The sequence below is a fragment of the Pseudarthrobacter sp. J1763 genome (assembly GCF_050490295.1).
GTDB lineage: Bacteria > Actinomycetota > Actinomycetes > Actinomycetales > Micrococcaceae > JBNPEO01.
The window spans coordinates 1-56,259 of sequence record NZ_JBNPEN010000011.1 but is presented as its reverse complement, the minus strand read 5'-3'; the positions used below and the strand labels follow the sequence as shown (position 1 = coordinate 56,259).

The 56,259-nt window shown below is 57.8% G+C and carries 57 protein-coding genes and 3 tRNA genes (1 of these 60 only partly in view); 44 read left to right on the top strand and 16 right to left on the bottom strand.

The genetic code is table 11. The features are described 5' to 3' along the window. From dnaG to ACQQCD_RS11195, 3 genes are all read left to right on the top strand, one after another. Window positions 1–302 carry the 3' end of a DNA primase gene (dnaG, locus tag ACQQCD_RS11205; RefSeq protein ID WP_430268464.1) on the top strand. 1,621 nt of this gene lie to the left of the window's left edge, so only the last 302 of its 1,923 coding nucleotides appear in the window; the start codon falls outside the window, past its left edge; its stop codon occupies window positions 300–302. Window positions 303–376: 74 nt separating this feature from the next. After that, window positions 377–452 (top strand) — tRNA-Asn (locus ACQQCD_RS11200). Window positions 453–584: 132 nt separating this feature from the next. Beyond that, a tRNA-Asn gene (locus tag ACQQCD_RS11195) sits at window positions 585–657 on the top strand. A 135-nt stretch (window positions 658–792) separates the two neighbouring features. On the opposite strand, the gene ACQQCD_RS11190 is transcribed toward ACQQCD_RS11195, so the two are convergent. Together ACQQCD_RS11190 and ACQQCD_RS11185 are read right to left on the bottom strand one after the other, a co-directional pair. Next, window positions 793–987 carry a hypothetical protein gene (locus ACQQCD_RS11190; RefSeq protein WP_430268463.1) on the bottom strand — a complete coding sequence of 65 codons (195 nt, stop codon included), beginning with the start codon at window positions 985–987 and terminating at the stop codon, window positions 793–795. A 31-nt stretch (window positions 988–1,018) separates the two neighbouring features. Further along, window positions 1,019–2,254 carry a multidrug effflux MFS transporter gene (locus ACQQCD_RS11185; RefSeq protein ID WP_430268462.1) on the bottom strand — a complete coding sequence of 412 codons (1,236 nt, stop codon included), beginning with the start codon at window positions 2,252–2,254 and terminating at the stop codon, window positions 1,019–1,021. A gap of 208 nt (window positions 2,255–2,462) precedes the next feature. On the opposite strand from ACQQCD_RS11185, the gene ACQQCD_RS11180 reads away from it, so the two are divergent. The 6 genes from ACQQCD_RS11180 to ACQQCD_RS11155 all read left to right on the top strand — a co-directional run bounded on the left by ACQQCD_RS11180 (window position 2,463) and on the right by ACQQCD_RS11155 (window position 7,828). Next, window positions 2,463–3,317: a phage holin family protein gene (locus ACQQCD_RS11180; protein ID WP_430268461.1), complete on the top strand. Its 855-nt coding sequence runs from the start codon at window positions 2,463–2,465 to the stop codon at window positions 3,315–3,317. Window positions 3,318–3,408: 91 nt separating this feature from the next. Further along, window positions 3,409–4,086, top strand: coding sequence for a CDP-alcohol phosphatidyltransferase family protein (locus ACQQCD_RS11175; RefSeq protein WP_430268460.1), 678 nt, complete (start codon window positions 3,409–3,411; stop codon window positions 4,084–4,086). Then, window positions 4,083–4,988, top strand: a complete 906-nt coding sequence (locus ACQQCD_RS11170; RefSeq protein WP_430268459.1) for a DMT family transporter — start codon at window positions 4,083–4,085, stop codon at window positions 4,986–4,988. Before ACQQCD_RS11175 ends, ACQQCD_RS11170 begins: the two co-directional genes overlap by 4 nt. A 25-nt stretch (window positions 4,989–5,013) precedes the next feature. Continuing rightward, the gene (locus tag ACQQCD_RS11165; protein ID WP_430268458.1) at window positions 5,014–6,210 is read left to right on the top strand and encodes a glycosyltransferase; all 1,197 of its coding nucleotides are present in this window, start codon (window positions 5,014–5,016) and stop codon (window positions 6,208–6,210) included. A 103-nt stretch (window positions 6,211–6,313) separates the two neighbouring features. Then, window positions 6,314–6,387, top strand: a tRNA-Ile gene (locus tag ACQQCD_RS11160). 250 nt (window positions 6,388–6,637) lie between these two features. Then, window positions 6,638–7,828: an acyl-CoA dehydrogenase family protein gene (locus tag ACQQCD_RS11155; RefSeq protein ID WP_430268457.1), complete on the top strand. Its 1,191-nt coding sequence runs from the start codon at window positions 6,638–6,640 to the stop codon at window positions 7,826–7,828. A gap of 68 nt (window positions 7,829–7,896) precedes the next feature. Here ACQQCD_RS11155 and ACQQCD_RS11150 read toward each other — a convergent pair whose 3' ends face one another. Then, entirely contained in the window at window positions 7,897–8,229 is a 333-nt protein-coding gene (locus ACQQCD_RS11150) for a M23 family metallopeptidase (RefSeq protein WP_430268456.1), read from the bottom strand. Between the two features lie 709 nt (window positions 8,230–8,938). Between ACQQCD_RS11150 and rpsB the strand changes: the two genes are divergently transcribed. The 6 genes from rpsB (at window position 8,939) to ACQQCD_RS11120 (ending at window position 13,849) form a co-directional block, all read left to right on the top strand. Next, complete coding sequence (gene rpsB / locus ACQQCD_RS11145; RefSeq protein WP_430268455.1) at window positions 8,939–9,790, top strand: 30S ribosomal protein S2; 852 nt, start codon at window positions 8,939–8,941, stop codon at window positions 9,788–9,790. A gap of 114 nt (window positions 9,791–9,904) precedes the next feature. Beyond that, window positions 9,905–10,741, top strand: a complete 837-nt coding sequence (gene tsf / locus ACQQCD_RS11140; RefSeq protein ID WP_430268454.1) for a translation elongation factor Ts — start codon at window positions 9,905–9,907, stop codon at window positions 10,739–10,741. Window positions 10,742–10,855: 114 nt separating this feature from the next. Continuing rightward, window positions 10,856–11,647, top strand: a complete 792-nt coding sequence (gene pyrH, locus ACQQCD_RS11135) for a UMP kinase (RefSeq protein WP_430268453.1) — start codon at window positions 10,856–10,858, stop codon at window positions 11,645–11,647. Between the two features lie 99 nt (window positions 11,648–11,746). Further along, window positions 11,747–12,304 (top strand): ribosome recycling factor, encoded by a 558-nt coding sequence (gene frr, locus ACQQCD_RS11130; RefSeq protein ID WP_430268452.1) that lies wholly within the window; start codon window positions 11,747–11,749, stop codon window positions 12,302–12,304. Continuing rightward, window positions 12,304–13,212, top strand: coding sequence for a phosphatidate cytidylyltransferase (locus ACQQCD_RS11125; RefSeq protein ID WP_430268451.1), 909 nt, complete (start codon window positions 12,304–12,306; stop codon window positions 13,210–13,212). Before frr ends, ACQQCD_RS11125 begins: the two co-directional genes overlap by 1 nt. A gap of 52 nt (window positions 13,213–13,264) precedes the next feature. Continuing rightward, window positions 13,265–13,849 (top strand): DivIVA domain-containing protein, encoded by a 585-nt coding sequence (locus tag ACQQCD_RS11120; RefSeq protein WP_430268450.1) that lies wholly within the window; start codon window positions 13,265–13,267, stop codon window positions 13,847–13,849. Here the strand turns inward: ACQQCD_RS11120 and ACQQCD_RS11115 are convergent. The 4 genes from ACQQCD_RS11115 to ACQQCD_RS11100 are packed head-to-tail and all read right to left on the bottom strand — an operon-like array spanning window position 13,846 to window position 17,683. Then, window positions 13,846–15,342 carry a cation acetate symporter gene (locus tag ACQQCD_RS11115; protein WP_430268449.1) on the bottom strand — a complete coding sequence of 499 codons (1,497 nt, stop codon included), beginning with the start codon at window positions 15,340–15,342 and terminating at the stop codon, window positions 13,846–13,848. The genes ACQQCD_RS11120 and ACQQCD_RS11115 overlap by 4 nt on opposite strands. 28 nt (window positions 15,343–15,370) lie before the next feature. Next, entirely contained in the window at window positions 15,371–15,721 is a 351-nt protein-coding gene (locus ACQQCD_RS11110; protein WP_430268448.1) for a hypothetical protein, read from the bottom strand. Window positions 15,722–15,731: 10 nt separating this feature from the next. After that, entirely contained in the window at window positions 15,732–16,448 is a 717-nt protein-coding gene (locus ACQQCD_RS11105) for a LytR/AlgR family response regulator transcription factor (RefSeq protein ID WP_430268447.1), read from the bottom strand. A gap of 17 nt (window positions 16,449–16,465) precedes the next feature. Further along, window positions 16,466–17,683, bottom strand: coding sequence for a sensor histidine kinase (locus ACQQCD_RS11100; RefSeq protein ID WP_430268446.1), 1,218 nt, complete (start codon window positions 17,681–17,683; stop codon window positions 16,466–16,468). A gap of 224 nt (window positions 17,684–17,907) precedes the next feature. Between ACQQCD_RS11100 and ACQQCD_RS11095 the strand changes: the two genes are divergently transcribed. Together ACQQCD_RS11095 and ACQQCD_RS11090 are read left to right on the top strand one after the other, a co-directional pair. Then, on the top strand, window positions 17,908–18,300 hold the full coding sequence (locus ACQQCD_RS11095) for a DUF485 domain-containing protein (protein ID WP_430268445.1): 393 nt from the start codon (window positions 17,908–17,910) through the stop codon (window positions 18,298–18,300). Beyond that, complete coding sequence (locus ACQQCD_RS11090; protein ID WP_430268444.1) at window positions 18,300–19,904, top strand: solute symporter family protein; 1,605 nt, start codon at window positions 18,300–18,302, stop codon at window positions 19,902–19,904. Before ACQQCD_RS11095 ends, ACQQCD_RS11090 begins: the two co-directional genes overlap by 1 nt. A 75-nt stretch (window positions 19,905–19,979) precedes the next feature. On the opposite strand, the gene ACQQCD_RS11085 is transcribed toward ACQQCD_RS11090, so the two are convergent. Then, window positions 19,980–20,453 (bottom strand): Lrp/AsnC family transcriptional regulator, encoded by a 474-nt coding sequence (locus ACQQCD_RS11085; protein WP_430268493.1) that lies wholly within the window; start codon window positions 20,451–20,453, stop codon window positions 19,980–19,982. A 206-nt stretch (window positions 20,454–20,659) separates the two neighbouring features. Here ACQQCD_RS11085 and pdhA point away from each other — a divergent pair, with 206 nt between their 5' ends. Genes pdhA through ACQQCD_RS11070 form a run of 3 tightly spaced genes read left to right on the top strand, consistent with a single transcriptional unit; the run spans window position 20,660 to window position 24,086 of the window. Beyond that, on the top strand, window positions 20,660–21,763 hold the full coding sequence (gene pdhA, locus ACQQCD_RS11080; protein ID WP_430268443.1) for a pyruvate dehydrogenase (acetyl-transferring) E1 component subunit alpha: 1,104 nt from the start codon (window positions 20,660–20,662) through the stop codon (window positions 21,761–21,763). Then, entirely contained in the window at window positions 21,763–22,770 is a 1,008-nt protein-coding gene (locus tag ACQQCD_RS11075; RefSeq protein WP_430268442.1) for an alpha-ketoacid dehydrogenase subunit beta, read from the top strand. Before pdhA ends, ACQQCD_RS11075 begins: the two co-directional genes overlap by 1 nt. After that, on the top strand, window positions 22,767–24,086 hold the full coding sequence (locus ACQQCD_RS11070) for a dihydrolipoamide acetyltransferase family protein (protein WP_430268441.1): 1,320 nt from the start codon (window positions 22,767–22,769) through the stop codon (window positions 24,084–24,086). The genes ACQQCD_RS11075 and ACQQCD_RS11070 overlap by 4 nt, the downstream gene beginning before the upstream one ends. Here ACQQCD_RS11070 and ACQQCD_RS11065 read toward each other — a convergent pair. Next, window positions 24,083–24,739 carry an SACE_7040 family transcriptional regulator gene (locus ACQQCD_RS11065; protein ID WP_430268440.1) on the bottom strand — a complete coding sequence of 219 codons (657 nt, stop codon included), beginning with the start codon at window positions 24,737–24,739 and terminating at the stop codon, window positions 24,083–24,085. The genes ACQQCD_RS11070 and ACQQCD_RS11065 overlap by 4 nt on opposite strands. Before the next feature lie 122 nt (window positions 24,740–24,861). Between ACQQCD_RS11065 and ACQQCD_RS11060 the strand changes: the two genes are divergently transcribed. The 14 genes from ACQQCD_RS11060 to ACQQCD_RS10995 all read left to right on the top strand — a co-directional run bounded on the left by ACQQCD_RS11060 (window position 24,862) and on the right by ACQQCD_RS10995 (window position 38,993). Next, complete coding sequence (locus tag ACQQCD_RS11060; protein ID WP_430268439.1) at window positions 24,862–26,469, top strand: carboxyl transferase domain-containing protein; 1,608 nt, start codon at window positions 24,862–24,864, stop codon at window positions 26,467–26,469. Between the two features lie 7 nt (window positions 26,470–26,476). Further along, on the top strand, window positions 26,477–28,633 hold the full coding sequence (locus tag ACQQCD_RS11055; protein WP_430268438.1) for an acetyl/propionyl/methylcrotonyl-CoA carboxylase subunit alpha: 2,157 nt from the start codon (window positions 26,477–26,479) through the stop codon (window positions 28,631–28,633). Between the two features lie 3 nt (window positions 28,634–28,636). After that, entirely contained in the window at window positions 28,637–29,800 is a 1,164-nt protein-coding gene (locus ACQQCD_RS11050) for an acyl-CoA dehydrogenase family protein (protein WP_430268437.1), read from the top strand. A gap of 81 nt (window positions 29,801–29,881) precedes the next feature. Further along, window positions 29,882–30,658 carry a CoA transferase subunit A gene (locus ACQQCD_RS11045; RefSeq protein WP_430268492.1) on the top strand — a complete coding sequence of 259 codons (777 nt, stop codon included), beginning with the start codon at window positions 29,882–29,884 and terminating at the stop codon, window positions 30,656–30,658. A 2-nt stretch (window positions 30,659–30,660) separates the two neighbouring features. Further along, entirely contained in the window at window positions 30,661–31,314 is a 654-nt protein-coding gene (locus tag ACQQCD_RS11040; RefSeq protein WP_430268436.1) for a CoA transferase subunit B, read from the top strand. Further along, window positions 31,311–31,844 carry a MaoC family dehydratase gene (locus tag ACQQCD_RS11035; protein ID WP_430268435.1) on the top strand — a complete coding sequence of 178 codons (534 nt, stop codon included), beginning with the start codon at window positions 31,311–31,313 and terminating at the stop codon, window positions 31,842–31,844. The genes ACQQCD_RS11040 and ACQQCD_RS11035 overlap by 4 nt, the downstream gene beginning before the upstream one ends. Further along, the gene (locus ACQQCD_RS11030) at window positions 31,841–32,668 is read left to right on the top strand and encodes an HpcH/HpaI aldolase/citrate lyase family protein (RefSeq protein ID WP_430268434.1); all 828 of its coding nucleotides are present in this window, start codon (window positions 31,841–31,843) and stop codon (window positions 32,666–32,668) included. Before ACQQCD_RS11035 ends, ACQQCD_RS11030 begins: the two co-directional genes overlap by 4 nt. 59 nt (window positions 32,669–32,727) lie before the next feature. Further along, a complete protein-coding gene (gene dxr, locus ACQQCD_RS11025; RefSeq protein WP_430268433.1) occupies window positions 32,728–33,942 on the top strand; it encodes a 1-deoxy-D-xylulose-5-phosphate reductoisomerase in 1,215 nt (404 codons plus the stop codon). Then, the gene (locus tag ACQQCD_RS11020) at window positions 33,939–35,267 is read left to right on the top strand and encodes a M50 family metallopeptidase (RefSeq protein WP_430268432.1); all 1,329 of its coding nucleotides are present in this window, start codon (window positions 33,939–33,941) and stop codon (window positions 35,265–35,267) included. The genes dxr and ACQQCD_RS11020 overlap by 4 nt, the downstream gene beginning before the upstream one ends. A 116-nt stretch (window positions 35,268–35,383) precedes the next feature. After that, complete coding sequence (locus tag ACQQCD_RS11015; RefSeq protein ID WP_430268431.1) at window positions 35,384–36,028, top strand: MarR family transcriptional regulator; 645 nt, start codon at window positions 35,384–35,386, stop codon at window positions 36,026–36,028. Continuing rightward, complete coding sequence (locus ACQQCD_RS11010; protein WP_430268430.1) at window positions 36,025–36,465, top strand: hypothetical protein; 441 nt, start codon at window positions 36,025–36,027, stop codon at window positions 36,463–36,465. Before ACQQCD_RS11015 ends, ACQQCD_RS11010 begins: the two co-directional genes overlap by 4 nt. Window positions 36,466–36,573: 108 nt before the next feature. Beyond that, the gene (locus ACQQCD_RS11005) at window positions 36,574–36,867 is read left to right on the top strand and encodes a YciI family protein (RefSeq protein ID WP_430268429.1); all 294 of its coding nucleotides are present in this window, start codon (window positions 36,574–36,576) and stop codon (window positions 36,865–36,867) included. A gap of 82 nt (window positions 36,868–36,949) precedes the next feature. After that, window positions 36,950–38,116, top strand: coding sequence for a flavodoxin-dependent (E)-4-hydroxy-3-methylbut-2-enyl-diphosphate synthase (ispG, locus tag ACQQCD_RS11000; RefSeq protein ID WP_430268428.1), 1,167 nt, complete (start codon window positions 36,950–36,952; stop codon window positions 38,114–38,116). Continuing rightward, window positions 38,070–38,993, top strand: coding sequence for a GNAT family N-acetyltransferase (locus tag ACQQCD_RS10995; protein ID WP_430268427.1), 924 nt, complete (start codon window positions 38,070–38,072; stop codon window positions 38,991–38,993). The genes ispG and ACQQCD_RS10995 overlap by 47 nt, the downstream gene beginning before the upstream one ends. Here the strand turns inward: ACQQCD_RS10995 and ACQQCD_RS10990 are convergent. Genes ACQQCD_RS10990 through ACQQCD_RS10980 form a run of 3 tightly spaced genes read right to left on the bottom strand, consistent with a single transcriptional unit; the run spans window position 38,980 to window position 41,155 of the window. Further along, window positions 38,980–39,603, bottom strand: a complete 624-nt coding sequence (locus tag ACQQCD_RS10990) for a TetR family transcriptional regulator (protein WP_430268426.1) — start codon at window positions 39,601–39,603, stop codon at window positions 38,980–38,982. The two genes, ACQQCD_RS10995 and ACQQCD_RS10990, sit on opposite strands and share 14 nt — an antisense overlap. Next, the gene (locus ACQQCD_RS10985) at window positions 39,600–40,343 is read right to left on the bottom strand and encodes an ABC transporter permease (RefSeq protein WP_430268491.1); all 744 of its coding nucleotides are present in this window, start codon (window positions 40,341–40,343) and stop codon (window positions 39,600–39,602) included. The genes ACQQCD_RS10990 and ACQQCD_RS10985 overlap by 4 nt, the downstream gene beginning before the upstream one ends. Window positions 40,344–40,351: 8 nt before the next feature. Then, on the bottom strand, window positions 40,352–41,155 hold the full coding sequence (locus ACQQCD_RS10980; protein WP_430268425.1) for an ABC transporter ATP-binding protein: 804 nt from the start codon (window positions 41,153–41,155) through the stop codon (window positions 40,352–40,354). A gap of 468 nt (window positions 41,156–41,623) precedes the next feature. Between ACQQCD_RS10980 and ACQQCD_RS10975 the strand changes: the two genes are divergently transcribed. Then, window positions 41,624–43,432, top strand: coding sequence for a proline--tRNA ligase (locus tag ACQQCD_RS10975; RefSeq protein WP_430268424.1), 1,809 nt, complete (start codon window positions 41,624–41,626; stop codon window positions 43,430–43,432). Continuing rightward, window positions 43,432–44,229: a sulfite exporter TauE/SafE family protein gene (locus tag ACQQCD_RS10970; RefSeq protein WP_430268423.1), complete on the top strand. Its 798-nt coding sequence runs from the start codon at window positions 43,432–43,434 to the stop codon at window positions 44,227–44,229. The genes ACQQCD_RS10975 and ACQQCD_RS10970 overlap by 1 nt, the downstream gene beginning before the upstream one ends. A gap of 72 nt (window positions 44,230–44,301) precedes the next feature. Here the strand turns inward: ACQQCD_RS10970 and ACQQCD_RS10965 are convergent, their stop codons facing one another. Together ACQQCD_RS10965 and ACQQCD_RS10960 are read right to left on the bottom strand one after the other, a co-directional pair. Further along, the gene (locus tag ACQQCD_RS10965; RefSeq protein WP_430268422.1) at window positions 44,302–45,330 is read right to left on the bottom strand and encodes an aminoglycoside phosphotransferase family protein; all 1,029 of its coding nucleotides are present in this window, start codon (window positions 45,328–45,330) and stop codon (window positions 44,302–44,304) included. Window positions 45,331–45,358: 28 nt separating this feature from the next. Further along, window positions 45,359–46,435, bottom strand: coding sequence for a DUF4439 domain-containing protein (locus tag ACQQCD_RS10960; protein WP_430268421.1), 1,077 nt, complete (start codon window positions 46,433–46,435; stop codon window positions 45,359–45,361). A 115-nt stretch (window positions 46,436–46,550) separates the two neighbouring features. On the opposite strand from ACQQCD_RS10960, the gene rimP reads away from it, so the two are divergent. The 8 genes from rimP (at window position 46,551) to ACQQCD_RS10920 (ending at window position 54,169) form a co-directional block, all read left to right on the top strand. Continuing rightward, a complete protein-coding gene (rimP, locus tag ACQQCD_RS10955) occupies window positions 46,551–47,132 on the top strand; it encodes a ribosome maturation factor RimP (RefSeq protein WP_430268420.1) in 582 nt (193 codons plus the stop codon). Then, window positions 47,132–48,112, top strand: a complete 981-nt coding sequence (nusA, locus tag ACQQCD_RS10950; protein WP_430268419.1) for a transcription termination factor NusA — start codon at window positions 47,132–47,134, stop codon at window positions 48,110–48,112. Before rimP ends, nusA begins: the two co-directional genes overlap by 1 nt. A 142-nt stretch (window positions 48,113–48,254) precedes the next feature. Further along, a complete protein-coding gene (locus tag ACQQCD_RS10945; protein WP_430268418.1) occupies window positions 48,255–48,623 on the top strand; it encodes a YlxR family protein in 369 nt (122 codons plus the stop codon). A 152-nt stretch (window positions 48,624–48,775) separates the two neighbouring features. Beyond that, window positions 48,776–51,667 (top strand): translation initiation factor IF-2, encoded by a 2,892-nt coding sequence (gene infB / locus ACQQCD_RS10940; protein WP_430268417.1) that lies wholly within the window; start codon window positions 48,776–48,778, stop codon window positions 51,665–51,667. A 110-nt stretch (window positions 51,668–51,777) separates the two neighbouring features. Then, a complete protein-coding gene (rbfA, locus tag ACQQCD_RS10935) occupies window positions 51,778–52,272 on the top strand; it encodes a 30S ribosome-binding factor RbfA (protein ID WP_430268416.1) in 495 nt (164 codons plus the stop codon). 77 nt (window positions 52,273–52,349) lie between these two features. Continuing rightward, window positions 52,350–53,288: a tRNA pseudouridine(55) synthase TruB gene (gene truB / locus ACQQCD_RS10930; RefSeq protein WP_430268415.1), complete on the top strand. Its 939-nt coding sequence runs from the start codon at window positions 52,350–52,352 to the stop codon at window positions 53,286–53,288. Further along, complete coding sequence (locus ACQQCD_RS10925; RefSeq protein ID WP_430268414.1) at window positions 53,289–53,642, top strand: hypothetical protein; 354 nt, start codon at window positions 53,289–53,291, stop codon at window positions 53,640–53,642. Window positions 53,643–53,644: 2 nt separating this feature from the next. Next, window positions 53,645–54,169 carry a hypothetical protein gene (locus ACQQCD_RS10920; RefSeq protein ID WP_430268413.1) on the top strand — a complete coding sequence of 175 codons (525 nt, stop codon included), beginning with the start codon at window positions 53,645–53,647 and terminating at the stop codon, window positions 54,167–54,169. A 179-nt stretch (window positions 54,170–54,348) separates the two neighbouring features. Here ACQQCD_RS10920 and ACQQCD_RS10915 read toward each other — a convergent pair whose 3' ends face one another. Both ACQQCD_RS10915 and ACQQCD_RS10910 read right to left on the bottom strand, forming a co-directional pair. Next, entirely contained in the window at window positions 54,349–54,849 is a 501-nt protein-coding gene (locus ACQQCD_RS10915; protein WP_430268412.1) for a hypothetical protein, read from the bottom strand. Further along, window positions 54,846–56,147 (bottom strand): ISL3 family transposase, encoded by a 1,302-nt coding sequence (locus tag ACQQCD_RS10910; protein WP_364275828.1) that lies wholly within the window; start codon window positions 56,145–56,147, stop codon window positions 54,846–54,848. Before ACQQCD_RS10910 ends, ACQQCD_RS10915 begins: the two co-directional genes overlap by 4 nt. Window positions 56,148–56,259: the final 112 nt, after the last annotated feature.

Sequence of the window (56,259 nt, the reverse complement as noted above, 5' to 3'; positions counted from 1 at the left end):
GAGCTGTAGATCCTGTGGCGTGGGTGGAAGCCGTGCGCCAAGAGGTGCCTGAACCGTTGCGTGCCTTGGTTTCGGAGCTGGCTGTGGCCCTCATCCCGGCCAGTAGTGAGCAAGCACTGACCAAGTATTGCCAAGACATTTTGGCAAGATTATTTGAACTGCAGATCACACGGGTCAAAGCAGAGAAAATGGGGGAGTTGCAGCGATTGGACTCTACAAGCGATCCCGCTAAGTTCCAGCAGCTCAACCGTGAGTTGATGGAACTGGAGATGCGTCGCCGAGCGTTGCGGGCTGATAACTAGCAGCTATCAGGAGGCAGGGCTATGGTCGATTTAGTATCTGGGGCCGAAACTTGCTAAGCTTGTACACGCTTCATTCCTCCTTAGCTCAATTGGCAGAGCATTCGACTGTTAATCGAAGGGTTGCTGGTTCAAGTCCAGCAGGAGGAGCCATTGATCCCCGTTTCGGATTCCGAAACGGGGATTTTTTGTGCCCTAGAGCACCTTTAGGAAGCGCGAAGGTGGCCCCAACGCGGCCGATTTCGCATCCGAGCGAAACCTTTGCTAATGTCGTAGTCGCTTCATTCCTCCTTAGCTCAATTGGCAGAGCATTCGACTGTTAATCGAAGGGTTGCTGGTTCAAGTCCAGCAGGAGGAGCGTTGGCCGTAGATGCCAAACAAAAAGCCCGCAGCAGTTCAAACTGCTGCGGGCTTTTGTTTTGCCTCGTGAACCCCTGAAGCCTGAGAGGGTTATAGAGGACCGTTGAAGAGCCTCAGTACCTCATTGAGGAGCTCAGCGCTTCCACGGGCCGGGATTGACGCGGTACAAGGCAGCGGCTCCGATGAGAGCGCCGAAGATGATTCCCAACGCACCCGCTCCGATGTACCTGCCAATGAAGTATCCGGCGATCGCGCCGGCAACAGCGCCCACAAAGAGTCCGCGGCCGTTGCGGTGAGGTTTTTTGCTGGGTCTGTTTTTGTTTTCCATAAGGCTCTCGGATCGCTAGTGGATGGAAGCTCTAGTGGATGGAAGGTACGGTCCGAGGCCGGACCACCAGCCAGAAGGCTGCGATGGCCACGCCCAGACACGCAGCTTGAACAAATCCCATCGGGGCAGCCGAATTGGTGCCCAGGAGTCCCACAACGGGGGAGATGACTCCAGCCATCAGAAAGGTGCTGGCGCCCAGCAATGAGGCTGCTGTTCCGGCTCGCGCACCGTGGTTGGCCAAGGCCAGAACTTGAATACAGGGAAAGGTGAATCCTGTGCACAGGATGTAGAACCACAGGGGGATCATCACTCCCCACAGTCCGGCACCGAGCAAGGCGAGGAACGCGATCAGTAGGCTCATCAACAGCATGCCGGCGGTGGAGAAGGCCATAATCCACTGGGGTGGTACTCGCTTGATCAGCCGCGAACTGGTCTGCACACCAATCACGATTCCAATTGAGTTGATGCCAAATAGCAGACCATACTGTTGCGGGCTAAATTCGAAGACACCTTGGAACAAAAATGGTGAAGCGGCTAGATAGGTGAACAGGCCGGCGAAGTTCATTCCACCTACGATCAGCAGCCCCACAAATATCCGGTCTTTAAACAGTGCCGCGTAGCGTTGCATCGCTGACTCGCCGTGCAAGCCGCGCTTCTCGGCTGGGAGTGTTTCAACCACTAGGAAAATCGCGGCAACCATCACGACGGCGGCGTACCCGGCCAGGACGTAGAAGATCCCTGGCCAGGTCATTACCAAAAGAAGTTGCGAGCCGATCACCGGGGCCAGAATGGGCGCCAAACCGTTCACGAGCGCCATGCGGGAAAACATCCGCACCATGGCGTAGCCGGAGAACAAGTCTCGGACCATGGCCATGGCCACCACGCCGCCACCGGCAGCGCCGATGCCCATCAGTACTCGGAAAATGCCAAGCATGGTGATATCGGTGGAGAGCGCAGCTCCAAGGGACGCCAAAATGTGCAACCCTGTCGCCATGATCAGCGGTCCTCGGCGCCCCACTTTGTCGCTGAAGGGGCCAACAATTAGCTGTCCTAAAGCGAAGCCCACAGTGGTACCAGTCAGCGTTAGTTGTACTTGCGCGGCCGTAACGCCCAGATCGCTCTCGAGCGCCGGGAATGCAGGCAGATATAGATCAATGGTGAAGGGCCCTAAAGCAGTCAAGGCACCTAGTAGGAGGATATAGAGGAGTTTTTGTCTTCGGCTGAGCGCGTCGCCGGGTTGCGTAGTGGGGTTCACCGTGGAAGTCACAGATCAATCCTAGTTGCGAGCATTGGTATTTATTCAGGCCGCCGGACAGTCTTCAATTTCCGTTGACAAGAAGCCAAAGGCTACTCAATGGTAATTTTGTTCAGTGGTGGGATCGGTTGTGCCCAAAAGGGTGACTGATTCTGCGCCGGGCAGCCAAATCCCTTGGTTGCTTTGAAATGAAGAGCGAAGCCAAAGCGAGGCGATACAAATGAGTGCCCGTCACAGCAGCAACTCCGCGCAGGGAATCCGTATATCGGCGATCCCGCAGGTTGTCCGGTCTGTAGTTCAGTTGGCTCCACGCCAACTGGGTGACGAGATTGAACTGGCTAAGACTGAACTCAAGGGTAAAGGCAAAAAGCTGGGATCGGCCGGGGTATTCATCGGCGTGGCTCTGGTTTTTGCGTGCCTGTTAGTGATCGCTTTGGTAGTGGCCGCAATTCTTGGCCTCGCTACCATCATGCCCCCGTGGTTGGCTGCACTCATCGTTGCGGCGGCATTCATTGTGATTGCCGGCATTGGGGCACTTGTTGGTGTCAGTAAATTCAAGCGCATCCTTCCTCTTGTCCCACAAAATGCCATCCGTGGACTCAAGCATGACCTAGGGATTGCCAAAGAAGGCTCGCAGTTTGATGCAGCGATCTTGGACCCGGAGTCTGAGCAGGCTAAAGCGGCTAAGAAGGCCAGCGAAGAAGCTAAGGCCAAAGCTAAAGAAGAGAAAGCTGCTGCAAAAGAAGCTGCCCACCCTGGCGAAGCAGACCAACCGCACGCTTCCCAGCGTGAACTGATGAATCGCCTGGACCTGCGCCGTAAACACCTCACTGCGCTGCGTGATGACTTGAATCGTCAGATGGACCCCAAGGCCCAGGTGCGTCATTTTGTAGCCAACGCTAAAGAGCGTGTTAATGGTGCCCGCGCTTCCGCCCGGGAGCAGTTTTCACGTCTAGTAGACGCCGTTCCAGAATCGGAACAGGAAAAACTGCGCGCGCGTTGGAAGCCCATAGCTGTGGCAATCGCGGCAAGTGCCGCCGTCGTTGTTTTGCTGCGAAAGCTAAATCAACGCTAATCCCAAACGCTATCCACAGTGCGGAAGTGCTGAGTGTTATCAACGGGAACTAAACACGAACACCACGGTGGAACTCTTGGAGAGGGGGAGCATGCGGTTTATTGGTGCTGGTACACGTCCTGGCGTGGAGCAAGTAGACCATAACCGTGTGCTCACTGTCCCCAACCTCCTGACGGTTCTGCGCTTTTTAGGTGTTCCGTTATTTGTCTGGCTGGTTCTTGGGCAAAAAGAATATGGGTTGGCTGTTTGGGTACTGGCCATTATGGGGAGCACTGATTGGATCGACGGGTACGTAGCCCGGCGCTTTGACCAGACCTCCAAGCTGGGACGAATCCTAGACCCGGCGGCTGATCGCTTAGCCCTGATTTCTGTGGCCGTGACCTTGGTGCTGGCCGGTGTTGTGCAGTGGTGGTATTTGGCTGCTTTGTTGGTCCCGGACGTTATTTTGGCGTCAGCCTCATTCCTGTATTTCCGGAACCATCCGGACCTGCCAGTCAGCGTGATTGGCAAAGTGCGGACCGCTTTATTGCTGTTGGGAACGCCGCTGCTGGTGCTTTCGAAGCTCCCGATTCCCGGGTCCACGGTTTACTTTGTGGTGGCGTGGATTCTTCTCGCCTTGGGGTTGCTGGGTCACTGGATTGCTGCGGTTAATTACTTTCGCGCAATTGTTGCCAAGGGACGGCCGGTTCGTGCGGCTCGTACTGCTGGAGGCCACGGAGGCCAAATCACTGGTAGTCAAACCACTAACGACGGCGGTGCCGCCCAATGATGTGGGTCGCGGTCCTTTTGGCGATCATAGGCGCATTCTGTCTGGCGATCGGCGCTCAACGCCAGGGCAGCGCCGTCAAGGCGGATACCGGCGGGCTCTCTCTGGGATCGGCCGGGTTCCTTCGTCTCCTCCGGAACCCGCGATGGCTTTTTGGGCTGCTGTTGTTGGGTCTGGGAACTGCGATGAATGCAATTGCCCTCGTTTCGGCACCATTGACGGTTATCCAGCCGATTGGCGCTATTGCGCTGGTGATCACCACGGTGGTCAACGCAAAGGACCAAGGAATTAAGCTCAACCGAGCAACCGTGGTGGCGATTTCTTCTTGCGTCGCGGGGTCGGCGTTTTTTGTCCTGCTCGCTGTGAATGCCACTGAAGAAAATCATCATGTGGCACCGAACGAAGAACTGACCATTGTGCTGTTACTGGCCCTAGCAGTGGGTGTGTTCGGTTCCCTGGCCCTGATGTTCAAACACCGGATGAGCGCCTTTGTGTACATCCTTGGGGCAGGTGTTCTCTTCGGTTTTGTGGCAGTGTTGACCCGCATCATTGGCAAGCACTTGCTTGATCCCAATGGCCAGTTTTTGCTCAACGTTCCGATCTATTCCTTGGTTGCCATTGCCGCGGCCGGAGCGCTGGGCTCGTGGTTTGTTCAGAGCGCCTACTCGGGTGGACCACCGGATCTGGTGATCGCTGGCTTGACCGTGATTGACCCCATTGTTGGTATTGCACTTGGCATCACCATCTTGGGAGAGCTTCGTCCCGATGTCCACGCCGTGCTGGCGATTGCCATGGCTGGGGCCGCTTCCCTTGCTATCGTGGGAGTGATCGCCCTTTCCCGTCACCACCCAGAGGTGACCAAGCGCAAGAAAGATGCCAAGAAGGCTGCTGCGAAGGCGGCTTAAGGCACCAACTACAGGAGTTATCCACGTGACGCTGCCCGACAACCAGAAGCCACTTACGATTCTGATTGCCGCGGAAACTTATCCTCCGCATCTGAACGGCGCCGCCCAGTTCGGCTACCGCTTGGCAAAAGGAATGACCGCCCGCGGGCATAACGTTCATGTTCTGGCTTGTAGCTACAAAGCAGGCAAGAGCTTTACCGAGTTCCGTGAGGAAGGCACCGTCCATCGGCTCCACTCCCACGGTGTTTTCACTCACGAGTACTTCCGCATCTGCCTCCCTTGGGAAATCAAGAAGGAAATCTCCTTGCTGTTCGACCGCGTCCAGCCAGATGTGGTGCACGTACAGAGCCACTACATGGTGGGCGAACACGTCCTTTACGAGGCAGTGAAGCGCGGTATCCGGGTGGTGGCAACGAACCACTTTATGCCGGAGAACCTGAACCCCTTCTTGCCGTTCCCGCAGTGGTTCAAGGACATTGTGGGCAAGGTTTCGTGGAAGGACATGGGCAAGGTGATGGGCAAGGCCGACGTGGTCACCACCCCCACACCGTTGGCTGCAAAGGCCATGCACCAGCACGCGTTTTTGCGTGAAGTGTTGCCGTTGTCCAACGGTATTGACTCGGCCGCCTACGAGCTGGCTCCGGGCGAAGTGATTGAGCCGCATGAGTTCCCCACGGTGCTCTTTGCAGGCCGGTTGGCCGAGGAGAAGCACATTGACGTATTAATTAAGGCCGTGGCTAAAACCCCGCCAGCGCTGAACGTGCACCTTGAAATTGTTGGCGGCGGAGAGCAACGTCCGGCACTCGAGGCCCTCGTAGCCGAGCTGGGCCTTCAAGACCGCGTTCGGTTCCTGGGCTTGGCCAGCGACGAAGATCTCCGCGAGGCATACATCAAGGCCGACCTGTTCTGCATGCCGGGTACGGCAGAACTGCAGTCCTTGGTGACCTTGGAGGCGATGTCGGCCTCAACCCCGGTGGTGCTGGCCAACGCCATGGCGTTGCCGCACTTGGCGAACGACGGCGTTAACGGTTACCTTTTCACCCCCGGCGACTCGGATGACTTGGCCTCGAAGATCACTAAGGTCTTCGAGCAGTCAGATGAAGACATCAAAGCCATGGGTGCTGCCAGCCGCAAGATGGTGGAGCCGCACAGCATCGAAGGCACGCTGCAAACCTTCGAGGATCTGTACCGCGGAGCAACCTTCAGAGACAAACAAGTCTGAGGTCACAGCCTGAGCCTTTGCTCGTGAGCGCTGCTGGTTTCACAAGCACAGTGTGGTTCGGGCTAGACTATCGGGAGTGTTTTGCCGCCTCTGGCGGCCACTTGGGGCCATAGCTCAGCTGGTTAGAGCGCGGGACTCATAATCCTAAGGTCCTCGGTTCAAGTCCGAGTGGCCCTACAACATAGGAACCCCCTCGAATCTCTGGATTCGAGGGGGTTCCTATGTTTAACGCTGGCCGCATACTTTACTTTTGCCTGCCCGCTTGATGGTGCGCTTGCCGAAACATGGGAGTGGAACATTAGACGGGGTGCTGAGAGTAGCGGCGTCGATCCTCATTGAAGGAAGAGGGAAATTGGAGTAGGTTACTGATCAGTAACATCGCGTGTTTTTAGCGCAACCTTTTGACAGCCCCAATGGAGGAGCTCCCATGGCCAAAGCAGAGATCGACATCAACAACCTCCCGTATGCTGACGGCGACTTCTACGGATTTGAGCAGTTGCTCACGGACAAGGAACGGAACCGCTTGGCCGAAGTGCGCGAATTCCTGAACAAGGAAATCAAGCCCATCGCTGTGGACTGCTGGAACCGAGGAGAATTCCCTCACGAGATCATCCCTAAAATCGCTGAGATGGATCTGATGAGCCCGGTTCGTCGTCAGGGATACTCAAACGTCTTCGCCGGTATGGTGCACGCAGAGTTCACCCGTGCAGACGCATCCCTTGCCACCTTTATGGGCGTTCACGACGGCCTGTTCACTGGTTCCATCGAAGCCCTCGCGTCCAAGGAACAGCAAGAGGAGTGGCTGCCTGATATCTACGCGTTGAAGAAGATCGGCGCCTTTGGTCTCACAGAACCTCTCGGTGGATCGGACGTCGCAGGTGGAACACGTACCACCGCCACACGCGAAGGCGACAACTGGATCCTCAACGGTGCCAAGCGCTGGATTGGCAACGCCACGTTCTCCGATTGGGTTGTTATCTACGCTCGCGATGTCGCTGACAACCAGGTCAAGGCGTTCCTCGTTGATACCAAACTTCCCGGCTACAAAGCCACCAAGATCGAAAACAAGATCTCCCTGCGCACTGTCCAGAACGCCGATATCGTCCTTGATAACGTTGTGGTCCCGGATAGCTTTAAGCTGGCTGGCGGCAACAGCTTCCGCGACACCAACAAGGTCCTCAAAGTCACTCGTCTGGCTGTCGCTTGGCAGGCCGTTGGCCTTCAAATGGCGGCGTTCGACGTCGCACGTCGCTACGCCGTTGAACGTGAGCAATTTGGCCGCCCACTCGCATCCTTCCAGCTGGTTCAGGATCAGCTGGTCAAGATTCTGGGCAACACCGTCAGCTCCACCGGAATGATGGTTCGCCTAGCTCAACTCGAAGATGCGGGCCAAGCCAAAGACGAGCAGTCCGCTCTGGCTAAGGCCTTCACCACGGCACGTATGCGCGAAAGCGTTGCCATGGGCCGCAGCCTCCTGGGTGGCAACGGCATAGTCACCGACTACGAGATGGCCAAGATCTTCGCCGACGCAGAGGCCGTCTACTCCTACGAGGGCACCTACGAGATCAACACCCTCGTAACAGGGCGCGCCATCACCGGCGTATCCGCCATTGTTTAAGAGATTCGCCTAAAGGTTTAGCGAGAGCGTCCTAACTCTTCAGCGCCTCTTGGTGTTGTGGCCCGGGCTTAGCCCAAGGGCAGCAACACTGAGGGGCGCTGATCCACAATAAAAGACATGGGGTCCTGATAAACGTCGTCTTGGCGTACACCCCAATGAACGCACAGAGTCAGAGCGCAATGCCCTGTATTTACCGTGCCGATCAGCTGCCCTTTTGAAACGGCTGAACCCACGGCAAGGCTGCTCTCCACCGGTTCAAAGCTACTGCGCAAGCCGCCCCCGTGATCAATGGTGATGACCGGGCGGTCCACCACCGTCCCACGGAAAGTCACAACGCCAGCCTCAGGGGCGTAAACGGAATCTTGCTCTGCCCGCAGATCAACACCGCGATGTCCGGCCATCCACGGTTTGGGGGGTGGATCGAAGGCGCGTAGGACTTTGCTCTGCGGCTTCGCCGGCGCTGGCCGCAAAGGGAACTCCCAATGCCCCCGGGCAGCAGTAGGGCCACCAGCCGTAGGACTATCACGACTAGGACTAAGCGCAATCGCCGTCGTTCTCTGATTCTCAACATTTATATGTTCCGAACTTGGGGCTGCACTGGCGGCCGGGGACGCCAAGAGAACAAGACTCAGAACAGTGGTGACTAACTGCTTCATCTCTCCACTGTGGGCTTTTGATGTCCGTTGTGGGGAAGCGGGAAAGGCTATGTGGATAACTTCGCCAAATTGGCCACTTGTTGAGCAATGGTTCCGCACTGAGAAGGCTAGAAAGCCAATAATTTTAGCGTCAGGAGACCTCGTGCCCCTGTAGTACAATTGTGAGTGCAGTTTGCCATGCCTTGAAGCATCCAAAAACTCCCCGGAATTTTCTCTGGGGTTTTGTGTGCCCAGAGGCAGTCAGGCTGACTACGCGTATCCGTGCTTTTCCTCCGGCTAATCCTAGAGGCAGGGAATCGTTGAGCTTGCGGTCTGAGGAAACTTGGATGAGCGCAACGATGGATACCAGGAACGTTTCCCGCCGTGGGAAGCGTTGAATAACCGTCAACTATGGCAGGGTAAGAGGTCCTCGAAGGCCTCTCATGATTCATGACCTGCCGGAAGGAGCGTCGGCATGCCCGTCGTAACTATGCGCCAGCTGCTTGACAGCGGCGTACACTTTGGACACCAGACCCGTCGTTGGAACCCGAAGATGAAGCGATTCATCTTCACGGAGCGCAACGGCATCTACATCATCGACTTGCAGCAGTCGCTGTCCTACATCGACCGCGCTTACGAGTTCGTTAAGGCCACTGTTGCCCACGGCGGAACCGTATTGTTCGTTGGTACCAAGAAGCAGGCTCAGGAAGCAATTGCTGAGCAGGCAACTCGCGTTGGCCAGCCGTACGTGAACCAGCGTTGGCTCGGCGGTATGCTGACCAACTTCCAGACCGTTTCCAAGCGCATCCAGCGTATGAAGGAACTCGAAGAGATCAACTTCGACGACGTTGCTTCTTCGGGTCACACCAAGAAGGAGCTCTTGCTCCTCAAGCGTGAACTCACCAAGCTTGAGACCAACCTCGGCGGTATCCGCAACTTGACCAAGGCTCCGTCCTTGCTCTGGGTTGTAGACACCAAGAAGGAACACCTCGCTGTTGACGAAGCCAAGAAGCTGAACATCCCCGTTGTTGCCATCTTGGACACCAACTGCGATCCCGACGAAGTTGATTTCCCGATCCCGGGTAACGACGACGCCATCCGCTCCGTGAACTTGTTGACCCGCGTTGTTGCCGATGCTGTTGCCGAGGGTTTGATTGCTCGCAACAACCGCGCAACCGGTAACACCGAGACTGCAGAAGAGCCCCTCGCTGAGTGGGAGCGCGAGCTCCTCGAAGGTAAGGCTGAAGAAGCAAAGGCTGAAGAAGCCCCCGCTGCTGACGCTGCTGCCGAGGCTCCTGCCGCTGACGCTGCTGAAGCTGACAAGTAAATCTCGATTTTCCCGCACTTCGGTGTGGGTCGACTAACAGGGTGGCTGCTCGGTTCCCGGGCTGCCGCCCTGTTAGTGGCGTAAACCACCAAATCTCTAGACACAGGAGTTCCCATGGCGAACTACACTGCTGCTGACATCAAGGCCCTGCGCGAGCGCACGGGTGCCGGAATGATGGACGTCAAGAAGGCTCTTGACGAGGCAAATGGCGATGCTGAAAAGGCAATCGAACTCATCCGCATCAAGGGTCTGAAGGGCGCTACCAAGCGCGAAGGCCGCTCCACCGCTGAAGGCCTCGTTGCCGCAAAGGTAGTGGGCAACGTTGGTGTGATGGTTGAAGTTAACTGCGAGACCGACTTCGTTGCGAAGTCTGACAAGTTCATCGCCGTTGCAAACACCGTTCTCACCACCGCCATCGAGTCTGGCGCTGCTGACCTGGAAACCCTTTTGGCCACCGAGGTTGACGGCAAGCCGTTGTCCGAACTGGTTATCGAAGAGGGCGCAATCTTGGGCGAGAAGGTTGTTGTTCGCCGTCTTGCACGCGTTGAAGGCGCAATCGTTGACGCTTACCTGCACAAGACTTCCAAGGACCTTCCGGCCCAGGTTGGCGTTTTGTTCGCAGTTGAAGGCGAAGGCGAAGCTGCTGCGGCCGTGGCCCACGATGTTGCTGTTCACGTTGCAGCAATGGCTCCGAACTACTTGACCCGCGAGGACGTTCCTGCCGAATTGGTAGAGTCCGAGCGCCGTATTGCCGAAGAGACCGCAAAGGCCGAAGGCAAGCCGGAAGCTGCAATGTCCAAGATTGTTGAAGGCCGCGTGACGGGCTTCTACAAGGGCGAAGTTTTGGTTGACCAGGCATTTGCCAAGGACGCCAAAAAGACTGTTGCAAAGGTCCTTGAAGAGGCAGGTGTTACAGCTAAGGCTGTTGCCCGCTTCCGCGTAGGCGCCTAGTAAGTCTTCGAAAGGGGTGGTCACTTCGGTGGCCGCCCCTTTTGCATGCGCTGATGCGCGCGCAATAGCAAGTCCGCGATACCCTAGCCAAGAGTTCATCAATGGGAAGGCACCATGGAATCCGTTCAGAACACCGCAAACGTCACAACAACTGACGACGCCGAAACTTCAGTTTCGCAGCCGAGCTCCACGGATGCCGCGCCTGCGCGCCGTCGTGTTTTGCTTAAGCTTTCCGGCGAAGTATTCGGCGGCGGCAAACTAGGTGTTGACCCGGACACGGTTCGTGGAATCGCCCGCCAGATCGCTGACGCAGTGAAAACTGTTGAAGTGGCGATTGTGGTTGGTGGCGGTAACTTCTTCCGCGGTGCCGAACTTTCGCAGAGTGGTATGGACCGTTCTCGTGCTGACTACATGGGTATGCTCGGGACTGTTATGAACTGCCTAGCTCTCCAGGACTTCTTGGAGCAAGCCGGTGTTGAAACTCGAGTTCAGAGTGCCATCACCATGGGTCAGGTCGCTGAGGCTTACATCCCGCGCCGGGCCATTCGCCACATGGAAAAAGGCCGTGTAGTGATCTTTGGTGCTGGGGCAGGTTTGCCGTATTTCTCCACGGACACCGTCGCTGCACAGCGCGCACTTGAAGTCCACGCCGATGAGGTTTTGATGGCCAAGAGCGGCGTTGACGGCGTTTACACCGCCGATCCTAAAAAGGATCCCACCGCGCAGAAGCTCGAGGAGCTCAGCTACGACGACGCACTTCGTCAGGATATTCGCGTGATGGACCAGACGGCCATGACCATGTGCAAGGACAACAAATTGAACATGGTGGTCTTTGGTATGGAAGGCGAAGGAAACGTCACTCGAGCCATCTTGGGTGGCAAGCTGGGCACCAAGGTTCACCCCTAGCTCCGGCTAGGATAGTTGCAGGACCATCCCGCCCTGGCGGACTGAACACCAAAGCCGCACTGCGAGAGTGCGGAAGCAACGTATTGCACAGGAGATGCCGTGATAGAAGAGACTTTGCTTGAAGCTGGCGAAAAGATGGATAAAGCCATCGAGGTCGCTAAAGACGATTTTGCTGCCGTCCGTACCGGACGCGCCAACCCGGCCCTCTACAACCGAGTTTTGGTTGACTACTACGGCTCGCCGACTCCGCTCCAGCAGCTCGCATCGTTTGCCGTGCCGGATGCGCGCACCATTTTGATCACCCCGTTCGACAAGACGGCGCTGCGGGACATCGAGCGTGCGCTGAGCGACTCCGAGGTTGGCGCCAACCCGTCTAACGACGGCAACGTCATCCGTGTCACGATTCCGGACCTCACCCAGGAACGCCGCAAGGAGTACGTCAAGATCGTCAAGGGTAAGGGCGAGGACGCAAAGGTCTCCGTTCGTTCCGTGCGCCGTAAGGCCAAGGAAACCTTGGACAAGCTCGTGAAAGACGGGGACGCTGGCGAAGACGAGGGCAACCGTGCTGAGAAGGAACTGGATGCCTTGACCAAGGCTCACGTTGATGCAATCGACGAGCTTATTAAGCGCAAGGAAGCCGAGCTACTCGAAGTCTAATGGTTCAGCCACAACCGGCTGCGGTCCGTTTGAAGAGACCCCGCAGGAATCCTACGCCGAAGGCCGGCCGGAACTTACCGGCCGCCATCGGTGTGGGGCTAGGGTTGCTTTTCGCCGTTATCGGCGGACTCTTAGTGCTACCTCTGGGCTTCGTTATTTTGGTGACGGCCTTTGCCCTCTTTGGTGTCTGGGAAGTAACGCGTGCCCTGACTGCGCACGGTACTGCTGTTCCTCTGGTGCCGGTGATAGTTGGCACCTCGGCCATGCCGCTTTCCGCCTATTTTGGTGGCCTCGAGGCCATGTTGTTCACCTTGTTGGCCTCGTGTGTGGCGGTACTCGTCTGGCGGACCCTTGATGAGCCCGCAGGTTCGGCACGCAGTATATTTGCGGGCGTATTCACCTTGGTGTGGGTTCCGTTCTTTATCAGCTTTGCCATACTGCCGCTGCACACCGGAATTGGAGCTGCGCCACTAGGCCTGTGGCCAGACTGGCATATTCCGCAAGGGGTCTTCCAACTGCTGACCATGCTCCTGCTGGTGGTTTCCAACGACACCTTTGGTTACTTGGTAGGCGCCTCCTTGGGCAAACACCCAATGGCTCCAAAAATTAGCCCCAAGAAGTCCTGGGAAGGTTTTGCGGGCTCGGCTGCAGGTGCCATGGTTGTGGCCATCTTGATGTGTGTGTTGTTTTTGCACCAGCCCTGGTGGATTGGTGTTGTCCTCGCAATCGGTATGGTGGCAGCGGCCACCGCCGGTGATCTAGCCGAGTCCATGGTTAAACGTGAACTGGGGATCAAGGACATGAGTAGTATTTTGCCCGGGCACGGCGGTGTGATGGACCGTTTGGACTCCATCCTCTTTGCCGCACCGGTCTCATTCATCCTGTTTAGGGTCCTTGCAGGAGCCTAAGAGTTAGCGACGGTCCGGGCAGGACCCCAAAGCACGGAGTGAAGGAAGCACAGTGACCGCGAAGCCCAAGGGAAAAATTCCCGCCACGTTTGAACTCGTGGACCGTAAGGACTACGGCTACAACACCAAACAGGTTGACGCCTTTATGGCCAATGCGCGGAACTTTTTTGAAGCACCTGAGCTGGCAACCAAACCTGTGAACAGTGGTGACGTTCGCGCTGTGGCGTTTGATCCAATTAAGGGTGGATACAACGCCGTCCAAGTTGATGACGCTCTGGACGTGTTGGAAGATGCTCTGGCCCGCAAAGAACGGGATGAATTGGTTGCTGCCGAGGGCGAAGAGGCTTGGCTGCAGCGCATCGGCAAAATGTCCGCCACGCTTCGTGGACGGCTTCACCGTCCGGCCAATGAGCGGTTCCGTTCACCTAGCAAAAACAACGTTCGTGGCTACCGCAAAGCCGACGTCGATGCCCTGTGCGAGGACCTTATTGGGTACCTAGAAAAAGACAAACCGTTGAGCGTCGATAACGTCCGGCGCGCAGTTTTCCGCTCGGCCCAAGGTACTGAGTCTTATGAAGAAGCCCAAGTGGATGCCTTTTTGGACCGCGCCGTTGAACTCATGGCGGCTATCGACTAGTCAGTGAGGGGGCGTTGACTCCCCAAGGCGCGATCGCTGACGTCTGCTCGCTCAGGGACATGCAGCCGTGCCATCATCCGAGCCGTTTCGGTGGGGACTCGTTGGGGACTCAACAGGGAAATCGTGATCATCACAGCGAAGGCCGCAGGCACAGTCCACGCCGCCGGCTGCGCTATCCAGCCTGGTGTGGCACCTGAACCCAGCAGTGTTGAAGCAACGATTGATCCACCGCACAACACGGCACCAGCAATCATGCCGACTACGGCGCCAATGTCGCTCAGGCGGCGCCACCAGATGCCGAGCAAGAGGACTGGGCAAATCGTGGATGCGGTAAATGCGAAAACTAGCCCAACGCTTCCGGCCAGTGCAGGGCTTTGTGTTGGTGCGGCTATCGCCAGCGGGACCAAAGCCGAGCACACGGCGGCAACCCGGAATCCCTTCACACTACCGCCGAGGACGTCTTGACTGATCACACCGGCCAAGGAGATCACCAGCCCCGAAGTGGTGGACAAGAAGGCCGCGAAGGCGCCAGCCACCACGAGAGCGCTAAGCATTTCCCCTAAAGGCCCCGGGATCAGCATGGAGGGCAAAGTCAGGGCGATGGCATCGGCCTGACCGGCCGCCGGGAGTGAACCGGGAACCAGCCGAGCGAGGTACCCAACGGTGGTGGGGAGCAAATAAAAGACTGACAACAATGCCAAAACGATCATGGTGGTTTTTCGTGCTGATTTACCGTCCGGGTTCGTGTAGAAGCGGACCAAAACGTGCGGCAGCCCCAGAGTTCCAAACAACAAGGCAATCAACAAAGACACTGTCTGGTACAGCCCCGTAGGGGCGGCTCCGGTGGGATTAACGACGTCGTTCATCTTCACTGCCGCAGCGCCGCCGCCCACAGCTAGAAGCATAAAAATTACTGGCACCGCCAGCGCCGTGAGTTTGAGCCAGTACTGGAAGGCTTGAACAAAGGTTATGGAACGCATCCCACCAGCGGTGACAGTGACAATCACAACGGCGACTACCGCAACCGCTCCAATCCACGACGGCAGCCCAGTGGTGATGCTAATTGTCAGTGCTGCTCCATGTAGCTGCGGGACAATGTAGAGCCAGCCCACCACCACCACAAGAGCACTCGTGACCCGGCGGACAGTGCGGGAGGCTAGCCGGGCTTCGGTGAAATCCGGAACCGTGTAGGCACCCGAGCGGCGCAAGGGGGCTGCAACAAAAAGCAAAAGCATCAAGTACCCGGCCGTGTAACCCACTGGGTACCAAAGGGCATCGGTTCCACTGAGTAGCACTAGCCCGGCAACACCCAAAAAGCTGGCCGCGGAAAGATATTCACCACCAATGGCTGACGCATTCCACCAAGGACGCACGGTCCGTGAGGCAACATAGAAGTCGCTGGTTGTCCGGGAAATACGCAAGCCGTAAAAGCCGATCAAGGCGGTGCTGAGGGACACTGCGATGAGCGCGCCGAAGCCAATAGCGGGGTTCACGGGAGCGTTCCTTGCGTCACTTGGATACTCATTTTCCGCCAACGAGTTCGCGGTAGCGTTCCTCGTTGCGTGTAGATGCGCGCACAAAAAGAAACGCACTAAGACCGATCACCGGGTAGGCGCCGGCGCCGAGCAGTATCCAAGGAAACGGGATGCCAAAAATCCGTAGTTCGCCGATGCCCGGAACCCACAACAAAATAGCGCCAAAGCACATCAAGATCAGGATAAATCCGGCTGCAACCACCAGAGCCAGACGCAGTTGAGACCTGATGAGCGAGGCAACATACAGTTCCGTGACGTCCCTGCCGAGCTGCTGGCTGGTGGCGTGGCCTTGAGTATGCGCCGCTAGGGGAGTGCCGGTGACCCGAACGCGGCTCACAGCTGATCCATCAGGCGGGCCTGGGACGGGTTTGATCTAAACGGCCGCGGAGACTCGGCGCTAAGCGGCGACTAATCGGCAACTCCGCGCCAGCAACTGTCACAGTGGGGTGTGGGTTGCCCCACGTGATGCGGGAGACGTGATCCAGCGCCACGAGGTAAGAGCGGTGGATCCGAACAAACCCGCCATCAGCCCATTGTTGTTCAAGCTCGCTGAGCGGGATCCTGATCAGATAACTTGAATCTGGAGTGTGCAGTCGCGCGTAGTCTCCCTGGGCTTGGACATAACTGACGTCCTCGCGCCGAATCATTTTGGAAACTCCGCCCTGGTCCACCGTGATGATCTCTGGTTTGGACGGCCCGTCCTTGAGAAGTTCGTGAATACGAGTCACCGAACGTGCCAAGCGCTCGCGACGGACGGGCTTAAGAAGGTAATCGATCGCGGCGAGCTCGAACGCTTCAAGCGCACAAACCTCATCGGCTGTAACAAATACTAAAGCCGGAGGGTTGAGACTAGTGGCTAAAACTTTGGCTACGTCCAGGCCGGTCACAGCAGGCATGTGGATGTCCAAAAACACCGCTTGGATGTCACCTTGCTTGAGCTGTTCAAGAGCTTCGGCTCCTGTAGATGCTCGTCGAATGGCTCCGATACGTTCGTCTTTGCCCAGCAGAAATGCCAGCTCCTCAACCGCGGGGAGCTCGTCATCAACGACTAGAACTGTGAGCATGGTTACTAGGCTAATGCCTAGGTCTCATGCAGGGGCTGTGACTTTGGCACCCGCATGGTAATTAGTGTGCCTTCGCCAGGGGCAGTATCAATCTCCAAACCGTGTGCGTCCCCATAGACCTGCCGCAAGCGGACATCAACGTTGCGCAGGCCCACGCTGTCTGAATCACTGAGCCCAGCCAGGACGCGCCGCAACTTCCCGGGGTCCATACCCACGCCGTCGTCCTCCACTGTTACCTCAGCAGAAGTGCCCAAGTCACGGGCAGAGATTCGAATAGTACCTACCCCGGCTTTTGACTCAAGCCCGTGCCGCACAGCGTTTTCCACCAGTGGTTGTAATGACAAAAACGGGACAATGGTGCTCAGAACCTCGGGCGCAATTTGCAAGGAGATTTGTAGACGTTCGCCAAACCTAGCCCGCTCCAAAAGCAGGTAGCTGTCAATGCTGCGCAATTCTTCGGCCAAGGTTGTGAACTCTCCGTGGCGGCGGAAGGAGTACCGAGTGAAGTCAGCAAATTCCACCACTAGGTCCCGCGCCCGTTCTGGGTCGGTGTTGATAAATGACGCGATGGCATTGAGCGAGTTGTAGATAAAGTGTGGGCTGATCTGGGCTCGCAGTGCTTTTACTTCAGCCTCCATCAGTAATGTCCGCGACTGATCCAGCTCAGCGAGCTCTACTTGGGTAGCCACCCAACCGGCTACCTCGGAAGTAGCGCGAACCAAACCGGCACTGGCTGCCGGTGCCATCGCCGCGACGGCACCAACCACCCTGCTGCCAGCGTAAATCGGTGCAACAATCACCGCTCTCAACACTGCCTCAGGCTTGTCAGGCTGTGAACTGTTCGATCCTGGCAGCGGCGCAAATCCACCCCGGTGAACGGCAGCGGTGCCGCTGGCCATCGAAGGGGAAGCTAGCCGCACCAGCTCTGGAGCATAGGCATGCCCCGGCCCGTCCCAAGCGATCACCCCTTGGGTGTCGAGGATCGCGAAGGCGTCGCAAGCGAGCAAGGTACTCAAATGGCGCGCCGCCTTGGCTGCACCTGCCGGTTGGAGCCCAGTACGCAAATGCTGCCCGGCCATGGAAGCGATATGGAGTGTGCGATACGTGGCTCGTTCAGCATCGGTCCCAAGTTCACGGAAGGATCGCAAAATCTGCACACCCACTGCCACCACGGCAGCTACGGCAAGCGTTACAAGAGCCACGGCAACGGCGGCGGGCAAAAGCGATTCGGGCATGGGCCAAGCATAGTCAGCACCAACAAGCTGACTGCGGGTAGTTCTTCAGTGGAAGAGCTGTGGGCCTGCCGTTTAGCGCACGGTGGTGACCGTTCGTCGCGCCATGACTTGTGACGGTGGCATTGCGGGGGAGGAGTCGTCAATAGTGAACTAAGTCACAATGCTCGACGTGGGTGGTGGCTGAGAATTGTTGGCTGTTGGAAACAGTCCTACTAGGAGGAACTATGGGCAACGACGCCCGTCAGAGCGAAGCGCAGGAGGGGCCGGACTTCGAAGCATTGCAGGCCTCACCACGCTTCCAAGAACTTCGCAAACGTCATCGGAGCTTTGTGTTCCCCATGGCTGTCTTTTTCTTGTTGTGGTATTTCGCATATGTGCTCTTGGCTGACTATGCAGTGGACTTTATGTCCACCAAAGTCTGGGGCAATATCAACATCGGCCTCATTTTGGGATTTTTGCAATTCCTCACCACGTTCGGTATTACCGCCTGGTACGTGAGCTATTCCAATAAGAAATTGGACCCGCTGGCAACGGAATTGCGCAACGAAATCGAGGACAGCAAGAAGTCCATCAATGCGCTGAACACGGCGCCTTCCGCGGAGGATGATGCCAAGTGATGCCCATGGTTAATGTCTCTGACCTTAAAGACACCACAGCCTTGAATATTGGAATTTTTGCCCTGTTTGTAGCGATCACCTTGGTGATTGTGCTGCGGGCGAGCAAAAACAACAAAACAGCCGCTGACTACTATGCCGCCGGTAGGTCATTCACCGGCTCGCAAAACGGTACAGCTATCGCCGGCGATTACCTTTCGGCTGCCTCATTTCTGGGTATCACTGGAGCCATTGCCATCAACGGCTATGACGGTTTCCTGTACTCGATAGGTTTCCTGGTTGCATGGCTTGTGGCGCTGCTTCTCGTGGCAGAACTTTTGCGCAATACCGGCAAATTCACCATGGCGGATGTTTTGTCTTTCAGACTTAAACAACGCCCAGTGCGGATTGCCGCGGCCATCTCAACGCTCGCTGTGTGCTTCTTCTATTTGCTGGCCCAAATGGCAGGCGCGGGAAGCTTGATCTCATTGCTGCTAGGCATCAGTGATTGGGGAGGCCAGGCGTTGGTCATCACGATCGTTGGCATTTTGATGATTGTGTACGTACTCATCGGTGGAATGAAGGGGACCACGTGGGTCCAGATCATCAAGGCTATTTTGCTGATTGCCGGCGCCGCTGTTATGACCGTCTGGGTGCTATCGATTTACGGCTTCAACCTTTCAAACCTCCTGGGTGCGGCGGTAGATACGGCCAAGAACCCAGCCGTCCTCAACCCGGGCCTTCAGTACGGTAAAACAGGAACCACCAAGCTGGACTTCATCTCGCTTGGGTTGGCCTTGGTTCTGGGAACCGCTGCCTTGCCGCACGTTTTGATGCGTTTCTACACGGTGCCAACTGCTAAAGAAGCACGCAAATCGGTGGTCTGGGCCATTTGGCTCATCGGCATCTTCTACATCTTCACCTTGGTGTTGGGTTATGGCGCCGGCGCCCTGGTGGGTGCAGACACCATCAAGGCTGCGCCGGGTGGAGTGAATTCGGCAGCGCCGTTGCTTGCCTTCTTCCTTGGTGGCCCCCTCTTGCTGGGCTTTATTTCCGCGGTAGCTTTCGCCACGATTCTTGCAGTGGTTGCGGGGTTGACCATTACGGCGGCGGCCTCCTTTGCCCATGACATCTACGCGAGCGTATTTGCTAAGGGAAAGGTCGACGCCGGCACGGAAGTTAAGGTGGCGCGCCGCACCGTAGTAGTAATTGGCCTTCTAGCCATCCTCGGTGGCATTTTTGCTAACGGACAAAATGTTGCGTTCCTTGTGGCGTTGGCTTTTGCCGTGGCAGCTTCGGCGAACTTGCCCACCATTGTGTATTCCTTGTTCTGGAAGAAGTTCACCACTCAAGGTGCGCTGTGGAGTATGTATGGGGGACTTGGATCGGCCATCATTCTGATCGCATTAAGCCCTGTGGTTTCTGGCAGTAAAACGTCGATGATCCCGGGAGCACACTTTGCGATTTTCCCTCTCAGTAACCCCGGCATCATTTCGATTCCCTTGGCCTTCTTTTTGGGCTGGTTGGGAACGATTTTGGACAAACGCCGCGAAGACGCCAAAAAGCAGGCCGAGATGGAGGTTCGTTCTCTCACTGGAGCAGGGGCAGAGAAAGCAACCGATCACTAGTTTCGGTGCTTAGGCTCCCGAGGCCCACCACTTGCTCCCAAACGTGGGAAGCAAGTGGTGGGCCTTTTGCTGTGTTCAGTTGCCAGTCTCTTCACGCTCCAGGAGTGGGAGCATCCTAAAGGGGATCAGTTCTCCCATGGCGATTGCGGTGTCAGTGCGCTCAACACCCTCGCAAGCGAGGACTTTACCGTTGATGCGGAAGAGATCTTCTGCATCCTTAGCAACTACGCGAAGGAATAGATCGGCAGATCCGCTCAGCGGGTAAGCCTCGAGGATTTCCGGGATGCTGCCTAAACTCTCGGCCAGTGAGGGCAGCTTTCGTTGCTGGACGTGAACTGACATAAAAGCTGAGAGTGTGTAACCCAAAGCAGCTGGATTGATCCGGCGCTCAAAGTTCAAAAACACCTTGTTTTTCTCGAGCTGGCTCATTCGAGCCTGGACGGTATTGCGGGAAATGCCGGTCACTTGGGCCAAAGCAACTACGGTTCGGCGTGGATCTTCGGCGAGGGCTGCGAGCAACTTTGCATCGGTCCCATCTAGAGAGTACATAATGCGCAGAATAGCACTGTTGCTTCCCTCGGGTCTGAGCATTTTGCTCAAGCTGTTCGCGGGTGGTTGTACTCATTGCAACTTGTGAGTAGGGTCACATTAACCGTGGGCAATGGCGCCCACGGGGTTAAGACTGAACGGCTCGCGGCAGGGGCAATCCTCTTGTCGGATACTGTTCCTTCACGCCGGGAAGGTCACTGGCAAAAGTGTTAAGCAACGACTCACAAACATTCGTTCAGCTCATTTCAGCCGAGGGCACACGCACCCCAAGCGCCGAGTGGGATCCGTGGCTGAGCGACGTTGATGAAGCTACGCTCGTAGGTCTCTACGAAGACATGGTGGTTATCCGTCGGATCGATAATGAAGCAACAGCGCTTCAACGCCAAGGCGAACTCGCGTTGTGGCCGCCGCTCTTAGGTCAAGAAGCATCTCAGATCGGCTCAGGCCGGGCACTTCGCCACGATGATTTTGTCTTTTCCAGCTACCGCGAGAACGGTGTGGCCTATTGCCGCGGTGTGGACTTCACGGACATCCTGCGAGTGTGGCGAGGCAACGCCTCGGCCGGTTGGGATCCCTTCACTATCAACATGGCCACCCCACAAATCATCATCGGCGCCCAGACACTCCATGGAGTTGGTTACGCCATGGGAGTCCAGTTCGACGGCGCCAGTACGGCAGTGGTGACCTACTTCGGCGACGGTGCCACGAGTGAAGGCGACGTCAATGAAGCCATGGTGTTCGCAGCGAGTTTTCAGGCTCCCGTGGTTTTCTTTTGCCAAAATAATCACTGGGCCATCTCAGAGCCGGTAACTCTCCAAAGCCACGTGCAAATCGCAGACCGTGCGGCAGGCTTTGGTATTCCGGCCATCCGGGTAGACGGCAACGATGTCCTCGCTGTTTTGGCGGCATCACGAAGCGCCTTGGAGCGAGCCAGGACCGGTGGCGGCCCCACTTTTATTGAAGCCGTCACCTACCGTATGGGACCACACACCACCGCTGATGACCCCACCAGGTACCGGGACGCTAACGAACTCGAAGACTGGCGTGCCAAGGATCCGATTCTGCGCCTTGAACGCCACCTCGATTCGCTCGGCGTCCTGAGTGATGACGTGAAAGCCCACGTGAAAAACAAGGAAGACTCTGTAGCTGCTGCCCTCCGGGCCGGCATCGTCTCCATGGAAGAGCCTCGAGCTGAGCAGATCTTCGAACACGTCTACGCCGAGCCTCACTCCTTCTTGGAGCGCCAACAGGACCATTACCAGCGGTACTTGCAGATGATGGGTTCCGACAACTCAGCAGGAGCCTTGTGATGACCTCGATGACGTTTTCCCGTGCCATAAACTCCGGCCTGCGCCGTGCCATGGATGCTGACCCCAAAGTAGTCCTGATGGGGGAGGATATTGGCGCTTTGGGTGGGGTGTTCCGCATTACGGATGGTTTGCAAAAGGACTTTGGTGCCCACCGAGTCATTGACACACCTTTGGCGGAATCTGCCATCATCGGCACCGCCGTAGGGTTGGCCTACCGCGGTTACCGGCCCGTGTGTGAGATTCAGTTTGATGGCTTTATCTACCCGGCCTTTGATCAAATTGTTAGCCAAGTAGCCAAGCTCCATTACAGGACTCAAGGTGCCGTCAAGATGCCCTTGACCATCCGGGTGCCTTTTGGTGGTGGGATTGGTTCACCTGAACACCACTCCGAATCGCCGGAAGCGTACTTCACCCACACTTCAGGTCTTCGCGTGATCTCAGTTTCCAATCCGCAGGATGCGTACACGATGATCCAACAGGCCATTGCCTGTGACGACCCGGTGCTTTATTTCGAACCAAAGCGCAGGTATCACGACAAGGGCGAAGTGGAGGAATCCACCACTGAAGCGGTGCTACCCATGGGGAGTGCCGCCGTCGTACATGCTGGTGCGGATGTCACGTTGGTGGCCTATGGACCACTGGTCAAGACCGCGCGGGACGCAGCGGTTGCCGCGTCTGACGAAGGTATTTCTGTAGAAGTGATTGATTTGCGCTCCCTAGCGCCAATCGACTTCGTCACCTTGGAAGCGTCGGTACGCAAGACCGGTCGCTTGGTGATCGCTCACGAAGCTGCGCAATCAGGTGGACTCGGCGCGGAGATCGCTGCCAGCATCACTGAACGTTGCTTCTACGTCCTTGAGGCGGCCCCAATACGCGTGACGGGCTTTGATATCCCGTACCCCTATTCGAAGTTGGAACTGCATCACTTGCCGGATTTAGACAGGATCCTAGACGGCGTGGACCGGGCCCTGGGCCGGCACAACTCTTTGAGCGGATTGGAAGCGTGAGCACAACAATGAGGCGCGAATTTAGGCTCCCAGATCTGGGCGAAGGCCTCACCGAGTCAGAGATACTCTCGTGGCACGTTGCCCCGGGGGACACTGTGGAGTTGAACCAAATCATCGCCGAGGTAGAAACAGCTAAGGCCGTGGTGGAATTACCGTCGCCTTTCGCCGGAGTGGTGCTTGAACTGCATGAACCAGCCGGAACAGTGGTTGAAGTTGGTAAACCGATCGTTTCCTTTGACGTTCCCGACGACGGCGCCGCCCCGGACCCCAGTAATGGAACCGGCGGCGCTGCAATCAGTGAAGGCGCTCTGGAAGGGGAGCCCAAGCGGGAACCAAACTTGGTGGGTTACGGTGCCGTGGTCGATCGCGGGGGCCGGCCGAGCCGCCGTGCCCGGGCAGGTGTTCCAGCAACAGTTACTACGGCAGTAACCACGCATGTAGCAGTAACGGCATCACCCGAACGGCCGCGCTCTACACCGCCGGTGCGAAAACTGGCCAAAGATCTGGGCTTGGACCTCACTCAGCTCACTGGCACTGGACCTAGTGGTTTGATCACCCGCACCGATGTCCAACAGTGCAGTGCCCGATCTGAGGGAAGCGCCGATTCTGCGGGGGAGCGGGAGACGCGCACGCCCATCAAAGGGGTCCGCAAGCACACGGCTGCAGCCATGGTTTCTAGCGCTTTTACTGCGCCGCACGCCACCGAGTTCCTGACCATTGATGTCACTGCCACGATGGAACTCTTGGCACGGCTCAAGGCCAGCAAACAATACGCGCAGGTTCGCATCACGCCGCTCACGATCGTTGCTAGGGCCCTGCTCGTGGCGCTCAAAGCAAACCCCAGCCTCAACTCTCAGTGGGACGAAGCGGCTCAAGAAATTGTGCAGTTCAACTACGTCAACCTAGGCATAGCCGCTGCTACACCCCGTGGACTGACAGTGCCGAACATTAAGGACGCCCAAGACCTGACGTTTTTGGCTCTGGCTGAAGAGCTTGGCGAACTAACCCAAACCGCGCGGGCGGGCAAAACTTCCCCGCTGAACTTGAGTGGCGGAACCATCTCCATTACCAATATTGGTGTGTTTGGGATTGACGCTGGCACGCCGATTCTGAATCCCGGTGAAGCGGCAATCCTTGCCATGGGTTCGGTGCGTAAGCTCCCGTGGGAGTACCAGGGCGAAGTAGCACTGCGCGAGGTGATGACACTGAGCCTGTCTTTTGATCACCGGCTTGTTGACGGGGAGCAAGGTTCGCGGTTCTTGGCTGACGTCGGCGCTTTGCTCAAGGATCCAGCGCTCGCACTAACGATGGGCTAGGCGCCGGCGGTCAGTGCGGCAAGGGCCAGCTCTTCCAAAATTCCAGCGGCTGTTTTGCGGGCGACGCTGGTTCCTTGCCCTCTGAGCGAATGCGGCGTGGAGTTGATGAGTCCAAAAGTGGCATGGGCGCGTAGGCGTAGCTCGGCCACCGAGTCACTCGAGTGGATCGCGCCTAATTGCTCCACCCACAGCTCTACATATTGCCGCTGCAGGGAACGGACTTCGGAGCGGCATTGTGGGCTGACGTTGTCCAGGTCCCGGTCTTGAACTCGGATCACGTCAACGTTGCTCAGTGCAAAATCCACGTGAAAGTGGACCAGCTCTGTCAAGGTCGCTCGGGGATCCACGGAGCGGGCTGCCACCAATGAACCGCCAGACAATAGGCCGCGGCTTACCGTCAACAACACCTCGTCCAGTACGGATTGTTTGCCGGGGAAGTGCCGGTAAACCGCTGGGCCGCTGATACCTACGGCGGCGCCCAAATCCTCGAGCGAAACCCTGCTGTACCCCTTGGACGCAAAGAGGTTTGCGGCGGCAGCAAGGAGGGCTCGGCGTCGCTCTTCTTTGGCCAAGCTCCGCTGGGTTTGCCGTGCGATTGCCGAGTCCTCACCGTCACTTGACGAGGTTAATTCTGGCTGGTTTTGAGTGTTCACGTGATCCTTTGTCAGTGTGGTGGACATCACGGTTATTAGAGACTAACGTAAAACTCAGTTATCCGGTACTAACCAAAATGACAGCGGATTGTGCCGCATCAAAGCACCTAGGAAGCAGGTCAATGGAGACCCTCGCCACCGCGCTGGATCGCGAATCCGCGCCGTTCCTCGTTAATGAGCAAGCCCAAAAAGCGCTCGTAACCGAACTCCGTCACAAGCTGGAAACCACCGCACTAGGGGGCCCAGAAGCATCACGTGAGCGGCACATTGCCCGCGGCAAACTTTTGCCTCGCGAGCGTATCAATCGCCTGCTCGACGATGGCAGCCCGTTCCTGGAGATCGCACCGTTGGCAGCAAACGGCATGTATAACGACGACAGCCCGGGCGCTGGTGTGATCGCCGGGATCGGTTTGGTTCATTCACGCCACGTGATGATCATTTCCAATGACGCCACAGTCAAGGGCGGAACCTACTATCCGCTAACCGTCAAAAAGCATCTGAGAGCCCAGGAAGTTGCTCTCGAGAACAAGCTTCCCTGCATTTATTTAGTAGATTCCGGCGGAGCGTTTCTTCCTAAACAGGACGAGGTTTTCCCGGACAAAGAACACTTTGGCCGCATCTTTTTCAACCAGGCCAAAATGTCTGCCGCCAAGATCCCACAAATAGCCTCGGTAATGGGCTCGTGCACGGCCGGTGGCGCCTACGTGCCAGCAATGAGCGATGAGACGGTGATTGTCCGCAACCAGGGCACCATTTTTTTGGGTGGCCCTCCGCTCGTTAAAGCAGCTATCGGCGAGATCGTTACGGCCGAGGAGCTTGGCGGCGGTGATGTGCACTCACGAATTTCCGGTGTCACTGACCATCTGGCAGAGAACGATGAACATGCACTCCAGATTGTCCGGGACATCGTGTCCACACTGCCGCAACAGCCTGCACCGGCGTGGGAAGTCACTGAGAGCACTGAACCAACGGTCGACCCGGAGGAGATTTACGGTGCCGTCCCGGTTGATGTGAACGCCCCCTATGACGTCCATGAGGTCATTGCGCGCTTGGTAGATGAAAGCCAGTTCCACGAATTCAAAAAGAACTACGGAACCACTTTGGTGACTGGCTTTGCCAAAATTCACGGTCACCCGGTAGGCATCGTGGCTAACAACGGTGTCCTGTTCAGCGAATCCTCACTCAAGGGCGCCCACTTTATTGAACTCTGCGATCAGCGAGGCATCCCCCTGCTGTTTCTGCAAAACCTAGCCGGTTTTATGGTCGGCAAAGACTACGAACACGGCGGCATTGCCAAAAACGGGGCCAAAATGGTCACCGCCGTGGCCACCGCTCGCGTACCCAAATTGACAGTTGTGATTGGCGGTTCCTTCGGGGCAGGAAACTATTCCATGTGCGGGCGCGCTTACTCGCCCCGATTCTTGTGGATGTGGCCCGCCGCTCGCATCTCGGTGATGGGCGGCAACCAAGCATCGGGAGTGTTGGCCACCGTCAAACGCGAGCAGATGGAATCCCGCGGCCAAGAATGGTCTAGCGAGGAAGAGGAAGCATTCCGGGCGCCCATCCGCGAACAGTATGAGGACCAAGGCAGCCCGTACTATTCAACCGCCCGCCTCTGGGACGACGGCGTCATTGACCCTGCGGAGACCCGCACCGTTGTGGGACTCGCCCTTGATGTTGTTTCCCGTACACCACTGCCGGAGACCTCCTTCGGCCTCTTCCGGATGTGAGCCGTTGATGCAGGAATCACCTTTGAAATCCCAAAACACTGCGGCTCTGTTCAACACTGTGTTGGTGGCGAACCGTGGCGAAATCGCCTGTCGGGTTATTCGTACCCTGCGCACTATGGGTATCACCTCAGTTGCTGTCTACAGCGACGCCGACGCCGGTGCACGCCACGTGCGCGAAGCTGATACGGCCGTACGGATTGGCCCCGCAGCGGCCTCCGCAAGTTACCTCAACACCGATGCGATCATCGCTGCGTGCCGCAGTACGGGAGCGCAAGCCGTTCATCCTGGCTACGGTTTCTTGAGTGAAAACGTTGAGTTTGCCAGTGCTCTGGAGGCTGCGGGCATTATGTTCATTGGCCCCGGTGTGGAGTCGCTCAACGTTATGGGTGACAAGATCCGCTCTAAAAACCATGTCAGTGGATACGGTGTGCCAGTGGTTCCCGGCATCGCCGCACCGGGACTCAGCGATGCGCAGTTGATCGAAGCGGCTTCTAGCGTCGGATTCCCGTTGTTGATCAAACCTTCCGCCGGAGGTGGTGGAAAGGGAATGCACGCGGTGCAACGTGCAGAGGACCTTGCAAGCACCCTCCTGACGGCGCGACGTGTAGCTGCTTCAGCATTTGGTGACGACACTTTGTTTTTAGAGCGCCTTGTCCTGACCCCGCGGCACATCGAAGTGCAAATTTTGGCGGATAACTACGGCAACGTGATTCATCTCGGGGAGCGTGAGTGTTCCCTACAACGTCGCCACCAAAAGGTGATTGAAGAAGCGCCTTCGCCCATGCTTGAAAGCCTTCCTCGCGGTGAAGAGATCCGCGCCAAGTTGGGTGAGGCGGCCTGTAACGCAGCTCGGAGCGTGAACTATTCGGGGGCTGGAACCGTGGAGTTCTTGGTATCAGATGCTGCCCCGGACGAGTTCTTTTTTATGGAAATGAACACACGCCTGCAAGTAGAGCACCCTGTAACAGAGATGATCACCGGGCTGGATCTGGTTCAGTGGCAAGTGAAAATTGCTGCCGGCGAGCACTTGACCATCAAACAAGAGGACATTCAGCTCAACGGACACTCGGTGGAAGCTCGTGTTTACGCTGAAGTGCCTGAACGGAACTTTATGCCCTCAACGGGCACGGTTCAGCTCCTGAACGAGGACGCCAGCGCACCACCAGGAACACTGCTTCGTATGGACTCGGCCCTACTCAACGGTTTGGAAATCTCCGCCGACTATGACCCCATGGTGGCAAAAGTCATCAGCTGGGCACCAGACCGGCAAGCCTCACTTGATGCCTTGGACGCAGGGCTCTCTCACTACCTAGCCTTGGGCATAGATACAAATGTTGAGTACTTGCGATTACTGATCAACGATCCCGATGTGCGGGCTGGCAAGCTCGACACCGGGCTGATCGAGCGCAAGATGCCAGACTTCGCTTTCCGTCATGTGGGGGAGGCGGAGGTAATAGTCGCCGCACTGATGAGCTGGGTTCACAGCACTAGGAAAAACCAGGGTTCTACAGGCCGGATGTCGACGGGTAGCCCGTCAGTGACCACTGGCACCCCATGGAACCGGCTGGACGGTTGGCGCATGGGGGCCCGCGCACCATGGAGGCTGCACGTATTGCTCCCAGACGGGCAGCTGGCTGAAGTTTCAGTGACCTCAAAGGATTCACAAACCCTCAGCGTGAGCGTGGATGACGAGCCGGCTCAAGAGTGCAGCATCCCTGAAATCGTTGGTCAGCGCGTCCGTTTGACTATCAGTTCGGCTACTCACGAGTGGGCATTTGCTACGGACGCGGCCACATATTCACAGCAGAACCAGCGAATCTACCTCGGCTCCGAAGGCTGGCAAGGCCACCTCGATATCCTCGGCCGTGAGGCCTACCTGCATCAACGATTGGCAAGCATCGAACGTGAATCGGGCACTGCAGATCCAGAAGTCCACTCACCGATGCCGGGCACTGTGGTTAGCGTCGCCGTCGTCAGCGGGCAGGAAGTGCAAGCCGGGCAGCCGCTGGTCAGCGTAGAAGCAATGAAGATGGAGCACCAACTTCTTGCCGCCGTGGACGGGATAGTCCATCTGTCCGTCAAGACCGGAGAAATCGTTAAGGCTGATCAAGTATTGGCAACCATTCATCCCATCACCGACAACGACGTCACCACCAAGGAGTAAAACGTGAATAGCTTTGGACTCAGCGAGGACTATCAAGACCTCAGCGACTCCGTACGGGATTTCGCCAACGAAGTAGTTGCCCCTGTTTCACAAAAACACGATGAAGAACACAGCTTCCCCTATGAAGTGGTTGCAGGCATGGCAGAAATGGGCCTGTTTGGGTTGCCGTTCCCCGAAGAGCATGGCGGAATGGGCGGGGACTACTTCGCACTAGCCCTAGCGCTGGAACAACTAGGCCGAGTGGACCAATCGGTGGCCATCACCCTTGAAGCTGGTGTCTCCTTGGGAGCCATGCCCATCTACCGCTTTGGCAATGACGCCCAAAAGAAAGAGTGGTTGCCGCTCTTGGCCTCGGGCAAAGCGCTCGCAGGCTTTGGCCTGACCGAACCTGAAGCGGGCTCGGATGCTGGAGGAACCAAAACCACGGCTAAACGCGAAAACGGCCAGTGGGTGGTTAACGGCAATAAAGAGTTCATCACTAACTCCGGTACCGACATCACCAAACTAGTTACAGTCACCGCAGTCACCGGGCAAAGCGAACGGCCCGATGGCAGCATCAAAAAAGAAATTTCCACCATTCTGGTACCCACCAACACTCCCGGCTTTAAGGCGGAAAAGGCCTACAACAAGGTGGGCTGGAATGCCTCGGACACCCACCCGCTGACCTTGGCTGACGTTCGTGTTCCCGAGGAAAACTTGCTCGGAGTTGAAGGGCGAGGCTACGCCAACTTCCTATCCATTTTGGATGAGGGTCGCATCGCGATCGCTGCGCTCGCCGTAGGCGCTGCTCAAGGCTGCGTAGACCAGTCAGTGAAGTACGCGCTGGAACGCCAAGCCTTTGGTAACAACATTGGTAAGTACCAAGGCATCCAGTTCAAGATTGCCCGGATGGAAGCACGCGCCCACACAGCGCGTTTGGCCTACTATGACGCCGCCGCCCGGATGCTGGCTGGCAAACCCTTTAAGACTCAGGCAGCCATCGCCAAAATGGTGGCGGGTGAAGCCGCAATGGACAACGCCCGTGATGCCACACAAGTCTTCGGCGGGTATGGTTTCATCAACGAATTCACTGTGGCCCGCCACTACCGCGACTCCAAAATTCTTGAAGTCGGCGAGGGAACCACAGAAGTGCAGTTGATGCTCATTGCCCGGGATCTAGGCCTCTAAGGTTTTAGGTTTTGTTTCCGTCTGCGCGCAAGCGGAATTGGCGGTGGAATATGCTGCTCGCCGGCACTGAAAGGATCAATGATGATTAACAAGGTTGTAGCGAACGCCGCTACGGCGGTGGCGGATGTCCATGAAGGCGCCTCACTCGCCGTCGGCGGTTTTGGTTTGTGTGGAATCCCCGTGGCCCTGATCGCTGCCCTGCATGATCAGGGAACCGGCTCGCTTGAAACGGTCAGCAATAATTGCGGCGTCGACGACTGGGGGCTGGGCATTCTGCTGCGCGACGGCCGGATCCGTAGAACTATCAGCTCCTATGTGGGCGAAAACAAGGAATTTGCGCGCCAATACCTGGCCGGTGAGCTTGAGGTAGTGCTCACACCGCAGGGAACTTTGGCGGAGAAGCTTCGTGCCGGCGGTGCCGGGATCCCAGCGTTCTACACAACCGCTGGTGTGGGCACCCAAGTGTCCGACGGCGGACTGCCACAGAAGTACGATGCGGACGGAGACGTTGTGATCGCCTCCGCGCCGAAAGAAGTGCGAAACTTCGGCGGTGCAGATTACGTACTGGAAGAGTCTTTGACTCCAGACTTCGCGCTGGTCCACGCCTGGAAGGGCGACCGGCACGGAAACTTGGTGTTCCACGCGACGGCCATGAACTTTAATCCTCTGTGCGCCATGGCTGGAAAGATCACCATCGCTGAAGTTGAAGAACTTGTGGAACCGGGCGAGCTGGACCCCGAACACGTTCACATTCCGGGCATTTTTGTTCAACGGGTAGTCCACGTTCCTGCGGGATCGGAAAACAGTGAAAAGCGCATTGAAAAGCGCACCGTTTCGGCAGCAAAGGAAGGTAACTAGGCATGGCCTTGGACAGAAACCAGCTTGCGGCGCGAGTGGCCAAAGAATTGCACAACGGCCAATACGTCAACCTTGGTATTGGTATGCCCACTCTGATCCCAAACTACATTCCTGAAGGGGTGGAAGTAGTTCTTCACTCGGAAAACGGAATCCTGGGCACCGGCCCTTACCCCACCGATGACGCTGTGGATCCTGACCTAATCAACGCCGGCAAAGAAACCGTCACTGTCAACAAGGGTGCTGCGTTCTTTGACTCTTCGCTCTCCTTTGGAATGGTGCGCGGCGGTCACGTGGACGTTGCAGTGCTCGGGGCAATGGAGGTTGCTGAGAATGGCGATCTTGCCAACTGGATGATCCCCGGCAAGATGGTCAAGGGTATGGGGGGTGCCATGGATCTAGTTTTTGGAGCTAAGCGGCTTATCGTCATGATGGAGCACGTGGATAAGGCGGGGAACCCTAAGATCCTCAAACGCTGCACTCTGCCGCTGACCGGCAAGGGGTGTGTGGACAGAATTATCACGGACCTTGCGGTTATTGATGTCACTGAGGACGGGTTGGTCTTGCGCGAGACGGCTCCGGGAGTTTCCGCCGAGGAAGTGATCGCCGCTACCGGCGCTGAACTGCGTGTGGAAATGCATGACTTGGACAACGTATGAGTGAACAGGAACACGATCAAGCCCCCAGCATGGACATGATCGAACAGCGTGGACTCTACTTCGAGGAGCTCCAAGAGGGCGTGATCTACGCGCACCGCCCTGGCAGGACTATTACCGAGACGGACAACGTTCTGTTCACCACCATGACCATGAACACGCAAGCTCTCCACTTGGATGCTGCATGGAGCGCTGGGCAACCTTTCGGACAGCGCTTGGTGAATTCGATGTTTACCCTCGCAACACTCGTGGGACAGTCCGTTCCCCAACTGACGCAAGGGACCATCATCGCCCAGCTGGGGCTCACCGACGTGAAGTTCCCACATCCGCTTTTCCACGGCGACACCTTGTACACCCAGACGGTGATCACTTCTAAGCGGCTTTCCTCGTCTAGACCGGGCCAAGGCGTTGTGACGATGGAACACACCGGTACCAATCAAGACGGGAAAGTTGTGGCCAAAGCTACCCGTTCGTGCCTGATGTGGACCCAAGAAGCCCACGCGGCTCAGCAAAAAGGAAGCCTTACATCGTGACGTTCACTATGGGACCAAGTCTCTTGTTCTGCCCCGCAGACCGGGCTGACCGCTACAACAAAGCAGCCGAACGGGCAGACGCTGTCATCTTGGACCTTGAAGATGCAGTGGCAGCAGGGGATAAAGAGGCTGCGCGTGCCGAGCTGCTTGCTCATGTTCGCAGTGGAGCCCCCTTAGAAGCCGAGCGAACCATAGTGCGCGTCAACCCTTGTGGCACTGAGGAATTCGCCAAAGACCTTAGCGTCCTCGCGGGCACTCCTTACCGGACCATCATGGTGGCCAAGGCAGAAGACCCAGCTCAGATCGCTGAGCTGAAGGATTTTAGAGTGATTGCGTTGTGCGAGACGGCCTCCGGAATCATCAATGCTCCGGCTATCGCGGCACTTCCCCACGTGGTTGCTTTAATGTGGGGAGCCGAAGACCTTGTGGCGTCACTCGGCGGGACCTCAAGCCGAAAAGCGGACGGCAGCTACCGCCATGTGGCACAGCATGCGCGCTCACAGGTACTTTTGGCCGCTGGCGCCTACGGCAAATCAGCTATTGATGCTGTGTATGTGAACATCGCTGATCTGGCCGGATTGGCCGCTGAATCCGAGGATGCAGTTGCCTCAGGGTTCTTCGCCAAGGCGTGTATCCACCCAAGTCAAGCTGGCACCATCCGCAACGCCTATGCACCATCGGCGGACTCTATTGCTGAGGCTAGAGCACTTCTAGCCGCAGCCGCAGAAGCAGGGAGCGGTGTGTTCCAGTACCAAGGCAAAATGATTGACGAGCCCATCCTCAAACACGCTCAGGCCACGCTCTTGCGCGCAGGGGAACTGTAGCAGCCGAGATTGCGGGCATACGGTCCGGTGTTTGACGTGCATTGCGAGATACTGGATTAATGATGCGGCGCAAGATTGTGATTCTCGGTTCCACCGGTTCCATTGGTACTCAAGCAATAGACGTGGTGGATGGTGCACCACACTTGTTTGAAGTTGTGGCGCTCAGTGCTGGGCAGGGAAACCTGGAGCTTCTGGCCTCTCAGGCAGTGCATACACGCGCCCAAGCGGTAGGTACATCCGCCCAGGACGCGAGTGAACTCGCTGCGCTGATTAGCGCAACGGCTGCCAAAGCAGGGATCACCGGATATAAGCCACAGTTGTTCGCCGGGGCTGACGCTTCCACGCAGATCGCACAGATCCCGTCAGATGTAGTGCTTAACGGCATCACAGGATCCATCGGTTTGGCTCCCACTCTGGCGGCGCTCCGCTCAGGGGCCACCTTGGCGCTGGCCAATAAAGAATCACTGATTGTAGGTGGCTCACTAGTCAAGGACGCGGCGGCTCCAGGTCAATTGGTGCCAGTTGATTCGGAGCACTCGGCCATTGCACAGTGTCTGCGGTCCGGGCAGTTCGCTGAAGTGGACAAACTTATTTTGACAGCATCCGGTGGGCCCTTCAGAGGGTTCAGCCGTGAACAGTTGCACAACGTTAGCCCTACCCAAGCTCTTGCGCACCCCACGTGGGACATGGGCCCCATGGTCACCACTAACTCCGCAAGCCTGGTCAACAAAGGACTGGAAGTGATTGAAGCGCACTTGCTCTTCGACATTCCGCTGGACCGCATTGATGTGGTGGTCCACCCACAATCTGTGGTGCATTCCATGGTTCAGTTTGTAGACGGTTCCACCATTGCTCAAGCATCACCGCCGGACATGCGGCTCCCCATTGCTTTGGGCCTGGGCTGGCCAGATCGTGTGCCAAAAGCCGCTTCCGCCTGTGATTGGAGCCAAGCAGTCAGTTGGCACTTCGAACCACTCGATGTTGTTGCATTTCGCGCCGTTGACCTTGCTAAGGACGCAGCAAAGCAGGGGAGCACCTTCCCTGCTGTGTACAACGCTGCCAACGAGGAAGCCGTCTACGCGTTCCACGCCGGCAAGATTCGTTTTACTGACATTGTGGACACCATTGAAGCCGTGTTGAGCGAACACTCAGGCTCCTCCCAGCTCAGTGTCGAGTCGGTGCTGGAAGCTGAAGGTTGGGCCCGCGCCCGGGCCAATCAGATTTTGGACAGCTCCTCTGATCCAAGTGACTCCCACAATGCAGGTGCTAAGTGACAGCCGTAGTTCTTTTTATCGTTGGTGTACTCATCGTCGCCATAGGCATAGCCCTATCTATCGCCTTGCATGAAGTGGGGCACTTGTTGCCCGCCAAACTCTTTAACGTCCGGGTCACCAAATACATGATCGGCTTTGGGCCAACTCTCTGGTCTAAGCGCAAGGGCGAGACTGAATACGGATTCAAGGCGGTCCCGCTCGGTGGCTTTGTATCCATGGTGGGTATGTACCCGCCCAACGTGAGCGATGGAAGCGTGCGGCCTTCAAGTACCGGTATGTTCCAGACGCTAGCGTCAGAGGCGCGCTCGGTAGCGCATGAGGAAGTGCGCCCAGAGGACCACAACCGCGTCTTTTACAAACTTCCGGTATGGAAAAAAATCATCATCATGCTCGGCGGGCCAGCCATGAACCTGCTGATCGGATTGGTGCTCACGGCAGTGCTATTGATGGGATTTGGCACGGCACAGGCGACCACCACCATCTCTGACGTGTCCAAATGCCAGGTGAAATCTGGTGAGACCGTAGACCCCAATTCGTCGGCCTGTGTTCCTACACCTGCCGCCGCGGCCGGACTTCTCCCCGGAGACACCATCAAAACCTTTGACGGCAAAACTGTCACTGGCTGGGATGAACTGACGTCATGGATTCGAGCCTCTGCCGGGCGCAGTGTGCAGATCTCGGTCCTGCGAAATGGTCAGGAAGTCAACACCACGGTCACCCCAGTTCTCTCGGCGCGCCCCGTTGTAGGCTCCGATGGCCAAGCACAAAAGAACGCTGACGGCACCACCAAAACTGCCGAAGTTGGCTTCCTCGGTATTGGCCCCACACAAGCGATGGTGCCCCAAGGGCCCGAAGCAGTACTACCAGCGGCGGGCCAACAGATTAGCCAAGTCGCCGGCGTCGTATTTAATCTCCCAGCCCGAGTAGTAGGCGTGGCAAAGGCCGCGTTCAGCTCGGAACCGCGCGACCCTAACGGCCCTATCAGTGTGGTGGGGGTGGGCCGAGTTGCCGGTGAGATCTCTGCGATGGAAACCATCCCCGTGTCTACGCGTCTGGCAGCGTTGATCGGTATCCTCGCGGGGCTGAACTTTGCGCTCGCTGTCTTCAACCTCGTGCCGCTTTTGCCGCTCGACGGCGGTCACGTTGCGGGAGCGCTTTATGAAGGTGCTCGCCGGCAGATCGCGCGGTGGTTCGGCAAACGGGATCCGGGGCCATTCGATATTGCCAAGTTGTTGCCACTGACCTATGTGGTGGCTATTGCCTTGATGGCAATGAGTGCCCTGCTGATCTATGCCGACATCGTTAAGCCGGTAAACATCTTTTAGACGGCTCGGAAGCGACAGCTGACCGCGACGGCAATAATCAGTCAAATATGGATGATTTCTAGATAATCATCCTAAAAAGATGGATTATTTAGAAATCAGTCTTCTATGATTGATCCATGTTCGTGATGACGGTGGACCAGCGGGGGAGCGGAAAGGACATCGACCGTGTGCCTGAAGTCCTAGTGCAGCTCAAAAACGTTCCGGCGCTCTTGCCCTTTGAACGCACCGCTGGCGACGAGATCCAAGCGGTGTTCCAAAACGCAAGTGCCGTCGTCGAGGTTTCCCTTGAACTATTGCGTACTGGTCACTGGTACGTAGGCATCGGGATTGGTGCGGTTAAAGAGCCTCTGCCTGAGTCCTCCAGAGCCGGTCAGGGGAGTGCCTTTTTAGCTGCCCGGCACGCAGTAGATCGAGCCAAAGCAGCGGCAAAAAATATTCCCCTCGCGGTAGTCTCCAATGCTGCGCCCCAGCAAGCTGCCCATGCCGAAGCAGTCCTGCGTTTGCTGGGCCAGCTCATCGAGCGCCGCACGGCTTCGCAGTGGAACGTTGTTGACGCCCTCGCTGAGGTACGTCGTGGCACACTGGGACACCACGGGGAACAAAAAGCTGTAGCGGAGGCCTTAGAGATGAGCGAACAAGCGGTGAGTACGGCACTGCGCCGTGCAGCGCTTACGGAAGAACTAGCTGCTCGCCCAGCAGCAGCGGCGCTTCTAACAACGGCTGATCAATTCGCAGCGAGCCGGGAGGGGCAGCTTAAATGACCGCATTATGGGTTGCCGTGGCTCTGATCGTGGCGGGGTTTGTGGGGTGGCCGGTGACGGCCCTGATCTTCAAGCTCGCCCGCACCATTGACACGCATACTGCCGCGCAGGAACTAGCGGCAGAGGAGGTCCAACCAGGAGTGCAAAACGACGACGGCGCTACGGTCGCCGCAGAATCGGCACCAGCTGTGGACTCCGAGCAGATTCTGCGTGGCGGGGCGATTATCGGCGTCTTGGAGCGGTTGGCAGTTAGCCTCGCAATCCTTGGTGGTCAGCCTGTGGCCATCGCTTACATTGTGGCGATCAAAGGCCTAGGTCGGTTCGCTGAACTCAAAGAAACCCCCGCCGCATCCGAGCGATTTATCATCGGAACACTGTCTTCCATGCTGTGGGCTGCTGGGACAACGGCACTGATCAAGGTTCTCTTCCTGAGCTAGTTGGGATAGGTGATACTGGTTAGCTTGCACGCCCCATGGCGCAATTGGTGGTGCAGCCCACGCCGAAGTTTTGAAGGTAGTGGCCCATGGTGGATATAGGCTAAGTGCATGACTGTTTTCGCCGTGGACTACCAGTACGATTCCGCCACCGCAGCACTGCGGGATGAACACCGGCCCGCACATCGCAACTGGCTCAGTGCCCAAGCGGACCAAGGTTTGTTGTTGGCTTCCGGGCCGTACACAGACGGTACTGGTGCGCTTTTGCTGTTCTCCGTGGAGGATCAACCGCAATTAGAAGAGCTGGTTCGTCAAGATCCCTTTCAGCAAGCTGGAGCTGTAGCCCGCACCTCATCGCGCGAGTGGAACCCGATTATTGGGCAGCTCGCCGCGAGCGCATCCTAAGGAACTCCACAGCAATAACTACTGGCCGCGCCAAGCTTAACAACGGCCGGTTCCCACGTTTTCTTCAACCCAAGGAGCCACAGTGACCTCGGTCAGCCTGGGAATGCCCGCAGCACCACCGCCCGTACTTGCGCCTCGCCGCAAAACCCGCCAGATCAAGGTTGGATCGGTAGGTGTTGGTTCGGATTCACCCATTAGCGTGCAGTCAATGACCACCACGCCCACCACTGACATCAATGCGACGCTCCAGCAGATCGCTGAGCTGACGGCCAGCGGTTGCGACATTGTGCGCGTTGCCTGCCCATCAGCCGATGATGCAGAGGCCCTTCCGATCATCGCCAAGAAGTCGCAGATCCCCGTTATTGCTGACATTCACTTCCAGCCCAAATACGTGTTTGCGGCCATCGAAGCTGGATGCGCAGCGGTTCGTGTGAACCCTGGAAACATTCGTAAATTTGATGACCAAGTCAAGGAAATTGCGCAGGCAGCCAAGGACCACGGAACCTCCATCCGCATCGGTGTCAATGCCGGTTCCTTGGAGCCGTCCATTATGAAGAAGTACGGCAAGGCCACGCCTGAGGCCTTGGTTGAATCCGCTGTTTGGGAAGCTTCTCTCTTTGAAGAGCACGGGTTCCACGACTTCAAAATTTCGGTCAAGCACAACGACCCTGTGGTGATGGTTGCCGCATACGAGATGCTCGCCGAGAAGGGTGATTGGCCCTTGCACTTGGGCGTCACCGAGGCTGGCCCCGCTTTCCAAGGCACCATCAAGTCCGCCACGGCGTTCGGAGCGCTGTTGGCTAAGGGCATTGGGGACACCATCCGTGTGTCCCTCTCAGCTCCTCCGGTTGAAGAAATCAAGGTGGGCAACCAGATTCTGCAGTCTTTGAACTTGCGTCCTCGCAAGCTGGAGATTGTCTCCTGCCCCTCTTGTGGGCGTGCTCAGGTTGATGTTTACACCTTGGCTGAGCAGGTTACGGCTGGCTTGGAAGGTATGGAAGTACCTTTGCGTGTTGCCGTAATGGGTTGCGTTGTGAACGGCCCAGGCGAGGCTCGAGAAGCTGACCTTGGTGTTGCCTCCGGTAACGGTAAGGGCCAGATTTTTGTTCGTGGCGAGGTGATCAAAACTGTTCCTGAGGATCAGATTGTTGAAACCTTGATCGAGGAAGCCATGCGCATTGCCGAGGAAATGGGGGATTCTGATGGCGAAAACACCGCCACGGGCAGCCCCGTGGTTTCCGTTTCCTAGGGATCCGGCACGCGGGGAGCTGTTCCGGTCCGGATGGAACCCTTCCCGCTTACGGCTCTTGGGGCGTGAGGACCGTGATGAGCTGCGCGCCCTTGCGCTGGAAGATCCGGTGGCAAATGTTTTTATCCTCACCCAGCTTGATGACGCTGTGACGCCCTGGCCCCTTTCCGGGGCCAGGATCTATGGAACGTTCGACGCCGGAAAACTCACCGGTGCCTGTTGGGCGGGCGCCAACATAGTTCCGCTGAATTTTGATCCCGCATTCGCTGCGCAGTTGGCTGATGAACTGGCTGCAACGGGGCGGCGTTATGCCTCAGTATTTGGGCCAGCGGGCGCAACCTTAGCCATTGGCGGTGAGCTGCAAGCGCGCGGACATTTGGTGAAGGAGATCCGCGATTGTCAGCCGCTTATGACGATTTCTGCAGAGACGGAAGTTACTCCTGACCCTCGTGTGCGTATGAGCCACCGTGACGACTTTTCGGTTCTTTTGCCAGCGAGCGTGGCCATGTTCGAGGAGGAAGTTGGCTACTCGCCACTCACTGGCGGCGACTTCTATTCCAGACGCGTGGCGTACTTGATTAACCAAGGCCATTCAATGTCGTTCATCAGCCCGGAGGGAACCGTAGTTTTCAAAGCGGAGATCGGCGCATTAGCCGCCAGTGTTGCCCAAATTCAGGGCGTGTGGCTCAACCCCACCTATCGCGGGCAGGGCCTTAGCGCGGCATTTATGGCCGGTGTGGTGCATCTCGCGCGGGAGCTGGCACCCGTAGTGAGTCTGTATGTGAATGACTACAACACCCGGGCACTAAAAACCTATCAACGCGTGGGGTTCGCACAGCAAGGAACATTCGCCACAGTGCTGTTCACTGTGAACTGAGCAGACCAGGCAACTCTCCAGTCAGGTACCGCTGAACCGATGGCCCCACCATAGCGATCACCTGATCGGCCGGCGCTGAAGCCAACGGCTCGAGTCCCACCACGTAGCGGGCCACCATCAAACCGACAATCTGACTGGCTGCAAGATTGGACCGGAGCGCGCGCTCAGCGTCACTGCCCGGTGCGTCCTTTATCAACCGGCTCAGGACTGATTGCACCACAAATTGCCGCATCAGGGCCGTCCTAGCGCGGGAGCCTAGAGTTCCCCGTAAAAAAGCCACCAGTGTGTGCTGGGCTGGCCCGTCCCACAGCCGCAACACCGCCCTGACGGCAGCCTCGCCCCGCAACTCAAACGGCACCTCCACTAGTACCGAGAACACTTGCTCGGGGTCTATGGGAAGTTTGATGCTGTGGGCAAAGAGCTGTTCTTTGCTCTCGAAATAGTGGTGAACCATCGCCGCATCTACACCGGCGTCCCGCGCCACAGCCCGAAGGCTGGTTCCCTCGAAGCCGTGCTCCGCGAACAAGCGCGCCGCGGACGCTGTGATCTTTTCGCGCGTATCGCCAACGCCTCGCCGTCGTCCTCTGCGCGCTGTAGATTCTGCTGTCATTTGCTGCTCCGGCGCAACGTCAGTGAGGCAAACAGTAAAACGCCGACGGCGATCGCGGCAAGGAGCCAGGTGTCCCGCCAGAGCAGTGCTGTGGCCTCAGTGTTGGCCGCAATCTCCTGCAGTGCCTCCACTGAGAAGGTCAAGGGAAGCACGTTGGCCACGGCTTCAAGGACGGAGTTCATCTGGTCGCGAGCCACAAATAGTCCGCACAAAAGGATCTGTGGTACGACCACAACTGGCATAAATTGAATGGCCTGAAACTCGGTCCTAGCAAACGCTGAACACAGCAGACCCAAAGCAACGCCGAGCATGGCATTGAGGACAGCCACCAGCACCACAAGTAGCGGACTGCCTTTAACATCTAGCGCGAAGACCCAATATGCCACGGCGGAGGCAACAAGTGATTGGAGTGCTGCCATCAAAGAGAACGCGATCCCGTACCCGAAGAGGAGATCAGTTTTGTGGATAGGTGTGGTGAGGAGGCGTTCTAAGGTGCCAGTGGTCCGCTCCCGCAGCATCGTGATGGAGGTGACCAAGAACATCACCACAAATGGGAAAATTGCCAGCATCATCAATCCCACCCGATTAAAGGTTCGGGGGTGACCCGGTGGCAGGGTTTCGTTCTCGTACAGGAAGTACACAGTAGCCAAGAGGAGCGCTGGCACCACCAAAATTAGTGCGATGCTGCGCCTGTCATGCCGGAGTTGGTTGAGTACTCGTCCCGCCGTGGCCAGGGTCATTCGAATGTTCACGGCTGGGACTCCACATTCGGTTCTGCTTCGCGAATAATGCGTAAAAAGGCACGCTCCAGATCTTCGCTGTGGCCTCTCTGGGCCAGTTCGGCCGGGGTGAGTTGGGCAAGAAGCAGTCCGTCACGTAAGAGCAAAAGGTGCTGACAATGACTTGCCTCCTCCATCACGTGACTGGAAATCAGAAGTGTGGTTCCGGCGTCGGCCATGGCGGCAAAGCGTTCCCATAACTCCGCACGCAGCACCGGATCCAACCCCACGGTAGGTTCATCCAAAACCAATAGCTGCGGTTTAGAGACTAGAGCGCATGCGAGAGACACGCGGTTGAGTTGCCCGCCGGAGAGTGAAGCGGTGAGCTGCTTGCTATACGGCGCCAGTCCGACGGCGTTAATCGCCTCTGAGGCGTCCGTCTTGTTCTGGCCATGCATAGTGCCGAAGTACCGAACGTTGGCTTCAACGGAGATGTCCGGATACACACTGGCGGATTGGGTCACGTAGCCCACACTGTCCCGGAGGGTGGCGTCCCCGGCGGGCCGGCCCAGGACGGTGACTCTGCCGGAGGTGGGCCGTTGGACGCCAACAATGGTGCGCATCAGGGTGGTTTTGCCACTGCCCGAGGGGCCCAAGAGTCCTGTGATCTGCCCGGCTGGGACGTTGAAGGATAGGCCGCGCAAGATGTCCAGTTGGCTGGAGCCGAGGTGGTGGCCTTTTGCGACTTTTAGTTCGGTGACGTTGATTGCTGGCGCGCCGGAGGTGTGGGGGAGTTCTTGCGAATTCGGTGCGGGAATTGCTACATGTGCCATAGAAGGCTCCTTCGCCGAGGGCACCAGAAATAATTCATCAGATGATGAATTAAGAGTAATTCCCAGCAAATTGGCAGTCAAGGACTCTTCCGCCCAGGTTGTGGCTGACGTATTTTCAAGCTGACCGTACCGATGAGGCGTGGGTCCCTCTAGAAAGGAACACACAATGGCTGTCAGCGTAGATCTAGCTAAAGCACTCGATAAAGACTTCGAGGACAAGTTCTTCGCCGTGGCCGGTGTTCTGGTAGCGCTCGAAGGCAAAACGAAGTACTAGTAGTTCTCGCCGGACGCTGATGCCCGGCCTGATATCCAGCACTGCCCGGAGAGCAGCCGTAGGCGACTGTTCGCCGGGCTGTGCTGTTCCCGGTTGGGCGCGTCCGGAGTCCAGCCGATAGATTAGTACTGAAGTCAATGTGTCCGTGTAACGGGCAACTTTTCAGACCTGCCCTAAGAAACGGAATACTTGCTGTGATTCTTCGCCTTTCGTCCTTGTTCCTGCGAACACTTCGCGAAGACCCTGTGGATGCTGAGGTGGCCAGCCACAAGCTCTTGGTTCGCGCTGGCTATATCCGCCGAGCTGCACCGGGCATTTACACGTGGTTGCCCTTGGGCTTGGCCGTTTTGCGTAAAGTCGAGGCCATCATTCGCGAGGAAATGAACGCTATTGGTGCCCAAGAAGTACATTTCCCGGCTCTTTTGCCTCGCGAACCTTACGAGGTCACCAACCGTTGGACCGAATATGGTGAGGGGCTGTTCCGTCTCAAGGACCGCAAAGACGCTGACTACTTGCTGGCGCCCACCCACGAAGAGGTTTTTACCCTCCTGGTCAAGGACCTCTACAGCTCCTACAAGGACCTGCCGCTGAGCCTGTACCAGATTCAAAACAAGTACCGCGATGAGGCGCGTCCGCGTGCTGGCCTACTGCGCGGCCGCGAGTTCATTATGAAGGACTCCTACTCCTTCGACATCGACGACGCCGGACTGGACGCAAGCTACGCCGCCCACCGCGGCGCCTACTTGAAGATCTTCGAGCGTCTGGGACTTGAGGTGCTACCTGTGTTCGCCACGGCCGGCGCCATGGGTGGTTCCAAGAGCGAAGAGTTCTTGCACCCCACCGAGATCGGCGAGGACACCTTTGTGCGCTCCGCGGGAGGCTATGCAGCCAACGTTGAGGCAGTCACCACTGTGGTTCCAGACGCTATCGATTTCACCAATGCACCGGCAGCACAGGTTCGCGAAACGCCTGACACTCCTACGATTGACACGCTCGTGGCCGCTGCCAATGAATTGGCACCGCGTTCAGAGTCCGACGGTGGCGCCTGGACTGCCGCTGACACTTTGAAGAACGTAGTCCTTGCCGTCACGCTACCGACGGGCACTCGCCAGCTGGTGGTTATCGGTGTTCCGGGTGACCGCGCAGTGGATCTCAAGCGGGTTGAGGCCAACATCTCTCAGTTCCTCGAAGTTGGTGGGGAAGTAGGCATCGAAGCTGCTTCGGAGGAAGACCTCAAAAAGCAGGAGCTTTTGGTTAAGGGATACATTGGCCCGGGACTGAGCCTAGACGCACCGTTGCTCGGTGCTGAAGCGGCCAGCAAACTCCTCTACTTGGTAGACCCACGGGTGGTTTCTGGAACCTCATGGATCACCGGTGCCAACGCGGCCGGTAAGCACGTCTTTGGTCTCGTAGCTGGCCGTGACTTCACATGGGACGGCGTTATTGAAGCCACTGAAGTGCGCGACGGTGACCCTGCTCCGGACGGATCCGGTCCGCTTGAAACAGCGCGCGGCATCGAAATGGGTCACATTTTCCAGCTGGGTCGCAAATACGCCGAGGCGCTTGAGCTCAAAGTCTTAGACCAAAACGGAAAGCAGCAAGTGGTCACCATGGGCTCTTACGGTGTGGGTGTCACCCGCGCGGTGGCAGCACTGGCCGAGTCTAACCACGACGATCGTGGCCTGATCTGGCCGCGTTCCGTGGCACCTGCTGATGTTCACGTTGTGGCTGTTGGCCGAGGCGAAGAAATCTTCAACACAGCTGAGCAGATTGCTACCGAGCTCAACGCAGCTGGCCTTGAAGTGATTTATGACGACCGCCCCAAGGTGTCTCCGGGGGTTAAGTTCGGCGATGCTGAGCTGGTTGGTGTGCCCACGATTCTTGCTGTGGGCAAGGGACTGGCAGACGGCGTTGTTGAGATCAAGGATCGTCGCAGTGGCGTAGCTGAGAACGTACCCTTTGCCGAAGCAGTGGAATACGTGATTCGCGCCGTCCGTAGCTAGTGATTTCTGGACTCGAAACCCTCCAGCCGCTCACCCTGATCCTGATTATTCTGGCGGGGTTTGCGGCTGGTTGGGTCGACGCGGTGGTGGGCGGCGGCGGTCTCATCCAGTTACCTGTGATGTTGATGGTGCCAGGGATTAGCCCCGTTCAGGCTTTGGCCACTAACAAAATGGGCTCCATCTTCGGTACCACCACCAGCGCCATCACCTATTATCGGCGGGTCAAACCTGACCTTAAGACGGCTGTCCCCATGGCGCTAGTGGCCTTAGTGGGCAGCTTCGCCGGCGCCTCTTTGGCTGCCAACCTGCCCTCGAGCGTTTTCAAACCGATCATTGTGGTGGCTCTGATCGCCGTCGCACTTTTTACTGCGCTAAAACCGCAGCTGGGGGAGCTGACCTCGCTCCGCCATACTGGACAACGGCACTACCTCACGGCGTGCCTGATTGGGGCGGCGATCGGTTTTTATGACGGTTTGATCGGACCGGGTACCGGCTCCTTTTTGGTGATCGCTTTGGTGACTGCCATGGGATACGCCTTTATGGAAGCCAGCGCCAAGGCAAAAATCGTCAACATGGCCACGAACGCGGGAGCACTGCTGTTCTTTTTGCCGCACGGCTCGCTCTTATGGGGTTTAGGTTTGCTCCTTGGTGCCGCAAACATGGCCGGGGGATACCTTGGTGCACGGACCGCAGCCAGTAAGGGCAGCCGCTTTATACGCGTAGTTTTTTTGCTGGTGGTTGCCGCGCTCATCATCAAGCTTGGCTATGACGTTTGGAACGAAAACTTTAGGCACTAGTGAACCATCTGGTGCCACCTGTACGAACTAGCCCCCCGGCAACTAGCACCACGGCAATTAGCACCACGGAAACTAGGCTTCGCCGGGCTCGGGCAGGGTTAGCGCGGCGGGCAGGCCTGGGACTTGCCGGCCAGCCATTGTCCCGGCCACCCAGAGGGATCGCTGAAAGTCGCCACGGTGCGCGGGCTGCGAGGCGTAGCTCAGGGCGTTTTCCACTTCGCGAACTATTGCCCATTGCCTGGAAACGTCAGGATCAAGCCCGGCAACCAGACTAAAAACTTCGCAGCGTTCCACTAGAGCAGCCTCGGGGCCAGCTGGGCTGAGGTCACCAATTCGATTCCACAAAAGCGGCGCCACGGCGAATTCTGCTTCACCGATCATCGCTTGGGGATCTATTGCGAGATAGTCCTCTACGGCCGGGCCGCCGGAGTCCTGAACCCGGGCCAGAATGTTCAAATAGTGGAAATCTGTATGGACTAGTACGTCTTTGCTGAAGCGCCTGCCCACGGCACCCCGGGTCTGACAAACCTCCAACGCCGCCTCGAGTAGCCAGCGCGGAAAAGGTCTGCCCAGCATCTCCCAATCGGCGGGGAGCTCGTCACTGAATCGCTCGGCTAAAGCGGCAATGTGCTCAAATTCGTTCCACTCAGGCCGGTGATCCGGCACCAGCGATAGCTGGCGTACCAAGCCGCCCCACACCTGAGCCGCCAGGTCCATCGGTGCTTTTTGGAGTGACGACTCGGCGCCAAGGCGTTCAAGGAGCAAGGTGCAGGACGCTGGGTCTTCGCGCAGCAAGCGCACGGATCCGTTGCCGCCCCACAAGCGCAAAGCTGCTGCCTCTACCGTGGCCTCAGCATGCGGGAAGGCGATCTTCAAAACTGCGGTGCCGTCGTCGTCGTTCCTTTTCTCTTTTACCGGAACCACCAACGCCCCGTGACCGTTCCACGGCAGCTGACCCGGAACCAAAGCAAGCTCAAGGTCCCACTCGGTTAAGCGAGCCTCAACCAGTTCCGGTACCCGGGCAAGCCAATCCCGTCCGCCGCTGATCCGGGAGATCCGGCGGGAGAAAGAATCGGGGATCGGGATGGTACTCAGGCCCATCGTGCGGTCTCTCCAGAGGCAGCCATCGCTATGGCCCAAAGCTAGGGAGAGCTGGCAAAGATTTGACATCCACATTCAGCCCGGGGAGTGCTTCTTGTGTGCCGGCCCAAGCACTGCTGCGCTGATAGCTCGCATACAAAATTGATTCCGCCCATTCCCGGGTGCTGCCCTCGGAGAGCGCCACAGCGTCGACGTAAGGCTCCAAAGCGGCTTTCTCTACACCGGCCAAGCCCTGGACTGGGTCTGCAGTGAAGCCGGACGGCAAGGCGTAGCCCGGCTGAGCGGGGGAGGGGATAACACATTGCGCCGTGGCCAGAGCGAGTGCTTGCTGGAGCGTCTCTTGGTGTGCGGTCAAGCCTTTCTGGGCGTAATTCTGCATTTCTGGTGCCAACCGGGTGAGTGCCACTTGGTATAGATAAATGCTGCGTTGTTCACTTTGCACCGCCGAAGCAATGGCAGCCGCGGCACCCGTAGCTGCAGGTGCCGCCACTGGGGTTCCGCTGCACGCCGGAACTTTAGTGAAGCCTGCAAAACGTGGGTCACTGACGTTTGAAAGTTTGGCCAGTTTCGCCAGCGTTACCGAGGCAAAAGATCTCGAAACACCGGCAGAAGCGAAGGTCCGCGCCATTCCTGGTTCTTGGCCCAATGATTCCTTGAGCAAATTGGCTCCGGAATTGCGGATGGCCACCACAAGTTCACCGGGGGTCTTGTATTTGGCGGCAAAAGCGGTGGGGCTTGGTGTGGACCCGTTGCTTTCTAATCCAGCGTCAAATCGTTCCTGATCAAACTCGGGACCATTGGGATGGAGCAATGCGCGGGCCTGGACCTCGAGCAAATCTGCCATCTCTTGCCACGAGGAGCGCGTCAGGGCATCCAACGCCGTTGACTTGTCCTGCGCCCATGCGCGGCTCTCGAGGCTGAGTTCGCGGGACTCGTTCAAAGCCGCCAAACGTTGTGTTTCTGGAGTGGAAAGTGGCTCAACAAGAGGATGAGCCGGGCGGGTGAGGAAGGTGCCAACACTCACCGTAACCATGGCAACCGACGCAAAAAGAACAAGGCACTTCCATAGAGCGAAGCGGCGCTTGTTGCTTGCAGTGGTATTCACAAGAATCGATGATGCCATGAACGTCACACACCCGCTGACACTTTCCATGCACCATGTGGCCCAGATTCTCGATAGTGTATATACACAACTAATCAACATGGGAGGCGGCCGACCAATGAGCGACGCAGAATCCGGGGCAAACGGCACCACCGCTGCCGAATCACTCCGCCTCAGAGAATTGCTTGAGCCTTCCGTGCTGGCCCAGCGTCTTTTTCTTGAAGACGTCATCATCCACACCGGCGGAACCAATCGCACGGTTCACGTAGTGGTGGACTTGCCTGAAGAAGAGACCGGTGGCGTGAGCTTGGACGCTATCGCCGAGGTCTCTCGAGTTTTGTCCGAGGCACTAGACAATGACCCGCACGATGACGGCCAGCCCTATGACTTGGAAGTTTCTTCCCCGGGTGTGGGCCGTCCGCTGACCGAAGTTCGCCACTGGCGCCGAGCCAAGGGACGTATGGTGCGGATCAACCTAGTAGAGGGCGAGAAGTTGTTGGGCCGTATCGTTTCGGTCGCCGACAGCAACGTCACGGTTATCCCGGAAATTGAAGTCAAAAAAGGCATGAAAGCCAAACAAGGCGAAGCCACGAGTATCCCGTTTACGAACATTCGTAGCGGAAAAGTAGAAGTCGAATTCAGCCACCTCAACGAGGACGAGCTGATTGAAGAACCCAACCTTGCTTCTGAGGAGGCCTAATGGATATTGACATGAGCGCGTTGAGGCTCCTAGAGCGAGAACGCGAAATTCCGCTGGACATGCTCATCCCCACCATCGAACAAGCACTTTTGGTGGCCTATCACAAGACCTCCGGTGCCTTCGAACTAGCTCGCGCTGAGCTGGATCGCAAGACCGGTCACGTCACCATTTGGGCCGCTGAAATCGACGACGACGGCGAGAAAATCGGTGAGTTCGAGGACACTCCGGCTGGCTTCGGCCGTATTGCTGCGAGCACTGCTCGTCAGATCATTCTGCAGCGCTTGCGCGATGTAGAGGATGACAACGTTCTTGGCGAATTCAAGGGCCGCGAAGGTGAACTCGTTGCCGGTCAGATCCAGCAGGGGCACAACCCGCACATGGTGCAGGTTAACCTCGGTGTTGTTGAAGCCCTGTTGCCACCGCCCGAGCAGGTTCCTGGTGAAAAGTACATCCACGGTAACCGCTTGCGTGCGTTCGTTGTTGACGTTCGCCGTGGCCAAAAGGGTCCTTCCATCACCCTGTCACGCTCGCACCCTGGCTTGGTTCGCAAGCTTTTTGAATTGGAAGTTCCGGAAATTGCTGACAAGTCTGTAGAGATCGTTGCCTTGGCACGCGAAGCCGGACACCGAACCAAAATGGCTGTTAAAGCTAAGACCCCCGGCATCAATGCCAAGGGTGCTTGCATTGGCGAAATGGGTTCACGCGTCCGCGCAGTAATGACTGAGCTCAACGACGAGAAGATCGACATTGTTGACTTCAGCGACGACCCGGCAACATTCATTGCCAACTCGCTTTCACCTTCACATGTGAACTCCGTCACCATTATTGATGAGGCGGCTCGCTCTGCTCGAGTAGTAGTCCCGGACTACCAACTTTCCTTGGCGATCGGCAAAGAGGGGCAGAATGCCCGGCTGGCAGCCAAGTTGACCGGCTGGCGCATTGATATTGTCTCTGACGCCGCGGTGGCCAAGCCAGAGTAGTTACTAAAAACGGGTCCTAGTCCAGCGGCTAGGGCCCGTTTTTATCGCCCACGTCCTAATTCATCAATTCGGGCGCTAGTGCAACAAGCGCTAGACTGGTTGAGGCTGAGTTCCCCGGCCGGTATCCAATGTAGGGCCATTAGTGCCCAAGAGTTCGCGCAAGGCGGCAAGTGTGCTTGAAGAAGTGACATCGCCTGAACGGACTTGTATTGGTTGCCGTGGTCGCGAGGCTCAGCATCGGCTCATTCGACTTGTAGCCGTCAATAGTGATTCGGATTCTTCCGCGATCACTGTGGACGTCCGCCGTCGTATGTCCGGAAGGGGAGCATGGCTGCATCCCCGCCAAGAGTGTTTTGCTTTGGCAAACAAAAAACGAGCTTTCGCCCGGGCCCTTAATGGGGTTTCAGACGTCAAGGCCGTCCAAGAGTTCTTGGCACAAGAATTACTTGCAGACCCGGCACCTGCCGAGTCCGTAAGAACCGTCCAACCTGAAAGCGGGTCTGAAATCTGATGGAAACCCGATGAGTTCCCAGCGATGAGTAAGCAACGATGACAACTTTGTTGCGCTCTGCAAAGACCCTTTTTGCCAACAATTTGGTGAAGGGTCGCAGTAAGTATTAGACGGTTCGTGCCTGGCTCGGTGCGGACCGAGACAGGAGAAATGTGGCCAAGGTCCGCGTACACGAGCTCGCCAAAGAGCTCGGCATAACTTCCAAAGACGCAGTTGCTAAACTGCAAGAGTTGGGAGAATTCGTTCGTTCCGCCTCGTCAACAATCGAGGCACCCGTTGTGAAGAAACTTCGCGACGCATACCCGGGTGCAGCAGCTGCACCCGCCGCTGCAAAGGCAGCACCCAAGTCGGCGCCTTCACCGGCACGCCCGGCGACGCCGGCTGCAAGTGCGCCGGCAACCCCTGCGGCACCTGCTGCCTCCAGCCCTGCAGCGCCTGCCCCGGCAGCCTCCAGCAGCGCCCCAGCAGTATCGCCTAGCCCCGCAGCCCCCGCTGCGAGCACACCGGCCGCATCGGGCGCCAAGCCCGGCGCACGTCCGGCGCCGCGTCCGGCAGCAGAGGCTCCTAGCCGCAACGAAAACCCACGCAATTCCGAGTCCTCCCGTCAGGGTGGGGCTCCGCGTCCGGGCGGTCCCCGTCCCGGTAACAACCCCTTCGCAACCTCACAGGGCATGCCCCGTGGCGGCCGCGATTCCGAGCGTGCACCTCGTCCCGGTAACAACCCCTTCGCTCAGTCGCAGGGTATGCCGCGTCCGGGTGGCTCACGCAACGAAGGCGAACGCCCCGGTGGTCCCCGTCCCGCTGCTGGTGCCGGTGGACCTCGTCCAGGTGCACCGCGTCCGGCTGGTGCTCGTCCCGCCGCAGGCGCTGGTGGACCTCGTCCTGCTGGTGCCGGTGGAAACCGTCCCGGTGGAGCTGGCGGAAACCGTCCTACTCCGGGCATGATGCCGAACCGTACCGAGCGTCCGGCTCCGGCTGGCGCAGGCCGTCCGGGTGCACGCCCGGGTGGACCGGGCCGGCCAGGCGGAGCTCCGGGTGGAGCTCCCGGTGCCGGTGGCGGCGCTCCGGCAGGCGGTGGCTTCGGTAAGGGTGGTCGCGGTCGCGGCGGAACCCAGGGCGCCTTCGGTAAGGGTGGCGCAGGTCGCGGTAAGCAGCGCAAGTCCAAGCGCGCAAAGCGTCAGGAACTTGAGCAGATGAGTGCTCCGTCGCTGGGTGGAGTATCCGTACCCCGCGGCGATGGCAACACTGTGGTGCGTTTGCGCCGCGGTTCCTCGATCACTGACTTCGCTGACAAGATCGAGGCAAACCCCGCAGCATTGGTGACAGTGCTTTTCCACTTGGGCGAGATGGCAACTGCCACCCAGTCCTTGGACGAAGAGACCTTTGCCCTCTTGGGTGAAGAGCTCGGCTACAAGCTTCAGGTTGTTTCCCCTGAGGACGAAGAGCGCGAATTGCTCTCCGGCTTCGACATCGACTTCGATGCTGAGCTTGAGGCTGAAGGCGATGAAGAACTTGAGGCTCGTCCTCCAGTAGTTACCGTGATGGGTCACGTTGACCACGGTAAGACTCGCTTGCTTGATGCCATCCGCAACTCTGACGTTGTTGCAGACGAGCACGGTGGTATCACCCAGCACATCGGTGCCTACCAGATCACCACTCCTCACGAGGGTGTAGACCGTCAGATCACCTTCATCGATACTCCGGGTCACGAAGCGTTTACTGCTATGCGTGCTCGTGGTGCAAAGGTTACTGACATCGCCATTTTGGTGGTTGCAGCGGACGACGGCGTTATGCCTCAGACTGTTGAAGCCCTCAACCACGCGCAGGCAGCTAACGTGCCGATCGTTGTGGCAGTGAACAAGATCGATAAGGAAGGCGCTAACCCGGATAAGGTCCGTGGTCAGCTGACCGAATACGGTTTGGTTCCTGAAGAGTACGGTGGCGACACCATGTTCGTTGAGGTCTCTGCTCGCCAGAACCTGAACATCGACGAGCTGCTCGAAGCTGTTCTGCTCACCGCAGATGCCGCTTTGGACATGCGCGCCAACCCGGACAAGGACGCTCGCGGTATTGCTATCGAGGCGAACTTGGACAAGGGCCGCGGTGCTGTTGCAACCGTTCTGGTTCAGTCCGGTACCTTGCGCGTTGGTGACACGATCGTTGCGGGCACGGCTCACGGCCGCGTTCGTGCAATGTTCGACGACGACGGTAGCGCCATCTCCGAAGCCGGTCCTTCGCGTCCGGTGCAGGTTTTGGGTCTGTCCAATGTCCCGCGTGCAGGTGACACCTTCTTTGTGACCGGTGACGAGCGCACGGCACGTCAGATCGCTGAAAAGCGTGAAGCCGCTGACCGTAACGCAGCACTGGCCAAGCGTCGTAAGCGCATCAGCCTTGAAGACTTCGATCAGGCTGTTGCTGATGGCAAGATCGACACCCTTAACCTCATCCTCAAGGGTGACGTTTCCGGTGCCGTGGAAGCCTTGGAAGACGCATTGCTCAAGATCGACGTTGGAGAAGGCGTGCAGTTGCGCGTTATCCACCGCGGTGTTGGTGCCATCACGCAGAACGACGTCAACCTGGCAACAGTGGACAGCGCCGTTATCATCGGCTTCAACGTCAAGCCTGCTGAGCGTGTTGCTGACTTGGCTGACCGTGAAGGCGTTGACATGCGCTTCTATTCGGTCATCTACGCGGCCATCGATGACATTGAGCTTGCACTCAAGGGCATGCTCAAGCCTGAGTACGAGGAAGTTCAGCTCGGTACTGCCGAGGTGCGCGAGGTATTCCGCTCTTCCAAGTTCGGCAACATTGCCGGTTCCATCGTGCGTACGGGTGTTATCCGCCGTAACACGAAGGCCCGCATCAGCCGTGACGGCAAGATCATCGGTGACAACCTCACGGTGGAGACGCTCAAGCGCTTCAAGGACGACGCCACTGAGGTCCGCACGGACTTCGAGTGTGGTATCGGTCTTGGTTCGTTCAACGACATCAACGAGGGCGACATCATCGAGACCTTCGAGATGCGCGAAAAGCCGCGCGTCTAAAGGCTCTGGAGCCACAAGAGTGAACGGTAGTACCACGTGCGGGGCCGCGGGATTTTTCCTGCGGCCCCGCCGTGGCGTATCTCATTGAATTAGTTTTCCCAGGAGGAATCATGGCCGATCCGGCCCGCGCCGCGAAGCTGGCGCAACGTATCAAGGTTGTAGTTGCCGAGGCACTTCGCAAGGTGGTTAAGGACGAACGAGTTCTCAACGTCACCATCACGGACGCACGTGTGACCAATGACCTGCAGCACGCAACGGTTTACTACACGGCTTTCGGCGACGAAACAGCCCAACAGGACGCCTCAGCAGCATTGACCAAAGCAACCGGCATTTTGCGCCGCGAAGTAGGACGCAACATTACGGTTCGTCTCACCCCAACCCTTGAGTTTGTGGCTGACGAGATCCCGGTCAACGCATCCAACCTTGAAGCTCTACTCCGGGTTGCCAAGGAACGCGACGCCGAGCTGGCTCAACTAGCCGCTGGTGCCGTGCACGCAGGCGACGCAGACCCGTACAAGTCCGCCATCGATGACGCTGACTTTGACGACGAGGACGACGAGGACGACGACGAGGACCAAGAAAGCGCAGAATCACCGCGCTCCTAGTTCTGCCTTAGTCGGTACATTCCTTCCAGGCTTATAGGTGCGCAGGCTCCCGGGCCTGTGCACCTATACTGGAAGGCGTGCTTTCTGGACTCGTAATCGTTGATAAACCGCAGGGCTTTACTAGCCATGACGTGGTGGCGAGGATGCGGCGGCTGGCCGGCACTCGCAAGGTGGGCCACGCCGGAACGCTAGACCCCATGGCCACCGGAGTCCTGGTGATTGGAGTCAACAAAGCAACTCGATTGTTGACCTACATCGTCGGCACTACCAAAACATATACCGCCACCATTCGTTTAGGGCAGAGCACCATCACGGACGACGCCGAGGGCGAGTTCACCTCCTCAGCCTCCACGGTGAATATCACCGAAGAAGCGGTCCGGGCGCAGATTGCCGTACTCAGTGGCGAGATCCAACAAGTACCCAGCAGCGTGAGTGCCATCAAAGTCAACGGCGAACGTTCATACGCACGCGTGCGTGCTGGCGAAGAAGTGCAACTGGCAGCCCGCCCGGTGACCATCCACCGATTTGAACTCCATTCCTTCACCAGACCTGATGGAGAAGACGTTGTTGACCTGGATGTCACAGTTGAATGTTCTTCGGGAACCTATATCCGGGCTTTGGCCAGAGACTTGGGGCAGGCGCTGAACGTCGGTGGACACCTGACGGCACTACGCCGCACCCATGTTGGGCCGTACAGCATCGAGCAGGCAAGCACTCTTGAAGAGCTAGCAGAGGAGTTCAAGCTCCTTGATATGTCTGACGCTGCTCGTGCACTGATGCCTAACCGAATTCTCACTGCCGAGGAAGTCACGGAGCTCTCCTTTGGCCGCCGAATCGCAGCATCGGCTGATTCAAGTAGCGATGCAAAGGTGTCTACGGCGGAAGAGCCTGTGGCTGCTTTTGCACCGGACGGGACGCTCATTGCTTTGTTGGCTGATTCCGGCAAATATGCCAAGCCGGTACTTGTTTTTGAACCCGGCAACGGTGGTTCGTCCGCAACGGAGGAAAAAAACTAAGTGGACGGTTATTTTTATGCCATTCTCGCCGTCGGACTGTGCTCCACTCTGATTTGTCTTGGGGCGGGCATTATGCGCAAGGCCCCCAACGACGTCACGCTGTTGTCTGTTGTGGCTGTAGAACTGAGCATGTTCGTTTATTTGGTGGGCTCAATTGTCCGTTCCATTGCGGGGGAGCACATCGCAGGGGAACAGTGGGAGTTCTGGGGTTACATGCTCACAGCGCTGCTGGTTCCCGTTGCGGCTGTCTATTGGGCAGTCCTTGAACGCACCCGGTGGAGCAATTTTGTTTTGGCGGCGGTGGGTATCAACTCGCTGGTGATGGCCGCGCGTATGAATCAGATCTGGTACTAGGCATGCAGGAAGAACAAGCTATGGAGCACCACAACAGCGCCGCCAGCAAGCAAGAGAGCAACAAGCCGGAGACCAACAAGCCGGAGACCACCGAGCCGGAGACCAACAAGGCAGAGAGTGGTCAGGCTGTGTCTAACACCCGAAACACCGGACCAGGCCGTCTACTGATTGCCGTGTATGGGATTTTTGCCCTCGCCGCCACAGCGCGCGCCGGCTACCAAATCGCTACCAAGTTCAGCGAAGCTCCCGTGGCCTACTCGCTTTCGGCCTTCGCGGCGATCGTGTACATCGTTGCCACAATCTCCTTAGCCAAAGCCGGTACAAACTGGTTTAAAGTTTCGCTGGTGGCACTGATCGTCGAATTGCTCGGCGTCCTTGTTGTGGGTTTCTTGAGCATCGCCGACTCTGTGGCCTTCCCGCACCAAACTGTTTGGTCAGGCTTTGGTCAGGGCTACGGATACGTTCCGCTGCTCTTGCCGATTATTGGACTCATCTGGCTCTACCGTCGCAAGCCTGCAGCTCACTAAATTCTCGGCTATTGGCTGTTTAGATCTTTTGTCACGAGCACAAGTCGAGGCAAAAAACGCCCTTGCTGAAACCAGAACTTCTGGGTTTCAGCAAGGGCGTCTTTTATGGTTCCTAGTGCTACGTCATTCAGCGCCTGTTACCTCAGCGCCTGTTACCTCAGCACCTGTGACTTCAGCGGCTATTTGTTGCCGAAAAGTCCGCCGAGCAAACCACCAAGACCGCCCTGCTGGTTCTGCTGATCCTTAGTTGGCGCAGGATCGCCTTCGGGAAGATCAACGTTGATCACCTCACCCGGCTGTAGGTCTGCGCCATTAGGTGCCTCCGACTGCTCCGGGGTAGTCGGCGTCTGAGTGTCTTGATCGGAGAAGTTGGGGTCAACGGACGTGCTCTGGTCCTGGGCTTGTTGTGAGGAACCTTGCGCTTGGCCACCGCCAAGGATGTTGCCCAAAATATCCCCAAATCCGCCTTGGCTGGCCTGGCCCGGGGCAGCACTACCACTGCCACCGCCGAACATTCCGCCAAGGGAACCGAGGATGCTACCAAGCACCCCACCGCCGGCGCCACTACCGGTGGAGGCACCCTGACCTCCGCCCAACAAGCCACCCAGAATGGAACCTAGGTCAGTTCCACCAGCCTGAGTTGTTCCGGCATCCGTGGTTTGACGGCTCTTCGGAATCAAGGGTGTAGCGAGGGTCTGAAACCTCCGGCCTCGAGCAGGCTCCTGGCTGTGTAGTTCGCGAGGTTGCGGAAGCCGAGCGCGGAGCCGCGGAGGTGCTCGAGTCGGCCGTTGATCGCCTCTGTCGGACCGTTGCTCGTGCCGGGCAGGTCGAAGAACGCGAGGACGTCCGCGGCGCGCTGCTTCAACGTCCGACCGAGCCGGCGAATCTCGGCCAGCATCGCGGGGACGCCGCTGCTGACGGAATCGATCACCGACCGCATCATCTCCTTCGCCTTCTTCTTGTCGGGTTCGCGGTAGGCGGCGACGATGCGCTGGTAGATGCCCCAGGTCGCTTCGACCTCGACGTGCTCCTCGACCGCGAACACCGCGTCCAGCCGTGCGGTCTGCTTCTCGGTGAGGAAGCTCACGCCGGTGTGGAGGGTGCGGCGGACCCCGTAGAGCGGGTCCCCGGCGTGACCGCGGTGCCCGAGAGTGTCCTGCTGAACCCTCTGCCGGGTCCGGTCCAGGGCGTCACCGGCGAGCCGGACGACATGGAACGGATCCATCACCGGGACCGCGTCGGGGAGTTCCTCGGACGCGGCGGTCTTGAACCCACTGAACCCATCCATCGCGACCACTTCGATCTGCTTCGACCACTCCTTGGGCCGGGCGGCGAGCCACTGCTTGAACACCGCCTTCGACCGACCCTCGACCATGTCCAGCAGCCGTGCGGGACCTGTCTTGTTGCGGGCGGGCGTGAGGTCGATGATCACGGTCACGTACTTGTCACCGAACCGGGTGTGACGCCAGACGTGCTCGTCGACGCCGATCGTGGTGACGCCGTCGAACCTGGCCGGATCGTCGATCAGCCGCCGCTTGCCCTCGGCGAGGATCGCGGTGTTCGCGGTGTGCCACGACACACCCAGGCCTGCCGCGGCGCGGGAGACGGTGAGGTGGTCGACCACGATCGCCTTCAGCGCCCACCCGACCCCGCCGCGGGAGATCTTCGCCCGCGGCGCCGCCGCGTTCGTCGTGTCCTGCCGCCAGGTGCGGCGGCAGTGGCCGCACCGGTAGCGGCGCACCCGCACCAGCAGCGTCGTGGGCCGGTGCCCGAACGGCTCGTGCGCGAGCGGACGCGTCACGGTGTCGCGCGGCACGCCCTCGGCGCCGCACTTCCGACACCACGGGTCATCGTCAACGACGCGGCACTCGAGTACCGCCCGGTCGGGCTCGATCAACTGGCCGATGGCTTCGAGGCCGAGCTCATCGAGACGGCAGAACGTGGTGAGGTCAGGGGTCGCGAACGTAGGGTGGTGCAAGTCGAGGTCTTCCGGCAGATGGGCAGTGTGAGAACTTCCATCCTGGAAGACCTCGACGTCTATCCACGAACCAGCCGCCGACCCTCGACTACACCCTCAACTGCGAAGAGCC

Excerpts from the sequence above, each read along its gene's own strand:
- ACQQCD_RS10920 (WP_430268413.1), top strand. The coding sequence starts at position 53,645 with ATGCAGGAAGAACAAGCTATGGAGCACCACAACAGCGCCGCCAGCAAG.
- rpsB (WP_430268455.1), top strand. The coding sequence starts at position 8,939 with ATGCCCGTCGTAACTATGCGCCAGCTGCTTGACAGCGGCGTACACTTT.
- ACQQCD_RS11005 (WP_430268429.1), top strand. The coding sequence starts at position 36,574 with ATGACTGTTTTCGCCGTGGACTACCAGTACGATTCCGCCACCGCAGCA.
- ACQQCD_RS11175 (WP_430268460.1), top strand. The coding sequence starts at position 3,409 with ATGCGGTTTATTGGTGCTGGTACACGTCCTGGCGTGGAGCAAGTAGAC.
- ACQQCD_RS11010 (WP_430268430.1), top strand. The coding sequence starts at position 36,025 with ATGACCGCATTATGGGTTGCCGTGGCTCTGATCGTGGCGGGGTTTGTG.
- ACQQCD_RS11170 (WP_430268459.1), top strand. The coding sequence starts at position 4,083 with ATGATGTGGGTCGCGGTCCTTTTGGCGATCATAGGCGCATTCTGTCTG.
- ACQQCD_RS11055 (WP_430268438.1), top strand. The coding sequence starts at position 26,477 with ATGCAGGAATCACCTTTGAAATCCCAAAACACTGCGGCTCTGTTCAAC.
- ACQQCD_RS11125 (WP_430268451.1), top strand. The coding sequence starts at position 12,304 with ATGGTTCAGCCACAACCGGCTGCGGTCCGTTTGAAGAGACCCCGCAGG.
- ACQQCD_RS10980 (WP_430268425.1), bottom strand. The coding sequence starts at position 41,155 with ATGGCACATGTAGCAATTCCCGCACCGAATTCGCAAGAACTCCCCCAC.
- dxr (WP_430268433.1), top strand. The coding sequence starts at position 32,728 with ATGATGCGGCGCAAGATTGTGATTCTCGGTTCCACCGGTTCCATTGGT.
- rimP (WP_430268420.1), top strand. The coding sequence starts at position 46,551 with ATGAGCGACGCAGAATCCGGGGCAAACGGCACCACCGCTGCCGAATCA.
- tsf (WP_430268454.1), top strand. The coding sequence starts at position 9,905 with ATGGCGAACTACACTGCTGCTGACATCAAGGCCCTGCGCGAGCGCACG.
- ACQQCD_RS11060 (WP_430268439.1), top strand. The coding sequence starts at position 24,862 with ATGGAGACCCTCGCCACCGCGCTGGATCGCGAATCCGCGCCGTTCCTC.
- ACQQCD_RS11015 (WP_430268431.1), top strand. The coding sequence starts at position 35,384 with ATGTTCGTGATGACGGTGGACCAGCGGGGGAGCGGAAAGGACATCGAC.
- ACQQCD_RS11105 (WP_430268447.1), bottom strand. The coding sequence starts at position 16,448 with ATGCTCACAGTTCTAGTCGTTGATGACGAGCTCCCCGCGGTTGAGGAG.
- ACQQCD_RS11190 (WP_430268463.1), bottom strand. The coding sequence starts at position 987 with ATGGAAAACAAAAACAGACCCAGCAAAAAACCTCACCGCAACGGCCGC.
- ACQQCD_RS10985 (WP_430268491.1), bottom strand. The coding sequence starts at position 40,343 with ATGACCCTGGCCACGGCGGGACGAGTACTCAACCAACTCCGGCATGAC.
- ACQQCD_RS10965 (WP_430268422.1), bottom strand. The coding sequence starts at position 45,330 with ATGGGCCTGAGTACCATCCCGATCCCCGATTCTTTCTCCCGCCGGATC.
- ACQQCD_RS11045 (WP_430268492.1), top strand. The coding sequence starts at position 29,882 with ATGATTAACAAGGTTGTAGCGAACGCCGCTACGGCGGTGGCGGATGTC.
- ACQQCD_RS11180 (WP_430268461.1), top strand. The coding sequence starts at position 2,463 with ATGAGTGCCCGTCACAGCAGCAACTCCGCGCAGGGAATCCGTATATCG.
- ACQQCD_RS11090 (WP_430268444.1), top strand. The coding sequence starts at position 18,300 with ATGCCCATGGTTAATGTCTCTGACCTTAAAGACACCACAGCCTTGAAT.
- ACQQCD_RS10990 (WP_430268426.1), bottom strand. The coding sequence starts at position 39,603 with ATGACAGCAGAATCTACAGCGCGCAGAGGACGACGGCGAGGCGTTGGC.
- pyrH (WP_430268453.1), top strand. The coding sequence starts at position 10,856 with ATGGAATCCGTTCAGAACACCGCAAACGTCACAACAACTGACGACGCC.
- ACQQCD_RS11035 (WP_430268435.1), top strand. The coding sequence starts at position 31,311 with ATGAGTGAACAGGAACACGATCAAGCCCCCAGCATGGACATGATCGAA.
- ACQQCD_RS11085 (WP_430268493.1), bottom strand. The coding sequence starts at position 20,453 with ATGTACTCTCTAGATGGGACCGATGCAAAGTTGCTCGCAGCCCTCGCC.
- nusA (WP_430268419.1), top strand. The coding sequence starts at position 47,132 with ATGGATATTGACATGAGCGCGTTGAGGCTCCTAGAGCGAGAACGCGAA.
- ACQQCD_RS11100 (WP_430268446.1), bottom strand. The coding sequence starts at position 17,683 with ATGCCCGAATCGCTTTTGCCCGCCGCCGTTGCCGTGGCTCTTGTAACG.
- ACQQCD_RS11040 (WP_430268436.1), top strand. The coding sequence starts at position 30,661 with ATGGCCTTGGACAGAAACCAGCTTGCGGCGCGAGTGGCCAAAGAATTG.
- rbfA (WP_430268416.1), top strand. The coding sequence starts at position 51,778 with ATGGCCGATCCGGCCCGCGCCGCGAAGCTGGCGCAACGTATCAAGGTT.
- ACQQCD_RS11095 (WP_430268445.1), top strand. The coding sequence starts at position 17,908 with ATGGGCAACGACGCCCGTCAGAGCGAAGCGCAGGAGGGGCCGGACTTC.
- ACQQCD_RS11075 (WP_430268442.1), top strand. The coding sequence starts at position 21,763 with ATGACCTCGATGACGTTTTCCCGTGCCATAAACTCCGGCCTGCGCCGT.
- ACQQCD_RS11155 (WP_430268457.1), top strand. The coding sequence starts at position 6,638 with ATGGCCAAAGCAGAGATCGACATCAACAACCTCCCGTATGCTGACGGC.
- ACQQCD_RS10995 (WP_430268427.1), top strand. The coding sequence starts at position 38,070 with ATGGCGAAAACACCGCCACGGGCAGCCCCGTGGTTTCCGTTTCCTAGG.
- ACQQCD_RS11150 (WP_430268456.1), bottom strand. The coding sequence starts at position 8,229 with ATGGCCGGACATCGCGGTGTTGATCTGCGGGCAGAGCAAGATTCCGTT.